Origin of the sequence: Edwardsiella piscicida, assembly GCF_001896205.1 — a bacterium.
Lineage (GTDB): Bacteria > Pseudomonadota > Gammaproteobacteria > Enterobacterales > Enterobacteriaceae > Edwardsiella > Edwardsiella piscicida.
Genome location: NZ_MPNU01000001.1, coordinates 2,445,478 through 2,503,148, shown reverse-complemented (window position 1 = coordinate 2,503,148; position 57,671 = coordinate 2,445,478). Strand labels below are relative to the sequence as shown.

The following is a 57,671-nucleotide window of genomic DNA, read 5'->3' as shown; positions in this document are numbered from 1 at the left end:
TCCACAATATCGGCGGCGGCGCCGGCGCCTGGATGGCCGATACGCTGTTCTTCGTCTTTGGCGTACTGGCCTATGCCATTCCTCCGATCATGGTGATCCTCTGCTGGGTAGCCTACCGTAAGCGCGACGACAGTGGCCATGTGGACTACTTTGCCATCGCCCTGCGCCTGATCGGCATGCTAGCGCTGGTGATCGCCTCCTGTGGGCTGGCGGCGCTGAACGTCGATGATCTGTACTACTTCGCCTCCGGCGGCGTGATCGGCAGTCTGATCAGTAGCGTGGTGCTGCCGCTGCTGGGCAGCATTGGGGCTACGCTGGCGATGCTGGGCGCCTGGGCCGTGGGGCTGTCGCTGTTCACCGGCTGGTCATGGTTGACCATCGCGGAGAAGCTCGGCGCGCTGCTGCTCGGCGGTCTGACCTTGATGAGCAACCGCTCGCGCCGCGATGTGCGGACGGACGATGACGACGACACCGAGGTATACGACGCGGATGCCTACGACGCGGATGAGCGTCGCGTCGCCGATATCGATACGCCGGCGGCGGAGGCGCACCGCGTCGTCGATCCGCTGTTGGGCGAGGCGGACGATCCGCTGCTGTCCGGTCTGCGGGCGTCAGATGATGCGTCCGACGCCGCGCCGGAAATGAAGGGCCTGCGTCCGCTGGCGCAGGTGGATGACGCGCCGCCGCAGGCGCAGGATGACCCTGATACGGCCTTGGCGACGGCCGCTGCCGCCGCGGTGCTTAGCGCTCCGGGTATCGCGGTGACGCCTGCCGCGGTTTCCGCCGCCGTGCCGTCGAGCGATCCGCGGTTTGCCGCGTCGCCGGCGGCGCCGCACGCGTCGAGCGATCCGCGGTTTGCCGCGTCGCCGACAGCGTCGCACGCGTCGAGCGATCCGCTGTTTGCCGCGTCGTCGGCAGCGCCGCACGCGTCGAGCGATCCGCGGTTTGCCGCGTCATCGGCAGCGCCGCATGCGTCGAGCGATCCGCAGTTTGCCGCGTCGAGCGATCCGCGGTTTGCCGCGTCGTCGGCAGCGCCGCACGCGTCGAGCGATCCGCTGTTTGCCGCGTCGCCGGCAGCACCGCATGCGTCGAGCGATCCGCTGTTTGCCGCGTCGCCGACAGCGCCGCACGCGTCGAGCGATCCGCAGTTTGCCGCGTCGCCAGCAGCGCCGCACGCGTCGAGCGATCAGCAGTTTGTCGCGTCGCCGACAGCGCCGCACGCCGCTGCGGCGGGCGTCGATACGGCGCCGTTCACCTTCAGCGCCAGCGAGCCGGAAAGCAGTGAGCCGATCGCCCCGATGTACTCGTTTACCCTGCCGGAGGATCGTCCCCATACGCCGTCTCCGGCCGCGCCGCGTCCGGCAACGTCCGGGCGTCTCCACCCGTCGCGCGACGCCGAGCCGCCGCTCGGTCAGTGGTCTACGCCGAGCGTCGATGAGACGAACGCTGCGCCTGGCGCGGCAGATCTTCCCTATCTCAATCCGGGGCTGTCGCCGGATCTGCCGGTGTTTGGGGCCGCCAGCCGTCACGATGAGTCGGCCACCTTGGCCGCGGTGGCCTCCGCGGCGGCCTTTACCCCGGCTATCGATGCGCTGGACGGCGGAGTGCAGGTGAAGCAGGGCATCGGTCCCGAGCTGCCGCGCCCGAACCCGGTTCGTATTCCGACCCGCCGCGAGTTGGCATCGCTGGGGATCAAGCTGCCGTCACAGCGGATAGCGGAGGATCGCGCCCGCCGTGAGGCCCAGGAGCGCCGCGCACAGGAGGCGCAGGCCGAGCTGGAGCAGACGCCGCCGCTGCAGGTGACGCCGCTGGGGCAGGAGAGCACCGCCGCGGCCGGTCAGTCCATCTTTGCCCAGGCCTCGGCGCTGGCCACCGGGGCCGGTGGCGCCGCGCCTGAGACGGCATCGCTGCCGTCGTTCTCCGCCTACTCAGCGCCGCAGGCGCATCCGGTTGCCGCAGCGGCAGAGGATGAGGCCGAGCGTGCGGCGCTGCGAGAGCAGGCCGCGCTGCGCGAGGCCTTTGTCAGCCAGCAGCGGGCCCGCTATGGGCAGGATTACCTGCACGAGGACGACGATGAGCGCGCGCTGGAGCAAAGTCGCCTGCAGCGCGAGTTTTTGGCCGCGCAGCAGCAGCGCTATGGCGATGCCGACGAAGGTCGGGATCGCGGCACGCCGGCAGCGCAGGCGATCCCGGCGCCCCAGACGGTCGCCGTGCCGCCGCAGGGCGGGCTGATGTCGTTCTCCGCCCACGAGGCGCTGGCGCAGGCCGAACAGCCGGCGCCCGCCTTCGGCTTTGCCGATTTTAGCGCCGTGGACGATGGGCCGCAGGAGCCGCTGTTTACGCCGCCGCCGGAGAGCGCGCCGCCCGCCGTCGCGCCCCCAGAGCCGCCCGCCGCCGCGCAGGCGCCGATGGCCGGGCTGGTTCATCCCTTCCTGATGCGCGACGAGCGACCGCTGCATAAGCCGACGACGCCGCTGCCGACCCTGGATCTGTTGACGTCGCCGCCGGCTAACGCCGAGCCGGTCGATATGTTTGCCTTGGAGCAGCAGGGGCAGCTGGTAGAGGCGCGCCTGGCGGACTATCGGGTTAAGGCCGCGGTGGTCGGTATTTCGCCGGGGCCGGTGATCACCCGTTTCGAGCTGGATCTGGCGCCGGGCGTGAAAGCGGCGCGTATCTCCAACCTATCGCGCGATCTGGCGCGCTCCCTGTCGGCCGTGGCGGTTCGCGTGGTGGAGGTGATCCCAGGTAAACCCTACGTGGGTCTGGAGCTGCCAAACAAGCATCGCCAGACCGTCTACCTGCGCGAGGTGCTCGACTGCCCGCAGTTCCGCGAGAGCCCTTCACCGCTGACGGTGGTGCTGGGTAAGGATATCGCTGGTCAGCCGGTGATCGCCGATCTGGCCCGCATGCCTCACCTGCTGGTGGCCGGTACGACCGGCTCCGGTAAGTCGGTGGGGGTGAACGCGATGATCCTGAGCATGCTGTTCAAATCCACGCCGGACGAAGTGCGCTTTATCATGATCGACCCGAAGATGCTGGAGCTGTCGGTCTACGAAGGCATCCCGCACCTGCTGACCGAGGTGGTCACGGATATGAAGGACGCGGCCAACGCGCTGCGCTGGTGCGTCGGCGAGATGGAGCGGCGCTACCGCCTGATGTCCGCGCTCGGGGTTCGTAACCTGGCCGGGTATAACGATAAGGTGCGCCAGGCCGAGGCGATGGGCCGTCCGATCCCCGATCCGCTGTGGCGGCCGGGCGACAGTATGGACGCATTGCCGCCGGCGCTGGAAAAGCTGCCCTATATCGTGGTGATGGTGGACGAGTTCGCCGACCTGATGATGGCGGTGGGCAAGAAGGTCGAAGAGCTGATCGCCCGCCTGGCGCAGAAGGCACGCGCGGCGGGTATTCACCTGGTGCTGGCGACCCAGCGTCCGTCGGTCGACGTGATCACGGGCCTGATCAAGGCCAACATTCCGACCCGTATCGCCTTTACCGTCTCCAGCAAGATCGACTCGCGCACCATCCTGGATCAGGGCGGCGCCGAATCCCTGCTGGGGATGGGCGACATGCTGTATATTCCGCCCAATACCTCGACGCCGGTGCGCGTGCATGGCGCCTTTGTGCGCGACGAAGAGGTTCACGCGGTGGTGCAGGACTGGAAGGCGCGCGGGCGTCCACAGTATATTGACAGCATTACCGCCTGCGATGACAGCGAAGGCGGCGGCGCGGGGCTGGACAGCGACGATGAGTTGGATCCGCTGTTCGATCAGGCCGTCGCGTTCGTGATCGACAAGCGTCGGGCGTCGATTTCCGGGGTGCAGCGCCAGTTCCGTATCGGCTATAACCGGGCGGCGCGCATCGTGGAGCAGATGGAGGCGCAGGGGATCGTTAGCCCGCAGGGGCACAACGGTAACCGTGAGGTGCTGGCGCCGCCGTCTGGCGACTATGACTGACGGGCGGTGCGGCGCGGCGTTTTTCTCGCGTGGCGCCGCGCGGCCTGACGTATAATCAACGGGTATTGTGACACCTGATCGCGGCATCGCGGCGGTCAGGCCCAATTTATTCTTGCTTAAGGTAATCATACCGATGAAAAAGCTGTTAGTTGCGTGCTGCGTCGTTAGCGGCATGATGTCGGCCTCCGCTCTGGCGTCGCCGAGCAGCGATCTGCAGGGCCGCTTGAATAAGGTAAACAGTTTCCACGCCAGCTTTACCCAGACGGTCAGCGCGGCGGACGGCACGCCGGTGCAGCAGGGCGAAGGGGAGCTGTGGGTAAAACGCCCCAATCTGTTTAACTGGCATATGATTTCGCCGGATGAGAGCGTGCTGGTGTCCGATGGCAAGACCCTGTGGTTTTATAACCCCTTCGTCGAGCAGGTGACCGCCACCTGGCTTAACCGCGCCACCGGCAATACGCCGTTTATGCTGATCACCCGCAACGACGCCAGCGACTGGGCGCAGTATAACGTGACCCAGAAGGGCGATACCTTCGACCTGATGCCGAAGAGCGCCAAGAATAACCTGAAAAAGTTCACCATCAGCGTGATGCCTGACGGCACCATCAACGGCTTTAGCGCCGTTGAACAGGACGGTCAGCGCAGCGTCTATACGCTGAAGCGTCAGCAGAATGGCGCGGTGGATGCGGCCAAGTTCCGCTTTACGCCGCCGGCGGGCGTGACGCTGGACGATCAGCGCCAAAAATAAGGGGCGGAACCGCGACGTGAGCAACCTTTCCCTCGATTTCTCCCAGAATGCATTTCAGCCGTTGGCCGCACGGATGCGGCCGACGGCGCTGGAGCAGTACATCGGACAGCGTCACCTGCTGGCGGCGGGCAAACCGCTGCCGCGCGCCATTTTGGCGGGGCACCTGCACTCGATGATCCTGTGGGGGCCTCCGGGGACCGGCAAGACGACGCTGGCGGAGCTGATCGCCCGCTACGGTCACGCCGAGGTTGAGCGGATTTCGGCGGTGACTTCGGGGATCAAGGAGATCCGTGAGGCCATTGAGCGCGCGCGCCACAATCGCGACGCGGGGCGACGCACGATCCTGTTTGTTGATGAGGTGCACCGCTTTAACAAGAGCCAGCAGGACGCCTTTTTACCCCATATCGAGGATGGCACCATCACCTTTATCGGGGCCACCACGGAAAACCCGTCGTTTGAGCTGAACTCGGCGCTGCTGTCGCGGGCGCGGGTATACCTGCTCAAGGCGCTGGACGCGCAGGATATTGCCCAGGTGGTGCAGCAGGCGATGACGGATCGCGAGCGCGGCTATGGCGCGCAGGATCTGACGCTGCCGACGGAGACCCGCGATGCGCTGGCGGAGCTGGTCAGTGGCGATGCGCGCCGGGCGCTGAATACGCTGGAAATGATGGCGGATATGGTCGAAGCGGACGCCCAGGGGCAGCGGGTGCTAACCCTGGATCTGCTGCGGTCGGTGTCCGGCGAGCGCAGCGCGCGCTTCGATAACCACGGCGATCGCTATTACGATCTGATCTCCGCGCTGCATAAGTCCGTGCGCGGGTCGGCGCCGGATGCCGCGCTGTACTGGTATGCACGCATTATTACGGCGGGCGGCGATCCGCTGTACGTGGCGCGCCGTCTACTGGCCATTGCGTCGGAGGATGTGGGCAATGCCGATCCCCGTGCGATGCAGGTGGCGATCGCCGCCTGGGACTGCTTTACCCGCGTCGGCCCCGCCGAGGGAGAGCGCGCCATTGCCCAGGCGATCGTCTACCTGGCCTGTGCGCCGAAGAGCAACGCCGTCTATACCGCCTTCAAGGCGGCGATGCGCGATGCCAAGGAGCGTCCGGACTACGATGTGCCGCCCCACCTGCGCAATGCGCCGACGTCGCTGATGAAGTCGATGGGGCTGGGGCAGGAGTACCGCTATGCCCACGATGAGCCGAATGCCTATGCCGCCGGCGAGGTCTACTTCCCGCCGGAAATGGCGCAGACGCGCTATTATCAGCCGACGGCGCGCGGCCTTGAGGGCAAGATCGGCGATAAGCTGGCCTGGCTCGCTGAGCAGGATCAAAATAGCCCGACAAAACGCTACCGCTAACCCATTCATTGCGGTAAGGTTATGAAGAAATCCGCTTTGCATTGAGCGCACTGCCGCGGATGCGGCTGTCGCCTCGATGTATTGTTTATTAAAAACCCCTCAATAATTCACAGGATTAGCATGCTAGATCCCAATTTGCTGCGTAATGAGCTAGACGCAGTCGCCGAAAAACTGGCTCGCCGAGGCTATAAACTGGATGTTGACACACTGCGTCAACAGGAAGAACGCCGTAAAGTGCTGCAGGTCGAAACGGAATCCCTGCAGGCTGAGCGTAACTCGCGATCCAAATCCATCGGTGCGGCGAAAGCGCGTGGTGAGGATATCGAACCGCTGCGCCGTGAAGTCAATGAATTGGGTGAAAAGCTGGATGCCGCCAAGGCCGAGCTGGATCAACTGCAGCAGGAAATTCGCGATCTGGCGCTCTCGATCCCCAACCTGCCGGATGACTCCGTGCCGGTCGGTCGTGATGAGAACGATAACCAGGAGATCTGCCGCTGGGGTGAGCCGCGCCGCTACGATTTTGACGTTCGCGACCACGTCACCCTGGGTGAAATGGCCGATGGCCTGGATTTCGCTGCCGCGGTGAAGCTGACCGGCGCCCGCTTTGTGGTAATGAAAGGTCAGATCGCCCGCATGCATCGTGCCCTGGCCCAGTTTATGCTGGATCTGCACACGGAGCAGCATGGCTACCTGGAAACCTACGTGCCGTACCTGGTCAACCACGATACCCTGTACGGTACCGGCCAGCTGCCGAAGTTCGGCGCGGATCTGTTCCACACCCGTCCGCTGGAAGAAGAGGCCGACAGCAGCACCTATGCGCTGATCCCGACCGCCGAAGTGCCGGTAACCAACCTGGTGCGTGGCGAGATCCTGGAAGAGAGCGCGCTGCCGCTGAAGATGACCGCCCATACCCCGTGCTTCCGCTCTGAAGCCGGCTCCTATGGTCGCGATACCCGCGGTCTGATCCGTATGCACCAGTTCGACAAAGTTGAGCTGGTACAGATCGTCCGTCCGGAGGACTCGATGGCGGCGCTGGAAGAGCTGACCGCGCACGCGGAGAAAGTGCTGCAGCTGCTGAATCTGCCGTACCGTAAGGTGCTGCTGTGCACCGGCGATATGGGCTTTGGCTCCAGCAAGACCTACGATCTGGAGGTCTGGGTTCCGGCGCAGAACACCTACCGCGAAATCTCCTCCTGCTCCAACATGTGGGACTTCCAGGCGCGCCGTATGCAGGCCCGCTACCGCAGCAAGGACGACAAGAAGCCGCGTCTGGTGCACACGCTGAACGGCTCTGGCCTGGCGGTGGGGCGTACCCTGGTCGCCGTGATGGAAAACTATCAGCAGGCCGATGGCCGTATTCAGGTGCCGGAAGTGCTGCGCCCGTATATGAACGGTCTGGAATATATCGGTTAATCCGTTATTCTCCAGCGTTAAAACCCCGCATCGCGGGGTTTTTTTTATTGTCGTCCGCCCATCGTATATTCTCCCGCTGCCGCCGCGCCCGCCGTCGTAAAAATAAATGATTGTGGTTATCACCCGTAATTTATTAATTTCGATTGAAAGGCTTTAAACGTGTTTTTTCATTATGTGAAATGCAACGTCTTATTTCTTGATGTGAAACAAATAGGGCGGTAGTGAAAACCGTATTCTCTTTTAAGAGAGCGTGAGCTAGGCCGTGGCGTTACATAGCTAGGTGATTATTTTAATGATTATTATATCCTTAGCGTCAGCCTGAGCACTCGGCAGCGCTACTGTCGGGTCGCCTGGGCGCCTGTCACCTCTTTTCTGTTTTCTTTGAGTGTGCCGCTTTTCCAATAGGGAAAGTGGTCTTTGCTGTATTAACCAGTAGAAAGCAAAATAAAAGTGAGCATGCTATGAAAAAAAACAGTCGGACGGCGTTACTGGATGCGTCGCTGAGTCGGCGAACCGTGGTGAAGGGCGGGGCGATTGGTGGGCTGGCGGCGGCCAGCGGCGCGCTGTCATTGCCCTTTGTCCGCCAGGCTCAGGCTACGCCCGCGCAGAATAAGCCGGCGGCGCAGGATGAGCAGGTGATCTGGAGCGCCTGTACCGTTAACTGCGGCAGCCGTTGCCCGCTGCGGATGCACGTGGTCGATGGTGAAATCGCCTATGTCGAAACCGATAATACCGGCGACGATCGCTACGAGGGACTGCATCAGGTGCGCGCCTGCCTGCGCGGCCGTTCGATGCGCCGCCGAGTCTACAACGCCGATCGCTTAAAATACCCGATGAAGCGGGTCGGCAAGCGCGGCGAAGGTAAATTTAAGCGCATCACCTGGGAAGAGGCGTTCGACACTATCGCCGTCAGCATGAAGGGAATTATCAAGACCTACGGTAACGAAGCGATCTACCTGAACTATGGCACCGGGACGCTGGGCGGCACTCTGACCCGCTCGTGGCCGCCGGGCGCGACGCTGATCGCCCGACTGATGAACTGCTGCGGCGGCTATCTCAACCACTATGGCGACTACAGCACCGCGCAAATCGCCGCCGGACTGAACTACACCTACGGCGGCTGGGCCGACGGCAACAGCCCGTCGGACATTGAAAACAGCCAGCTGGTGGTGATGTTCGGCAATAACCCGGGCGAAACCCGGATGAGCGGCGGCGGTGTGACCTACTATGTGGAGCAGGCGCGCGCCAAGTCCAACGCGAAAATGATCATTATCGACCCGCGCTACACCGACACCGGCGCCGGGCGTGAGGATGAGTGGATCCCGATCCGTCCCGGCACCGATGCGGCGCTGGCGGCGGGGCTAGCCTATGTGCTGATCACCGAAGCGATGGTCGATCAGCCGTTTCTGGATCGCTACTGCGTCGGCTATGACGAGCGGACCCTGCCCGCGGGCGCACCGGCCAACGGCCACTATAAGGCCTATATTCTGGGTCAGGGGCCGGATAAAACCGCCAAGACGCCGGCCTGGGCAGCGGCGATTACCGGGATCCCGCAGGATAAGATCATCAAGCTGGCGCGGGAGATCGGCGGCGCCAAGCCGGCCTATATCTGCCAGGGCTGGGGACCGCAGCGTCACGCCAACGGTGAGCTGACGTCGCGCGCCATCGCCATGCTGCCGATCCTGACCGGCAACGTGGGGATCAACGGCGGCAACAGCGGCGCCCGCGAAGGCTCCTACAGCCTGCCGTTTGTGCGGATGCCGACGCTGGAGAACCCGGTGAAGACCAGCATTTCGATGTTCCTGTGGACCGATGCCATCGTGCGGGGGCCGGAGATGACGGCCACGCGCGACGGGGTGCGCGGCAAGGATAAGCTGGATGTCCCGATCAAGATGATCTGGAACTACGCCGGAAACTGCTTAATTAATCAGCATTCAGAGGTGAATCGCACCCACGAAATCCTGCAGGATGACAGTAAGTGCGAGATGATTGTGGTGATCGATAACCATATGACCGCCTCGGCCAAGTATGCCGATATCCTGCTGCCGGACTGCACCGCCTCCGAGCAGATGGACTTCTGCCTGGATGCCTCCAGCGGCAACATGAGCTATGTGATCTTTGCCGACCAGGTCATTGCGCCGCGCTTCGAGTGCCGCACTATCTATGACATGACCAGCGAGATCGCCAAGCGTATGGGCGTCGGCCAGCAGTTTACCGAGGGGCGTACGCAGGAGGAGTGGCTGCGCCATCTGTATGCCCAGTCACAGCAGGCGATCCCAGGGCTGCCGTCGTTTGAGGCGTTCCGCGAACAGGGGATCTACAAGCAGCGAGATCCGCAGGGGCACCACGTGGCCTATCGCGACTTCCGCGCCGATCCCCAGGCGCACCCCCTGACCACGCCGTCGGGCAAAATCGAGATCTACTCCGCTGCGCTGGCCGAGATCGCCGCCACCTGGCAGCTGGGGCCGGACGACGTTATCGATCCGCTGCCGATCTACAGCCCCGGGTTTGAAAGCTATCAGGATCCGCTGATCGCCAAGTTCCCACTGCAGCTGAGCGGTTTTCACTATAAGGCGCGTACCCACTCCACCTATGGCAACGTGGACGTGCTGAAGGCGGCCTGTCCCCAGGAGATGTGGATCAATCCGCTGGATGCCGCTCCGCGCGGTATCGCCCAGGGCGATCTGGTGCGGATCTACAACGATCGCGGTGAGGTGCGCATCAGCGCCAAGGTGACGCCGCGCGTGCTGCCCGGCGTCGTGGCGCTGAGCGAAGGGGCCTGGTATAGCCCGGACGGTGAGCGGGTCGACTACGGCGGCTGTATTAACGTCCTGACGACTCAGCGTCCGTCGCCGCTGGCCAAGGGTAATCCGTCACACACCAATCTGGTACAGGTTGCCAAGGCCTAAGGAGTAGCTGATGACAACGCAATACGGTTTTTATATTGACTCCAGCCGCTGCACCGGGTGTAAGACCTGCGAGCTGGCCTGTAAGGATTACAAGGATCTGACGCCGGACGTCAGCTTCCGTCGCATCTATGAGTACGCCGGCGGCGAGTGGCAGCGCGAGGGCGACGGCTGGCATCACGACGTGTTTGCCTACTACCTCTCGATCTCCTGCAACCACTGCGACGACCCCGCCTGCGTGAAGGTGTGTCCGAGCGGTGCGATGCACAAGCGAGAGGATGGCTTCGTGGTGGTGGACGAATCGGTGTGCATCGGCTGCCGCTATTGCCATATGGCCTGTCCCTATGGCGCGCCGCAGTACAATGCGCAGAAGGGACATATGACCAAGTGCGACGGCTGCTATGAGCGAGTGGCGCAGGGGCAGAAGCCGATCTGCGTCGAGTCTTGCCCGCTGCGTGCGCTCGATATGGGGCCGATTGAGGAGCTGCGCGCTCGCTACGGCGATCTGGCCGCGGTAGCGCCGCTGCCGGCGGCGCACTATACCCGGCCGAACCTGGTGCTGAAGCCGAATGCCAACAGCCGTCCGGTCGGTGATACCTGCGGCTACCTGGCGAATCCAAAGGAGGTCTGAGATGGGAATGGGATGGCATGAATGGCCGTTGATGATCTTCACGGTGCTGGGACAGAGCGTAGCCGGTGCCTTTATCGTGATGGCGGCGGTACTGCTGCGCGGGCGTCTGGAGGCCGATCGCGCCCTGCGGATCCAGGGGCGGATGTTCTTCCTGTGGCTGCTGCTGGGGATCGCCTTTGTGGCGTCGGTGCTGCATCTCGGCTCGCCGCTGCGCGCCCTGAACTCGCTGAACCGGATCGGGGTCTCTGGGCTGAGCAACGAGATCCTGTGCGGTTCGCTGTTCTTTGCCGCCGGGGGCCTGTACTGGCTGCTGGCGGTGCTGGGCAAGATGCCGGTCGCCCTGGGGCGCCTGTGGCTGATGCTGACGATGGCGCTGGCGCTGCTGTTTGTCTGGGCGATGAGCCAGGTGTACCAGATCAATACGGTGCCGACCTGGTATAGCGGGTACACCACGCTGAGCTTCTTTGTCACCATGCTGATCGGCGGGCCGCTGCTGGGCTATCTGCTGCTGCGGTCGGTGGAGATGGACAGCGCCTCGCTGCGCCTGCTGCCGCTGCTGAGCTGCTTCGCCGCGTTGGTCGGCGTGGTGGCCGCTGGCATGCAGGGGAGTGGCCTGGCCACCATCCACAGCGCGGTGCAGCAGGCCTATGCCCTGGTTCCGGATTTTGCCGGTCTGCTGGCGCTGCGCAGCGTGCTGCTGGCGCTGGGACTGGGCTGCTGGCTGTGTCCGCTGCTGCGCGGTAAGGCGCCGTCGCTGACGACGCTGACGCTTGCCCTGATCCTGGTGCTGGCGGGTGAGCTGGTGGGACGCGGGGTGTTCTATGGTCTGCATATGACCGTCGGCGTGGCGGTTGCCGGCTAATGACAGAGTGGGGCGGCGCCGAGGCGCCGCCCATCGCGTAAGGAATGCGTTGGTTATGTTACAACCTGAACAACTGCAGGATATGGCGCTGACGGCGCGGGCGCTGGGGGCCTTGTTATACTGGCCGCCGGACAGTGAACAGGCGGCGCCGCTGGTGACGCTGCTGCGTCAGCCGCAGGAGACGCAGCGCTGGCCCTATGGCTCGTCGGCGCAGCGTGAACACTGCGCCGCGCTGCTGTGCGCGCCTGCGCAGGAGTCGCTGGCCTCGGCTTATCAGCGGCTGTTTATCGGCCCCCACGCGCTGGCGGCACCGCCTTGGGGATCGGTCTATCTGGATCGGGAAAGCGTGCTGTTCGGCGAATCCACCCTGGCGCTGCGCCACTGGATGCATGCGCAGGGGATCAGCTGGCAGTCCGATGCCCGCGAGCCGGAGGATCATATCGGTATTTTGCTGCTGCTGACCGCCTGGCTGGCCGAGGGGCAGCCGCAGCAGCTGCCGGCGCTGCTGCAGCAGCATCTGTTGCCGTGGGGCGGACGCTATCTGACGCTGCTGCAGCTGGGCGCGGATCACCCGTTTTATCAGGGACTGGCGTCGCTGGCGGCGTTGACGCTGCAGGCGTGGCAGCGCCAGTTCGCCATCGTCGACGGCGACGTACGGCTCTATCGCTGATGCGCGATCGCCGCGACGAACGTTACTATCGTGCCTGGATGACGCACCGCCACGTCAGCCGGCGTGGTCTGCTGCGCGGTCTGCTGGGGGGAGGTCGCCAGGCGCAGCGGCAGGCGGCGCTGATCTCCGAATGCCGGGCCGCGGGGAGACCGCCCTATGCGCTGGCGGAGGCGGCCTTCTTGGCCTGCTGCGATGGCTGCGGGGAGTGTGTCGACGCCTGCCCCTATGGGCTTATCGCTCTGCACGAAGGGCACGCCTGGCTGGATATCGCCTTTTGCGCCTGCGACACGCAGCGCTGTCGGGCCTGCGTCGACGCCTGTCCTACGGGGGCGCTGCAGCCGTGGCTCCCCGCGGATACTGCCTGGCGTCCGCAGGTTGGCCCGCACTGCCTGGGTCGCTACGCGGCGTGTCGTCTGTGTCAGCGGGCCTGTCCCCAGCAGGCGCTGTGCTTCGACGACGCGGGACAGCCGCAGCTTGAGGAGAGCGCCTGCGACGGCTGTGGTCAGTGTAAAATCGCCTGTCACGATGGTCATCTGCAGCTGGTTGCCGCCGTTGCGCGCGGGAGAGGGTAACGCGCTGTCCCGTCCCCTTGCCGGCCCGCGGTTGAGCAGTTAACGAGCCATTGACATTTTTGTCACCGGTGGCATGATGCGCTCACTTTTTCTGTCTGTGCGGTCACTCTTCCATGCTCTCGCTTTCTCGCCCGGTGCTGCTGCTGCTCTGCGGGCTATTACTGCTGACGGTCGCCATGGCCTTACTCAATACGCTGGTGCCGCTGTGGCTGGATCAGCAGCACCTAGCGACGTGGCAGGTCGGGCTGGTGGGATCGGCCTATTTTCTTGGTAATCTGGTCGGGACGCTGGTCACCGGGCGAGTGATTCTGCGGCGCGGCTTCAATCAGAGCTACTACTACGCCTGCCTGCTGTTTGCCGCCTCGACGGCGGCGCTGGGGATCGCCAGTGAGTTCTGGGGCTGGCTACTGTGGCGTTTTCTGGCCGGGATCGGCTGTGCCATGATCTGGGTGATCGTCGAGAGCGCCCTGCTGCGCAGCGGCAGCAACGCCAACCGGGGCCAGCTGCTGGCGGCCTATATGACCATCTACTACTTGGGCACCGTGCTGGGACAGCTCGCGCTGGGGGTGATCTCGACGGCGCTGCTGAGGGTGATCCCCTGGACGACGGCGCTGATGGTGGTGGCGATGCTGCCGCTGTGTTTCGCCCGTATCGAACGGCCTCAGCCGCGGCGCGCGGCGCTGGCGATCTGGCCGCTGCTGCGCCGTCGCAGCGCCCGGCTGGGGGTCAACGGCTGCGTTATTTCTGGGGCGATACTGGGCACCCTGTATGGGCTGCTGCCGCTGTACCTGAGCCATCAGGGGATTAGCGATGCCCGCGTCGGTTACTGGATGGCGCTGCTGGTCAGCGCGGGGATCCTCGGCCAGTGGCCGGTGGGGCGTCTGGCCGATCGCTATGGCCGCCTGCGGGTGCTGCGGGTACAGGTCACGCTGCTGATCCTCGGTAGTCTGGTGATGCTATCGACGCCGCAGGGGGCGCTGGCGGCGCTGGTGATTCTGGGCGGCGCCGGATTTACGCTCTACCCCGTCGCCATGTCGTGGGCGTGTGAGCGAGCCGATCGTCATGAGCTGGTGGCGATGAATCAGGCGCTGCTGATGAGCTATACCCTGGGCAGCCTGGCCGGCCCCACCCTGGTGGCGCTGCTGATGCAGCATTTCTCCGATCGCTGGATGTTTGTGACGATCGCCGCGATTGCGCTGTGCTATGGGCTGATGCTGTGGCGACGCCCCGAAGGACACTCCGCGCTGCCGGCGGCCTAAAGCAAGACACCCCGCGCAGAGCGCAGGGTGTCGCGATGGTGCAGCATATGCCCGCCCGCGGTGGGGCGGGACGCCGCCGTCAGTGCAGCAGCGCGGCCTGAATTCGAGCCCCCAGCATGTTCTGGCTGGTTGCCTGGGTGAACAGCTCGAAGCCGTTGTTGATCTCCAGCCAGTTTTCGATTCGGCTGTGCAGATCATACAGCGCCTGCTGGGTTCCGGCGGAAAGGGTGATAATCAGGTTTACCTCAGCGCCATCCGGCATCACGACCGGTTTATCACACTTGAGTACGGATGCCTCTCCCTGTTCACTGAGTACCCCATGCTGCGGTTGGGCGAATACCAGCATCACACCTTCGCGTACCATGAAATCCTGCTTGCCCCGTTTCAGTGCGTCGATGATGTGCAGCGGATAATGGGCGCTAACCTTCTTATCGCTGATCAGCGGTTGACAGGCAAGATGGATGGCATGGCGCCAGCTCAGCGGCTGGTGGCAATACTGCCAGCGTTGGTCGAGAGTTGCATCAATAGACATAAAATCCTCCGGTAACCTTGTACCTGAAATAATTATCTGTGCTGTCCCTAGTGATAATTTCATTGAGCCGTCTACGGTCGCAGTGACGATAAGACGCGGGTACAAGTTCAGCATTAAAATAACGATACATCACACGTAACAGATTGATTAATAACATCTAATCTCTTGCGGTGTAAAAACAGTGTATCGACTCAGGTCACAGAAGTCACTGACTAGAAGAATTTCTAATAATCGCGATCGTCTCATTACATTACTTAAATCATCGCCGCGATATTAGCGTAATAATTCAGCAAAAAGGCATTATGTGCGATGAATATACTGAAAATAACGGGAATTGCGTGATGAATGGTATGCCGAACGGCGATGGGGGGCGGGGGAGAGCGGCCTCCGGGAGGGAGGCCTGTCGCAGAGAGCGCTATTTATAGATTTCAGCGGTTGCGGTGATGCTGCTACCCATGCCGGTCGAACCTATCGAGGTGATATGGAAGTAGTCGCCCCCCTGCTGCGCGGTTTTCTGCGCTAGGGCATCGACGGTCTGATCCAGCGTGCCGTTGGGGATCTGGATCCGTACGGCGCCGATACGCTGCTGATCCATGGCCTGACGGGCATCGATCTGGCTGGCGGCGAAGGCGGAGGTGGCGCTGAGCAGCAGGGCCAGGGTGGTTGCGATGGTATAGGTTTTCATAGAATTATCCTTCTTGTTTTTGCAGGTCAATAGCATTGTCTTAATCAGTCAATACGTGATTACAGCGCGGTGGTCAGGTTAATGAGCCACTCAGGAGACAGCGCGATGAGCCACTTCTCCAGGGTTTTATCCAGGCCACTCAGCACCAGCAGCGCGACGGCGACCAGGCTCCAGCCCATGATCTTGCGACCGGACTCCCCCAGCTGCGCCAGCTTGGCGCGGCGCTGCAGGAAAAACTGGCGCGATAGCATGCCGATCGCCATCAGCGGCACCAGCGCGCCGAGGCTAAACACCAGCATGACGACGCTGACGCTGAGCAGGCTTTCGCCGCGGCTGGCCAGGGCGATGGCGGCGCCCAGGGTCGGACCGATACAGGGGGTCCAAACCAGCCCCAGCAGCAGGCCGACGATCAGCTGGCCGGCGGCGGATCGCGGCTGGAAGGTGCTGAGCCAGGTCTGCCCGTGTCCGGTCAGCGCGCTGGTCTTCAGGCTCATCCAGGCCTGTATCCGGCGGTTCAATAGCCACAGGGCGACCAGCAGCATCAGCACCGCGGCACCGTAGCGCAGCGTACGGCCGTCAAATCCCAGGCTGAAGCCCAGCGAGGCGACGAGCACGCCGGTCAGGGTAAACGCCACGGCCATACCGGCGGCCAGGAATAACAGCCCCCAGCGGCTGCGATCCATCGCCGATGAGGCCACGATAGGCAGGATCGGCAGGACGCAGGGGGAGAGGGTCGTCAGCATGCCGGCCAGCAGGCTGAATCCCAGTGTCAGCAGGCTTATCTCCATGGGGCGTCCTTAGCGGGTCAGAAAGTCAGAGAGCGCGCTTTGCGACGTTTCACCGATGCTGCGGCGGACCTCCTGACCGTTACGATAGAGGATCAGGGTGCTTTGCTGGCTGACGCGAAACTGCTGCAGCGCCGCCTTTTGGGTATCGAAGTTGACCTTAAAGACGCGCAGATCGCGCTGGGCCGGCTGGGCAAACAGCGGCGTGAGTTCACGCTCCTGCCGTTTGCACACCGGGCACCAGTCGGCGTAGACGTCAACCAGCACCGGTGCGCCGCTGGCCTGCGCCTGGGTAAAGGCGGCGTCGCTATAGGGCTCTACGCTAGCGGCCTGTACGGCCGCCGACAGCAGCAGGGCGGGAATAAACAGTAGGGTGCTCAGGGTTTTCATGATGCTTTCTCCGCGGTAGAGGCCTGCATCACCGCACGGCTGCGCTCGGCAATACTCAGGCTGATGCCCAAAAAGGCCAGATCCTTAAACAGGAAAAACTCGGTTACCGGCACCCCGTCGACCACTTTGAAGACGCCCGGGGTGGTAAACATGAAGCTCAGGGTCACCAGGAAAATCACGCTGGCGGCCAGCCCGGCATAGAAGCCGATATGCGGTCGGGTGATGCCGATCAGCAGCGCTGCGCCCACCACGACTTCACTCACGCCGATCAGGTTAGAGACCATCTGGACGCTGAATACGCCGTACAGCCACCCCATCAGGATATGGTGCTCGACCAGCGGCTTAATCGCGGCGGCCTCCGTCGGCGTAAATTTGAAGATGCCGAGCCAAATCAGGATCAGCGCCGTTGCCCACAGGCCGATCAGATAGCCGCGTCGTCCGCTGTATTTGCATGAATTCATAATCCCACCTTTTTGTAATGTTCGATACAATATACTATTATGGTATTGGCAAGTTGAGTCAAGCATTTTTGTATCTATCGATACAAAAATCGATACGCAGGGTGAAAAATGAAAGAGCACAACAATAAAAAGGCAGGGCGGCCACAGAAGTTTGAGCGAGAACAGGTATTGGATAAGCTGCTGCAGCTGTTCTGGATGCAGGGGTATGAGGGAACCTCTATCGCCGAGATCGTGAAGTGCGCGGGGATTAACCCGCCGACGCTGTATGCGTCATTCGGCAGTAAGGAGCAGGTGTTTGCGCTGGTGATGGAGCGCTATGTCTCGCAGTACCTGAGCCCGGTGATCGCCAGCATCAAAACGCCGGGGCTGTCGGTGCCGGCCCGACTCGCGCTGTTTTTAACCCGCTTTGTCGAGGTGATCACCCAGCCTGGCTATCCGCGCGGCTGCATGCTGCTGTTTGAGCTGTTTACCTATCACAAGAAGCCACCGACGGTCTTTGCCGGGCTGAATAGCGCCGGGCTCGCCTTTTTCAACGAATTCTGCGCGATGGTGGCGCAGGGGATCGAGCGCGGTGAGATCCACGGGGCGGGCACGCCGCAGGAGACGGCGACGCTGATCTTGGCCTTCGAAAAGGGGTTGGCCATGCAGGCGAAGGCGGGGAGCGATCGCGATATGCTGCTGCACATTAGCCGCCAGTTTGTGCAGATGCTGACGCGCTAAGCGGGCGATGGCGTTAACGCGAGGCGGCGCCGTCGGGCGCCGCCTCGGGAGCGGAGGCGCTTAATAGATAACCTTGTGGCCATACTCGGTCAGAATGCCTTTGACTCTCTCCATGATCTCGCGGGAGGGGGGCTTCACGTCGCCCAGCTGATAGGTTTCCCCCATCGCTTCCCACTTGTGCTTGCCAAGCTCATGGTAGGGCAGCAGCTCTATCTTCTCGATGTTCTTCATATCCTTGGTGAATTCCCCCAGCAGGCGCGCCGAGGCCTCATCGTCTGACCAGCCCGGGACCACCACGTAGCGAATCCAGGTTTTCTGGTTGCGCTTGGCCAGGTAGCGGCAAAACTCCAGGGTGCGATGATTGGAGACGCCGACCAGATTCTTATGGATATCGTCGTTCATCTGCTTGAGGTCGAGCATCACCAGATCGGTGACATCCAGCAGTTCGTCAATGACCGGATCGTAGCGGCGTACGAAGCCGTTGGTGTCCAGACAGGTGTGGATGCCCTCAGCCTGACAGGCGCGGAACCAGTCGCGCACAAACTCGGCCTGCAGCATGGCCTCGCCGCCGGAGGCCGTCACGCCGCCGCCGGAGGCATTCATAAAGTGGCGGTAGGTGACGGTGTCTTTCATCAGCTCTTCTACGGTGACCTCTTTGCCGCCGTGGGTATCCCAGGTGTCGCGGTTATGGCAATACAGGCAGCGCATTAGGCAGCCCTGGAAGAAGGTGATAAAGCGGATGCCTGGGCCGTCAACGGTACCGCAGGATTCGAACGAGTGGATGCGACCTGTTACTGACATTGCGGGGTTATCTCCAAAATTGACTGATCAATAGCAGTCATAAAACCACATGGGGCAGGTCGATATGCGGATACCGCCCTGTCCCGAGGGTAGTAACTGTTTTGCCCGGTATCCCTTGGCACCAGCGTGCCAGAGAGCGCCCCGGCAAAACAGTCAATCCTGTTGTTTTTTTGGATGGTTTAGTCTGTGGCAGACTCCTGATGATAAAAAGGCCCCACCGGGGTGGAGCCTTTATTTTATGCCATTTTACGCGGTCAGGGAATTAGATGGACTGCGTGAAGGTACGGGTAATAACGTCCTGCTGCTGCTCTTTGGTCAGCGAGTTGAAGCGGACGGCATAGCCGGATACACGGATGGTCAGCTGCGGATATTTCTCCGGGTTTTCCATCGCATCCAGCAGCATCTCACGGTTCATGACGTTGACGTTCAGGTGCTGGCCGCCTTCGATGGAGGCTTCGTGGTGGAAGTAACCATCCATCAGGCCTGCCAGGTTAGCTTTACGCACTTCGTCATCTTTACCCAGCGCGTTCGGCACGATAGAGAAGGTATAAGAGATACCATCCTTCGCGTAGGCGAACGGCAGTTTGGCGACGGAGGTCAGAGAGGCAACGGCGCCTTTCTGATCGCGGCCGTGCATCGGGTTAGCACCCGGGCCAAACGGTGCGCCGGCGCGACGGCCGTCCGGGGTGTTACCGGTCTTCTTACCATAAACCACGTTAGAGGTGATGGTCAGTACAGACTGGGTCGGGGTAGCGCCACGGTAGGTGTTCAGTTTCTGAATTTTCTTCATGAAACGTTCAACCAGGTCGCAGGCCATGTCGTCAACGCGCGGATCGTTGTTACCGAACTGCGGGTATTCGCCTTCGATGTCAAAGTCGATAGCCAGGCCGTTTTCGTCACGGATCGGCTTAACTTTGGCGTACTTGATGGCGGACAGGGAGTCGGCGGCAACGGACAGACCGGCGATACCGCAGGCCATGGTACGGAACACGTCACGATCGTGCAGCGCCATCAGAGAGGCTTCGTAGCTGTACTTGTCGTGCATGTAGTGGATGATGTTCAGGGCGGTGACATACTGCTTAGCCAGCCAGTCCATGAAGTGATCCATGCGCTCCATCACTTCGTCGAAGTTCAGAACGTCGCCTTTGATCGGCTCGGATTTCGGGCCAACCTGCATCTTCAGTTTTTCGTCCACGCCGCCGTTGATTGCGTACAGCATGGTTTTCGCCAGGTTAGCGCGGGCGCCGAAGAACTGCATCTGCTTGCCGACAACCATCGGGCTTACGCAGCAGGCGATAGCGTAGTCGTCGTTGTTGAAGTCCGGACGCATCAGGTCATCGTTCTCATACTGTACGGATGAGGTGTCGATGGAGACCTTGGCTGCGTATTTTTTGAACGCCAGCGGCAGTTTTTCAGACCACAGGATGGTCATGTTCGGTTCCGGAGACGGCCCCATGGTGTACAGGGTGTTCAGGAAACGGAAGCTGGTGCGGGTAACCAGGGTACGACCGTCCAGGCCCATACCGGCCAGGGATTCGGTTGCCCAGATCGGGTCGCCGGAGAACAGCTCATCGTACTCCGGAGTACGCAGGAAGCGTACCATACGCAGTTTCATGACCAGGTGGTCGATCATTTCCTGCGCTTCTTCTTCGGTCAGTTTGCCGGCTTTCAGGTCGCGTTCGATGTAGATATCCAGGAAGCTGGATACGCGGCCGAAGGACATGGCGGCACCGTTCTGAGACTTAACGGCGGCCAGGTAGCCGAAGTAGGTCCACTGTACGGCTTCGCGAGCGTTGGTTGCCGGACCGGAGATATCGCAGCCGTATTTAGCGGCCATCTCTTTGATCTGACCCAGCGCACGGTGCTGTTCAGAGATCTCTTCACGCAGACGGATGGTCGCTTCCAGATCGACGCCGTTTTCCAGTTTTTCCTGCAGCGAGGTGAACTGGGCAAACTTGTCTTTCATCAGGTAGTCGATACCGTATACGGCGATACGACGGTAGTCACCGATGATACGGCCACGGCCGTAGGCATCCGGCAGACCGGTCAGCACGCCGGATTTACGGCAGCGCAGGATGTCCGGGGTGTAAACGTCGAATACGCCCTGGTTATGGGTCTTACGGTATTCGGTGAAGATCTTCTTGATCATCGGATCCAGCTCGCGGTTGTACGCTTTGCAGGAACTTTCGACCATCTTGATGCCGCCAAACGGGATGATGGCGCGCTTCAGCGGAGCATCGGTCTGCAGACCGACGATCTGCTCCAGATCTTTAGTGATGTAACCGGCGTCGTGCGCGGTAATGGTAGAGGCGATGTTGGTATCAAAATCGACCGGCGCATGGGTGCGGTTTTCGATTTTGATGCCTTCCATGACTTTGTCCCACAGGGCAGTGGTCGCAGGGGTAGCACCGGCCAGGAAGGACTCGTCACCTTCATACGGGGTGTAGTTTTTCTGGATGAAGTCACGAATGTTGACTTCGTTCTGCCAGTCGCCGCCGGTGAAACCTTCCCATGCAGCTGCTTGTTTTTCATTAAGTTCGGTCATTTAACACCTACCTTCTAGTGTGGATTTCTTTGTAAACCCGTCCCTGCGCGGGATAAACATGACATTAATGCTTATCACCGCCGCGCAGATAAATTACCCAGTATGTCAGACCTACCAGCAGGCCGCCGCCGATGATATTCCCGAGAGTGACCGGGATCAGGTTGGCCGTAATAAAGTGACTTACTGTCAGGTTTGAGAACTGTTCCGGTGCAGCGCCTACTGCCTGCCAGAATTCCGGCGTTGCAAAATTTTTGATTACGATACCAAAGGGGATCATAAACATGTTTGCGATGCTGTGCTCAAAGCCACTGGCAACAAACATGGCCACCGGTAGGACCATGGCAAACATTTTGTCCATCAGGCTGCGTCCGGAGTAACTCATCCACACGGCCAGACAGACCATTAGGTTAGCCAGAATGCCCAGGCAGACGGCTTCCACAAAGGTGTGGTGCATCTTGTGATCGGCCGTTTTGAGCACGTTAAGTCCCCAGCCGCCGTTCGCCGCCATATATTCGCCGGCAAACCACATCAGCGCCACGAAGAACAGCGCGCCGATCAGGTTACCGACGTAGACATTCAGCCAGTTTAAACCCAGTTGTTTCCAGGTGACGCGGCCGCTGGCTTTGGCGACCACGATCAACACGGTAGAGGTAAACAGATCGGCGCCGCAGACGACGACCAGCATCAAACCGAGCGAGAAGCAGATACCGCCTACCAGCTTGGCCAGGCCAAACGGAACGGTAGCAGTCCCTGTCGTAACGGTGATGTAAAAGGTGAAGGCGATAGAAATGAAGACACCAGCGGTGATCGCTAAATAAAAGGTTTTTAGCGGGTGCTTAGTGGCTTTGTAAACACCGGCATCTTCGGCCACTTTGGCCATTGCTGCGGGTAAAAGTAGGTCAAAGGGGTTGTCAGCTTTCACACTAACTCTCTCTTAAGATTAATCAGCGCCGAGATACTAGCAAAGCAGTATACGGCAAAAATTGACATGGATCATGTCGAGCGGCGGTGAGGCAGGCAAAAACACCCCAAAAACAGAGGGTTAATAGCAAAACTCATTGAAATAGAAAGGAAAAAAAATTTTTAAATTTTACGCTCTGAGTTGAAAAAATCCGTTGGGACAGTCGAAAAAAAAGCGGAAATATCGTTATAGAGGTAATGCTCTCGTGTATTTATTGCTTTCTTTGTTTTATTTGTGTTGCCAAGGTAAATTTATTGTTGTAATGCGACGGTAATACCGCCACCGCCCGTTGCCGAGCGGTAAACAGCATAAGGCGCACGGCGCGCGCTGTAAACCGGCGTCCACCGCAGCGGTCGCCGGCCGCTGTATATCAGGCTTGCCAGAAACGACGCTTGGCCTGCTGTAGCTTTTCATAGGCCGCCAGCATGGCTCGGTGGGCCGGCAGCGCGCTGAACGCGTCGTCGACCGCCGTCAGCCCATGGAAGCGCAGATCGCCGTTCAGGCTAGCCAGCGCTGTCTCAAGGGTGTTTGCGCCGTACATGCGCTCAAAGGCGTCCATATATTGGTCGGGATCGCGCTGCTCCTCCATCGCCAGCAGCAGCAGGGTGTGCAGGCAGCGGTAAAATGCGGCGCGCTCGGCGCTGAAGACGGAGGCGTTGAACTCTTGGGTCCACTCCGTCCAGGTCAGCGCCTGCTCCAGATCGCCGCCGGCCAGCGCCAGTAGCGCCTTCAGTTCGCCGATGCGCAGGGTATGCCAGGCGCTGCCGCTGTCGCAGACGATGCCCAGCAGCTCTCGTACCCGGGTAAAGTCATCCATCCCCTCGTCATCCAGGCGCGCCAGTAGCTGCAGGTACTCTTCCTCTTCCCATTCGCTGTCCGGCAGCTGCAGCAGGGTGGCGCGCAGACCGGCGCCCATGCTGTTGTTGGCCAGCAGCAGATCCTCCGCCGGATAGATGTCGGACATGCCCGGCGCCAGGATGCGGCAGGCGTCGACGCCCAGATGCCGGTAGTCGGCGATATAGACCTCTTGACCATCGCGGGCGAACAGCGCCATCAGGGTAGCGAACTCCTGCTCGCTGCTGCCGCTGAAGTTCCAGTCGACAAACGGGTAGTCGGCATCTGACTTGAACAGATCCCAGGAGATCGCGCCGCTGGAGTCGATGAAGTGGGTCTCCAGGTTGGTGTGATCGGCGACCTCTTCATCATCGAAGGTCGGCGCGGCGAAGACGTCCAGATCCTTCAGGCTGCGGCCCTGCAGCAGCTCGGTGACGGTACGCTCCAGCGCGACGCCAAAGTTCGGGTGGGCGCCGAAAGAGGCGAAGCAGGTGCCGTTGGCCGGGTTGAACAGCACGACGCAGATCACCGGATAGCGTCCGCCCAGCGAGGCATCATAGGCCAGAATCGGGAAGCCCTCGCGCTCCAAGGAGGCGATGGCCTCGACAACCTGGGGATAGCGCGCCAGCGTCTCCGGCGGGATTGTCGGCAGGCTGATGGCCTCGGCGATGATGCGGTTCTTGACATAGCGCTCGAAGATCTCGGACATCCCCTGCACCCGCGCTTCGCTGGGGGTATTGCCTGCGGCCATCCCGTTGGAGACATACAGATTGCCGATGATATTGACCGGAATATAGACCGTGGCCGCGTCGGACTGGCGGATAAAGGGCAGCGCGCAGATCCCGCGTTCGGCGTTGCCGGACTGCAGATCGATCAGATCGCCGGCGGTCAGATCGCCGTCGGGATCGTAGAAGGCGCGCAGGCCATCGTCCAGCAGCCCGGCGGGCAGACGGTCATCCTCCGGCAGCGGGAACCATTTTTCATCCGGATAGTGCACAAAGTCGCCGTTGGCGATAGCGCGGCCCAAATAGAAGTCGGCAAAGAAGTAGTTGGTGGACAGGCGCTCAAAGTATTCGCCCAGCGCGGAGGCCAGCGCCGCCTTTTTGCTAGCGCCTTTGCCGTTGGTGAAGCACTGCGGGCAGTCGCGATCGCGGATATGTACCGACCAGACGTGCGGAACCGGGTTCAGCCAGCTGGCCTCTTCTATATTAAAGCCCAGCGCCTGCAGCTGTTGCTGAAAACGATCGATCGAATCTTCCAGCGCGGCATCTTTGCCGGGGATAAAGGTCTGTGTCATTTGTGTCACTTTATGCGGAGGTCAAAAGCGCATGATACGTTTTTTTAGCCTATTCCTCCACGTATTCGCTATGTCTGTCTGAGGTCACATTTTTTGTATGGATAAAATAGATAATTCATGCAGTTAACATAAGGAGAATTGGGATGAAGTTAGTCAAGGTTAGCCTGTTGGCACTATTGGTTTCCGGCTTTAGCGGCGCGGCGCTGGCGCTGCCGAGCATCACCGTACTGGCGACGGGCGGTACCATTGCCGGCGGCGGCGATTCCGCCACCAAGTCCAACTACACCGCCGGGAAGGTCGGGGTAGAGGCGCTGGTGGACGCGGTGCCGCAGCTGAAAAACATTGCCAACATCAAGGGTGAGCAGCTGGTGAACATCGGTTCCCAGGACATGAACGATCAGGTTTGGCTGAAGCTGGCGAAGAAAATCAACGCCGAGTGCAGCAAGACCGACGGGTTCGTGATCACCCACGGCACCGACACGATGGAAGAGACGGCCTATTTCCTGGATCTGACCGTGAAGTGCGATAAGCCGGTGGTGCTGGTCGGCGCGATGCGCCCGTCCACGGCGATGAGCGCAGACGGCCCGTTCAATCTGTATAACGCGGTCGTTACCGCCGCCGATCCGGCCTCCGCCAACCGCGGTGTGCTGGTCGCCATGAATGATACGGTGCTGGATGGTCGCGACGTAACCAAGACAAACACTACCGGGGTGGAAACCTTTAAGTCCGTGAACTATGGCCCGCTGGGCTATATTCACAACGGCAAGATCGACTACCAGCGTACGCCGGCGCGTAAGCATACGACCCAAACGCCGTTTGACGTCAGCAAGCTGACCTCGCTGCCGAAAGTCGGCATCGTCTATAACTATGCCAACGCCAGCGCGCTGCCGGTTGAGGCGCTGGTGAAAGACGGTTACCAGGGGATCGTGAGCGCCGGCGTCGGCAATGGCAACATATATAAGACGGTATTCGACGCGCTGGCCAATGCCGCGCACGACGGCGTCGCGGTGGTTCGCTCCTCCCGCGTGCCGACGGGCTCAACCACGCAGGACGCCGAAGTGGACGACGCCAAGTACGGCTTTATCGCATCCGGTACGCTGAATCCGCAGAAGGCCCGTATCCTGCTGCAGCTGGCGCTGACGGAGACCAAAAATCCGCAGCAGATCCAGAAAATCTTCAACACCTACTGATAGCGGACGGGGGCAGACGTCCCCCGTTTCCCGCCGATTACCCGATGGCGCCCTATGGGCGCCATACTGCATCTTTCTGCGCCGGTTCTTCCATTTTGGCTACGCTTATGACAGGGGCGCTGCGTCCTCTTGGGGCCATGGGCGACGGCGGCATGGGCACGGCGGGTGATAACCGTTGCGGCGTCTGTCCAGCGGTGATACAACCAAAGACCTGTCAACCAAACACCTACGGGTGAAATTTAGCGAGAGCGGTGAGTGACATGACTCAGGTTTATAATTTCTGCGCCGGGCCAGCGATGCTGCCGGTAGAGGTACTGCGCCGGGCCGAACAGGAGCTGTGTAACTGGCACGGGCTGGGGACCTCGGTAATGGAGATCAGCCACCGAGGTGAGGCGTTTATGCAGGTGGCCGCCGAGGCCGAGCAGGATCTGCGCGATTTACTCAAGGTACCGGCAGATTACCGTATCCTGTTCTGTCACGGCGGCGCCCGCGGTCAGTTTGCCGCGGTCCCGCTCAACCTACTGGGGTCTGAGCGGACGGCGCGGGCCGACTATGCCGTTGGCGGCTACTGGGCGCAGAGCGCGGCAAAAGAGGCGCAGCGGTACTGCGATCCCCATGCGATCGATATCGCCCACCGCGTGGACGGTAAGCTGGCGATGAAGCCCATGGCGCAGTGGGATCTGCTGGACGATAGTGCCTATCTGCACTATTGCCCGAATGAAACTATCGACGGCGTCACGATCGATGAGGAGCCGGACTTCGGCGATCGGGTGGTGGTGGCCGATATGTCCTCGACCATTCTTTCACGCCCTATCGACGTGAGTCGCTATGGGCTTATCTATGCCGGCGCTCAGAAGAACGTCGGTCCTGCGGGGATCACGCTGGTGATCGTTCGGGAGGATCTGTTGGGGCGCGCGCGTCGGGAGATCCCGTCGATCCTCGACTACCAGGTGCTGGCGGAAAATGACTCCATGTTCAACACGCCGCCGACCTTTGCCTGGTATCTGTCGGGAATGGTCTTCAAGTGGCTTAAAGAGCAGGGGGGGCTGAGCGAAATGGCGCGCCGCAATCAGGCTAAGGCCGATCTGCTGTATCACGCGATCGACGGCTGCGAGTTTTACCGCAACGATGTGGCGCCCGCCAACCGTTCGCGGATGAACGTTCCGTTCCAGATGGTGGACAGCGCGCTGGATCCGCTGTTTTGGGACGAGGCGCAAAAGGCCGGGCTGCATGCGCTGAAGGGGCATAAGGTCGCCGGCGGCATGCGCGCCTCCATCTATAACGCCATGCCGCTGGCCGGCGTGCAGGCGCTGGTGGCGTTTATGGCAGACTTCGCCCGTCGCCACGGCTGATTTTCAGCGCGCGACCTAAGCCCCGTATCCGCGGGGCTTTTTTTATTGGCATCGCCGCCGAGCAGACGCCGATGGCGCGCCGTATAGTGACAGCGCTCAATAAAAACGGTACAAAAATACCCTTAACCCTTCATAGGAAGCGCGGCCATGACGGCGGCGCCGTTTGCCCAGCAGGAGTGATTTAGCATGTCGTCCGCCCTGACGTTACACCCCGTGCGCCGCTTTAGCGGCGAGATTAATCTGCCTGGTTCGAAAAGCGTCTCCAACCGCGCCCTGCTCCTGGCGGCGCAGGCCCGCGGCGTGACGCGGCTGCACAACCTGCTCGACAGCGACGATGTGCGCTACATGCTCGATGCCCTTAAAGCGCTGGGCGTGCGCTATCAGCTGTCGGACTGCCGCACCCGCTGCGAGGTGCAGGGGCTCGGGGGGACGCTGAGCGCCCACGGCGCGCTGACGCTGTTTCTGGGCAACGCCGGCACGGCGATGCGCCCGCTGGCGGCGGCGCTCAGCCTGGGGCAGCGCGATGTGATCCTGACCGGGGAGCCGCGCATGAAGGAGCGCCCGATCGCGCATCTGGTGACGGCCCTGCGTCAGGGCGGCGCGCACGTTGACTATCTGGAGAGCGATGGCTATCCGCCCGTGCGCCTGCGCGGCGGCTTTAACGGCGGCGACATCAGCGTTGACGGTTCGGTCTCCAGCCAGTTTCTGACTGCGCTGCTGATGGCGGCGCCGATGGCGGCAGAGGAGACCCGTATCACCATTCTGGGGGAGCTGGTTTCCAAGCCCTATATCGCTATCACGCTGGCGATGATGCGGACGTTCGGCGTGGAGGTGGAGCATCACGCGTATCGCCATTTCGTGGTGCGCGGGGGCCAGACCTATCAGGCCCCGGGCGACTACCTGGTCGAAGGGGATGCCTCCTCGGCGTCATACTTCTTGGCCGGTGCGGCGATCGCCGGCGGCACTGTCCGGGTGACCGGGATCGGCCGCCACAGCATGCAGGGGGACATTCACTTTGCCGACGCGCTGGAGAAAATGGGGGCCCATATTGAATGGGGCGATGACTATATCGCCTGCACCCGGGATAGCCTGCACGGTATCGATATGGATATGAACGCGATCCCCGATGCGGCGATGACCCTCGCCACTACCGCGCTGTTCGCCACAGGGCCGACGACCCTGCGCAATATTTACAACTGGCGCGTTAAGGAGACCGATCGCCTGGCGGCGATGGCCTGTGAGCTGCAGAAGGTGGGGGCCGTGGTCGAAGAGGGGCCGGACTTTCTGCGCATCGAGCCGCCGGCGCAGCTGCGGGCGGCGCAGATCGCCACCTATAACGACCACCGCATGGCCATGTGCTTTTCGCTGGTGGCGCTTTCGGACACGCCGGTGACCATCTGCGATCCCGGCTGCACCGCGAAAACCTTTCCCGACTACTTTAGCCAGTTTTCCGCCCTGTGCCATCCGCGCTAAGCCGCGTTTGCGTTAGGGGGTAATCTGAAAAGCCGGCGTAGGCGTACGCCGGCTTTTTGCTCTCTGATCGCCTGCGCAGCGGCACAGGCAATCGTTTGGGGGGCGCCCGCGCGGCGTCTTCCGGCGCCCGTTTTTCCAGCAACCGTCTCCTCAAGGGTAACAGTTCGCCCGGTGGCAGCGTATAATGCCGGCGTATTTCATGCCCATCGCTGAGCGTGTTGGGGAATGGCGCGAGTGCGGCGACGTCGCCATTCCCCAACATGTTTTCGCCGATCCGCGGGATCGGAGGTTCCAATTGAGAGGAGACAAGAATGACGGCGATAGTCCCGGTCATTACCGTAGATGGGCCCAGCGGCGCAGGTAAAGGAACGCTGTGCAAGGCGCTGGCACAGGCCCTTGGTTGGCATTTACTCGACTCCGGTGCGATTTACCGCGTGCTGGCGCTGGCGGCGCTGCACCACCAGGTTAATATCGATTCAGAAGAGGCGCTGGTTCCGCTGGCGGCGCACCTGGACGTGCGCTTTGACGCCGCCGAAGGCGATCTGCGGGTGATCCTAGAGGGGGAGGATGTCAGCACGGCGATCCGCACGGAGACCGTCGGCAACACCGCGTCGCGCGCGGCGGCCTTTCCCCGGGTGCGTGAGGCGCTGCTGCGTCGTCAGCGCGCGTTCCGCGAGGCGCCGGGGCTGATCGCCGACGGTCGCGATATGGGAACGGTGGTCTTCCCCGATGCGCCGGTGAAAATATTTCTGGACGCCAGCGCGCAAGAGCGCGCGCGCCGCCGGATGTTGCAGTTGCAGGAAAAGGGCTTTGATGTTAACTTTGAAAGTCTTTTAGCCGAAATTAAAGAGCGCGATTTCCGCGATCGTAACCGGGCCGTGGCACCGTTGGTCCCGGCGGCGGGGGCGCTGCTGCTCGACTCGACGACCCTGTCTATCGAGCAGGTTATCGCGCAGGCCTTGGCCCATGCGCGCCAGACGCTGGCGTAAGCGGGCATTCACGGCGGTGCGGCATGGCCGCAGTCAACGGGGCGGTGCGTCGTTATTTTTACGCGCTGTCTATTGTTGTTATTGATAAATTAGTTCGTTTAGCCGTGAAAAACGTTGTATAATTAGTACCCCTCGCCGCGATGGAATGCAGCCGAGGTATGTTAAACAACCCCGTCTGGCCGGATGCCGGATGGACGTTCAATTAAAGAATCCTGAAGATTATCAACATGACTGAATCTTTTGCTCAACTCTTTGAAGAATCACTGAAAGAAATCGAAACCCGCCCGGGTTCCATCGTTCGTGGCGTTGTTGTTGCTATCGACAAAGACGTAGTCCTGGTTGACGCCGGTCTGAAGTCTGAGTCTGCCATTCCGGCCGAGCAGTTCAAAAACGCTCAGGGCGAACTGGAAATCGCGGTAGGCGACGAAGTTGATGTGGCTCTGGATGCAGTAGAAGACGGCTTCGGTGAAACCCAGCTGTCCCGCGAAAAAGCTAAGCGTCACGAAGCTTGGCTGATGCTGGAAAAAGCTTACGAAGACGCTGCAACTGTTACCGGTGTTATCAACGGTAAAGTGAAGGGTGGCTTCACCGTAGAGCTGAACGGTATCCGCGCGTTCCTGCCGGGCTCCCTGGTAGACGTACGTCCGGTGCGTGACACTCTGCACCTGGAAGGCAAAGAGCTTGAGTTTAAAGTTATCAAGCTGGACCAGAAGCGCAACAACGTTGTAGTTTCTCGTCGTGCTGTCATCGAGTCTGAAAACAGCGCAGAACGCGATCAGCTGCTGGAAAACCTGCAGGAAGGCATGGAAGTTAAAGGTATCGTTAAGAACCTCACTGACTACGGTGCATTCGTTGATCTGGGCGGCGTTGACGGCCTGCTGCACATCACTGACATGGCTTGGAAACGCGTTAAGCATCCGAGCGAAATCGTCAACGTTGGCGATGAAATCACCGTTAAGGTGCTGAAGTTCGACCGCGAGCGTACCCGTGTATCCCTGGGTCTGAAGCAGCTGGGCGAAGATCCGTGGGTCGCTATCGCCAAGCGTTATCCGGAAGGTACCAAACTGACCGGTCGCGTGACCAACCTGACCGACTACGGCTGCTTCGTTGAAATCGAAGAAGGCGTTGAAGGCCTGGTTCACGTATCCGAAATGGATTGGACCAACAAGAACATCCACCCGTCCAAAGTTGTTAACGTTGGTGACGTTGTGGAAGTTATGGTTCTGGATATCGACGAAGAGCGTCGCCGTATCTCCCTGGGCCTGAAGCAGTGCAAAGCCAACCCGTGGCAGCAGTTCGCTGAAACCCACAACAAGGGCGATCGCGTTGAAGGTAAGATCAAGTCAATCACTGACTTCGGTATCTTCATCGGCCTGGAAGGCGGCATCGACGGTCTGGTGCACCTGTCTGACATCTCTTGGAACGTTGCCGGCGAAGAAGCCGTCCGCGAATACAAGAAAGGCGACGAAATCGCAGCCGTCGTTCTGCAGGTTGACGCAGAGCGTGAGCGTATCTCCCTGGGCGTTAAACAGCTGGCGGAAGATCCGTTCAACAACTACATCTCTCTGAACAAGAAAGGTGCAATTGTTACTGGTAAAGTCACCGCTGTTGACGCGAAAGGTGCTACAGTTGAATTAGCTGATGGCGTAGAAGGCTATCTGCGTGCTTCTGAAGCCTCTCGCGACCGCGTTGAAGATGCGACTCTGGTTCTGAACGTAGGCGACGAAGTCGAAGCTAAGTTCACCGGCGTTGATCGCAAAAACCGCGTTGTAAGCCTGTCTGTACGTGCTAAAGACGAAGCGGAAGAGAAAGATGCCATGGCTGCCGTAAACAGCCAGGACGATGCAAACTTCTCCAACAACGCTATGGCTGAAGCATTCAAGGCTGCTAAAGGCGAATAATGATGAGGGCGGCGTAAGCCGCCCTGTAACGGTAGTTAAGCTGCATCGTGCGCTCTCCCGTCATGGGAGACACAGCTTGGAGGATATATGACCAAGTCAGAACTCATTGAAAGACTTGCCAGTCAGCAGCCCCATCTGCCTGCTAAGGCCGTTGAGGATGCGGTAAAAGAGATGCTGGAACATATGGCAGCTACGCTCGCCGATGGTGAACGCATCGAGATCCGTGGTTTTGGCAGTTTTTCACTTCACTACCGTGCTCCCCGCGTCGGCCGTAACCCGAAAACCGGCGAAAAAGTGGAGCTGGAAGGTAAATACGTTCCCCACTTTAAACCGGGTAAAGAGTTACGCGATCGGGCAAACATCTACGCTTGATTGCGGATTGAATTGATTAAAATGGCGCCGAATGGCGCCATTTTTCTTATCAATCGTAGACCCCCTCCGATGGCGGCGGCGATCGTTCATGGGGCCTCCAGCGCGCCCGCGCGCGCTCTCCATTTCTTTACCCCCCAGTCCGTGAGCGGCGTAGATTTTCATTGGCGATGACGCTTTTTGCGCGCCGCTGCGCAGGCGTGTATCTTGCCGGATTACCCCGTCTGCCTTTGCGTGCACACTCCCCGTTTTAACCTGCGGTGGAGGATGGATGGGGCTGCCGACGGCGTTATTTTATCTGGCGTGCGGTATGCTGCCGCTGCTGTGGCTGCCGACGCTGCCGTCGGGGGGCGCATCGGCGCTGCTGCTGGGCGTAGCGCTGCTGTGTCTGCGGCGGCGCGGCGGGGTGAGCCTGCGGATCGGGCTGCTGTGCCTGGGGCTGCTGTGGGGCAGCGAGCGGGGCCATCAGGCGCTGCGGCCGCTCGCCTACGCCGATCGTGCGGTGACCCTTGAAGGGCAGGTGGTGTCGGCGTCGCTGGCGAGCGCCGCGCCGCGTCAGCCGGTTATTCTGCGGGTAACCCGTCTGGCGGGGCGGGCGGTTGCGCCGTTCCGTCTGCTGTTGCACTGGGACAGCCTCCGCTTTCCCTTCGCGGCCGGGCAGCGCTGGCAGGTGGATGCGATGCCGCGGGCGCTGCACGGTACCCTGAACCCGGCGGGCTTCGATCGCCAGCGTCATTATCTGTCTCAGGACGTGGTGCTGAGCGCGACGCCGCGTGGCTATCGTCTGCTGGATCCCCGGCGCACGCTGCGCCAGCGCATCATCGATCTTGCCGTCCGGCGCCTAGCCGACCATTCAGCCCAACCGCTGCTGCTGGCGCTGCTGTTCGGCGAGCGGGGAGGGATAACGGCAGAATCACGCACGCTGCTGCGCCAGAGCGGGACGCTGCACCTGCTGGCGATCTCCGGGCTGCATATTGCCCTGGCCGCCGCGCTGGCTCACGGGCTCTGGCGCGGGGTAGCGCTGCTGTTGCCGCTGCATTGGCAGACGCCGCGCCAGCCTTTGGCGCTGGCGGTGCTGGCCGCCTGGGGCTATGCCTGGCTGGCGGGAGTACCGCCGCCGACGCTGCGCGCTGCGCTGATGGTGACGCTGTATGCCCTGTGGCGCTGGCGCGGACGCCAGTCTACGCTGCGCGATGTGCTCACGCTGACCCTGTCGCTGGGGCTGCTAACTGAGCCGCTGCTGCTGCTGTCGTCGGGCTTTTGGCTGTCGGTGAGCGCGGTGGCGTCGCTGCTGTTCTGGTCCGCCTGGCAGCCGTTAAGCGATCGACTGCGCCGCCCCGGCTGTGCGCCGCTGCGATTACTGCACCTGCAGCTGGGGCTACTGCTGCTGCTGTCACCGCTGCAGCTGGCGCTGTTCCACGGCATCAGCTGGACCGCGCCGCTGGCCAATCTGGCGGCGGTACCGCTGGTCTCGCTGGGCGTCATGCCCTTGGCGCTGGCGGGGCTGTTACTGACGCTGGTCGGTTTACCGTGGGCGGGAGAGGGGGCGTGGGGCGTGGCGCTGTGGCTACTGGAGGCGCTGCTGGCGCTGCTGCGCCGCTTGCCCGATGGCTGGCTGACGCCGAGCTCGCTCGCCTTGGTTTATAGCGCGCTGGCGCTAGCGCTGGCTCTGCTGTGGTCGATTCGCCAAGGGGGGCGCGATCTGTGGCTGTGCCTGCTGTGCGGGCTGCTGGCCGCCGGAGGGGCGCTGCGCGGACGCAGCGGTGGCGAGGGGTGGCGGGTCGAGATGATGGATGTCGGCCACGGGCAGGCCATCGCGATCAGCCGGCGCGGACAGGCGCTGCTGTATGACAGCGGGGGACGCTGGCCGGGTGGCGACGCGGCGCAGCAGATCGTGCTGCCATACCTTCGTTGGCAGGGGCTCCGGCTGAGCGGGATCATCATCAGCCATGCCGACAGCGATCATGCGGGAGGGCGGCGAACGCTGACCCAGGCCTATCCTCTGGTCTGGCTCGCCTCGCCGGCGCCGAACGATCTCCCGTGCCGGCGCGGTCTGCATACCTATTGGCAGGGGCTACGGATCGACTTTCTCTGGCCGCCTCGGGCGGTGGCTCGCCCGCGTAACAACGACTCGTGCGTCGTGCGTATCAGCGGGCCGGGGGGCGCGCTGCTGCTGACGGGGGACATTGAGGCTGACAGCGAGCGGGCGCTGTTGGCGACGGGGACGGACCTGCGCGCCGCGGTGATGCAGGTTCCCCATCACGGCAGCCGCAGCTCCTCCAGCGAGGAGCTGCTGCAGGCGGTGCAGCCGGCCTTGGCGCTGTCGTCGGCCGCCCGTTACTCTCCCTGGCGCTTTCCCGCACCGTCGGTGCGCCAGCGCTACGAGCAGCGGGGGATCGCCTGGCGGGATACCGCTCACGAGGGGATGATTCGGGTGGATTTTTCTGCCGCCGGCTGGCGGGTCAGCGCCCAACGGCAGCAAATAGATCCGCATTGGTATCATGCTTGGTTTGGCGTTGACGGCCATAACGGGTAAAATAATCCGCTGTTTCATTCCTAACTGGTTCATTAAATGCTGAATGATAAAGATCTCTCGACCTGGCAGACGTTTCGTCGGCTGTGGCCGATGATCGCTCCCTTTAAAGCGGGGCTCATCGTGGCGTCGGTGGCGTTGGTGATCAACGCGGCCAGCGATGCCTACATGCTGTCGTTGCTTAAGCCGCTGCTGGACGACGGGTTTGGTAAGGCGGGGTCCGACATCCTTAAGTGGATGCCTTTTGCCGTTATCGGGCTGATGGTGCTGCGCGGCCTGTCCGGCTTTGTCTCCTCGTACTGCGTGTCCTGGGTGTCCGGCAAGGTGGTGATGAATATGCGCCGCGGCCTGTTTTCCCACATGATGGGCATGCCGGTCTCGTTCTTCGACCAACAGTCGACCGGGACGCTGCTGTCGCGCATCACCTATGACTCCGAGCAGGTGGCCTCCTCCTCCTCCGGCGCGCTGATCACCGTGGTGCGCGAAGGGGCTTCGATTATCGCGCTGTTCTGCCTGATGTTTTACTACAGCTGGCAGCTGTCGGTGATCCTGATCGTTTTGGCGCCGATCGTGTCGTTCGCGATCCGCTATGTCTCCAAGCGCTTTCGCAACATCAGTAAGAATATGCAGAGCTCCATGGGGCAGGTGACCGCCAGCGCGGAGCAGATGCTGAAGGGGCACAAAGAGGTGCTGATCTTCGGCGGGCAGAAGGTCGAGAGCGAGCGCTTCAACCAGGTGAGCAATCACATGCGTCAGCAGAGCATGAAGATGGTGACGGCGTCGTCGATCTCTGACCCGATCATCCAGCTTATCGCCTCGTTTTCGCTGGCCTTCGTCCTCTACGCCGCCAGTTTTCCGAGCGTGATGGATACGCTGACCGCCGGGACCATTACCGTGGTGTTCTCTTCCATGATCGCCCTGATGCGTCCGCTGAAGTCGCTGACCAACGTCAACTCGCAGTTCCAGCGCGGTATGGCGGCCTGTCAGACCCTGTTCGCCATTCTGGATTTGGAGCAGGAGAAAGACGAAGGCAAGCGCGTGCTGACGGCAGATCACGCCAAAGGGGATATCCATTTCAAGCAGGTGACCTTTACCTATCAGGGCAAAGAGGTGCCGGCGCTGCGCGATATCAGCCTGACCATTCCGGCCAGCAAGACGGTGGCGCTGGTGGGCCGCTCCGGCTCCGGGAAGTCGACCATCGCGCATTTGCTGACGCGCTTCTATGACATTCAGCAGGGGACGATCCTGATCGATGGACACGATCTGCGTGAATATACCCTGAGCTCGCTGCGCGATCAGGTGGCGCTGGTTTCACAGAGCGTGCACCTGTTTAACGATACCATCGCCAACAACATCGCCTATGCGCGTGATAATACCTACACCCGTGAGGAGATCGAGCACGCGGCGCGTTTGGCCTATGCGATGGACTTTATCGATAAAATGCCGCAGGGGTTGGATACCATCATCGGGGAGAACGGCGTGATGCTCTCCGGCGGTCAGCGCCAGCGTATCGCGATTGCCCGAGCGCTGCTGCGCGACTGCCCGATCCTGATCCTCGATGAGGCGACCTCGGCGCTGGATACTGAGTCCGAGCGCGCGATTCAGGCGGCGCTGGATGAGCTGCAGAAAAACCGGACCTCGCTGGTGATCGCCCATCGCCTCTCGACCATCGAGAGCGCCGACGAGATCCTGGTTGTGGAGGACGGCTGTATTGTGGAGCGCGGCAACCACCGCACGCTGCTGGACAGCGACGGCGTTTATGCCCAGCTCTACCGGATGCAGTTCGGCCAATGATCGCGCGGATCTGGTCTGGGCGATCGCCGCTGTATCTGCTGCTGCTGCCGCTCTCCTGGCTGTATGGCCTGGTGGCGCTGCTGCGCCGTGAGGCCTACCGCCGCGGTTGGCTGCGGGTCTGGCGGGCGCCGCTGCCGCTGGTGGTGGTGGGGAACCTAACCGCCGGGGGCAATGGCAAGACGCCGCTGGTGATCTGGCTAGTTGAGCAGCTGCAGCAGCGTGGCTACCGGGTCGGGGTGGTCTCGCGCGGCTACGGTGGCCGGGCCGCGCACTATCCGCTGGTGCTGGGGCCGGATACCCGCAGCGCGGAGTGCGGCGATGAGCCGCTGCTGATAGCCCAGCGCACCGGTGCCCGGGTGGCGGTGGCGCCGCAGCGCAGCGCGGCGGTGCAGGCGCTGCTGGCCCAGGGGCCGCTGGACGTGGTGATCACCGACGATGGCCTGCAGCACTATGCGCTGGCGCGCGATATGGAGCTGGTGGTGGTCGACGGGGAGCGCCGCTTTGGCAACGGCTGGTGGCTGCCGGCCGGGCCGATGCGCGAGCGGGCCGCTCGGCTGCGCAGCGTCGATGCGGTGATCGTCAACGGCGGCACGCCCCGATCCGGCGAGATCCCGATGTCGTTGGCTGGCCATACGCTGGTCAACCTGCGCAGCGGGGAGCGGCGTGCGGCGGCGCAGTTTGTGACGCCGGTTGTCGCCATGGCCGGGATTGGCCATCCGCCGCGCTTTTTTCATACCCTGACACAGCTGGGGATCCCGCTGCAGGCGAGCCATGCCTTTGCCGATCACCAGGCGTATCAGGCGCAGGCGCTGACGGCGCTGACGCCGCAGGCGCAGCCGCTGCTGATGACCGAAAAAGACGCGGTGAAATGTCGCGCCTTTGCCCAAGACAACTGGTGGTATCTGCCGGTCAGCGCGACGCTGCCCGCGGAGGCCGGCGAGCGTCTGCTGGCGCGTATCACCGCGCTGATTGCGGCGCGGCCGCGCGGTTAGGGCCGTCCGCGGCGGCGGCAGGGCGCCGTCGCGCCGGTCGTTTAGGCGGTAAATATTTTAAAAGGGAAATTTTAAGGCAAAAAACGACTTGCTCAATCGCGGCGTTTATGCGTAAATGGTCTCGGCCTGTAAAACAGACCCGATTTATGTACGACATGAGAATAAAGCTGTTACTCTTTTAAGACGTTATCCTTGGTGATTCCGCTTGTTCGAGAACCCTCTTCTTAGTGCCACCCATAAGTTAGTTTCTGCATTCGGCCTAACCCCCCGATGGGGCAATTTCAGTTAAAATTTAAGGTAATTCAAATGTCTAAGAAGACTGGTCAGGTAAAGTGGTTCAACGAAAGCAAAGGCTTCGGCTTTATCGAGCAGCATGACGGCGGTAAAGATGTCTTCGTACATTTTTCTGCCATCACCGGTGACGGTTTCAAAACGTTGGCTGAAGGCCAGCGTGTAGAGTACACCATTCAGGACAGCCCGCGCGGGCCGGCTGCCGCCAACGTTGTTGCGCTGTAATTACATCGCATAACGTGTGACAATGCACTTATCGTTAGCGCGGCGATGCGTTCGCCCGTGACGTGCATTGTCTCTCGAGAAAGCCCGCCTCTTACGGCGGGCTTTTTGTATCTGTAATTCACCAAGGCTCATGAGGTTGATAACGATAACTTGACAGAGCATGACCACCCTAAGGGCGTATGTCCGCGCGGGTGTACTGATAAGAAGGATAAGTAAAATGACATTAAAAATGGGTTTCGTGAAGTGGTATGACCCGAGTGCGGGTCTGGGCGTAATCTCTCCTCTGGACGGCGGTGACGATCTGTACGTCAACCGGACCGGTATCGCCAGCGCGCGCAATAAGCTGCTGCGCGAAGGGCAGCGGGTCGAGTTTTCGACGCCGCGCGGTCGCCGCAGTCAGATGGCGGAAGATGTGATCGCCTACTGATGTACCGTGCAGCCAGCGTTTTCCCTACACACGTCTCCACGCTGGCTGCTGATAGCGCCTTTCCCCCTCGCTCCCCCGCGTATTGATTCACCTGATTTTCGTCAACAACTTCATGTTTTCAGATTTTGCGATAGCGCAGCATCCTGATTTGCATCATAGTGAATCACGCCGTAGCGCGCTGACGTTCACTGGGCTGCATTCTGCGCCCCCTGGGCTGCGCCAGCGGATGATTAATTCCCCCGAAGGGGGTATGCTAGCGCTACTTTTGGATAGCAAAATCAGTAGGACCCTTTACGCATGGATCACCGTTTACTCGAGATAGTTGCCTGCCCGGTATGTAACGGAAAGCTCTCTTTTAACCAAGAGCATCAGGAGCTCGTCTGTAAAATTGACCGTTTGGCCTTTCCGCTGCGCGACGGCATCCCCGTGATGCTGGAAAACGAGGCCCGACCCCTGCCGCTGGAAGAGAATTGATGAGTTTTATTGCTATTATCCCATCCCGATATGCATCGACCCGCCTGCCGGGGAAGCCGCTGGCGGATATCGCCGGTAAACCTATGGTGGTACATGTGATGGCCCAGGCTCAGGCCTCTGGCGCTGAGCGGGTCATTGTGGCGACCGATCACCCGGATGTGCAGCGCGCCGTGCTGCAGGCGGGGGGCGAGGTGTGTATGACGCGCGCCGACCACCATTCGGGGACCGAGCGCCTGGCCGAGGTGGTTGAACGCTGTGGCTTTGCCGATGACGACATCATCGTCAACGTACAGGGCGATGAGCCGCTGATCCCGCCGCAGATTATCCGTCAGGTGGCGGAGAACCTGGCGCGCTGTGACGCCGGTATGGCGACGCTGGCGGTGCCGATCCACGACGCCGCTGAAGCCTTTAACCCCAACGCGGTGAAGGTGGTGCGCGACAGCCAAGGCTATGCGCTCTATTTCTCGCGCGCCACGATTCCCTGGGATCGCGATCGCTTTGCCGTCTCGCAGAGTCAGATCGGGCAGACGTTTCTGCGCCACATCGGCATTTATGCCTATCGCGCCGGTTTTATTCGCCGCTATGTGACGTGGGTGCCCAGTCAGCTTGAGCAGATTGAGATGCTGGAGCAGCTGCGGGTGCTGTGGTACGGCGAGAAGATCCACGTAGACGTCGCGCTGCAGGCGCCGGGCACTGGGGTAGACACCCCTGAGGATCTGGCCTGCGTTCGGGCGATCCTGGCATCGCAGGGGCAGGAGTGACTGCGCCTGCGGTGATGCGAGTTAACGTAAAAGCGTGCGATTGCACGCTTTTTTGATCTTAGCGCGTGTGGCGGCGCGCATTCTCGCCCATGATAAAGTATCCGGTGACGAAAAGGGTATGACGGATGGAGCAACTGAAAGCGGAGTTAAGCGCCGCGCTGGGGGAACCCGTGGGGCGGATGGTGCAAATCAGCGAGCAACCCTATGCTCGCCTGTATGCGCTCTATACGCGCCAGGGTACGGCGATCCCGCTGGTGGCGAAAAGCTATCTGTGCGGCGGCGTGGCGCAGCAGGAGGCCTATAAGCTCTCGATGCTGGCCCGTCAGGGGACCGTCCGCCTGCCCGCCGTATTCGGCGTACTGATGACGCAGCAGAGCCCGTTTCAGGAGGTGCTGCTGATGGAGCGCCTCTCCGGGGTGGCCGCCGAGGCGCCCGCCCGCACCCCGGCGCGCTGGGAAAGCCTGAAAGAGCAGATCGTTGAGGGGCTGCTGAGCTGGCATCGTATCGATAGCCACGGCTGCGTGGGTAACGTCGATAGCGTGCAGGAGAATGGCTGGGCCGAGTGGTATCAGCAGCGGGTGACGGTGATCGGATCGCTGCTGGACGCGGCGCATATGGGGCCGCTAGCGATGCCCGTGCGACGGGCGCTGGTGCGCAGCCAGGCGCAGCTAACGACGCTGTTCGCGGATTTTGATGATGGCGCGGTGCTGGTGCACGGCAACCTGACGCTGCGCAGCGTGCTGAAAGAGAGCCGTAGCGATCAGCTGCTGGCGATGCTGAATCCCGGCATGATCCTGTGGGCTCCGCGGGAGTACGATCTGTTTCGCCTGTGCGAGGACGATATGTCGGCCGATCTGCTGGGCAGCTACCTGCGCAAGGCGCCGGTCAGCGAGGCGTTTATGGCGCGCCGCTGGCTGTATATGCTGTGGGAGGCGGCCAACCGCTATCTGCACACGGGGGTTCAAGAGCAGGCGGTGCTCGCCCGGGCGGCGCAGCAGCTGCTGCCGTGGCTGGGATAGCGCTCTCTGGGTTCCTCGGCGCAGGGTCGCCGCGCCGTCAATCACTTTGAGGCTCTTTCGCATCGAAAATGATACGTCGCCTACCACTTTGATAGTGCGACGCAAACGTTTAACCGCCATCTCGTCATGCCGCGCCGCCGCTGTCGGCGATAAGTGTGACGCCTTCCTCAATTCTCATTTCATTTTACTCTGAATGCCGTTTTAGACGGCAAATGCGCATGCTCTGTGCATGGTGATAACGCCAGCGTCCGGCGAGAGCGGGATGCGGCAGATGCCATGATATAGGTGTCTTCCATCACTGCGCGCGGCGCCGTGCGCAGTGATGGAGCGCGCCTGAGCTAGGGGAAGCGAATGCCTCTCGAATCGTAGCCGACGGCGGACGCCGCCGCGCCGTAAGGAGTGATGAGTCCATGAGCGTCATGAAGAATCCGCCAGCGGAAAGTGCTGCGCAGCCTGTCGATGAAGTTGAGCGTAAGCTGCCTATCGTGCAGCTGTTTACCCTAGGATTGCAGCATGTGCTGGTGATGTATGCCGGTGCCGTGGCGGTGCCGTTGGTGATCGGCGGCAGCCTCGGCCTGCCCAAAGATCAAATCGCCTTTCTGATCAGCTCCGATCTGTTCTGCTGCGGCGTAGTGACCCTGCTGCAGTGCCTGGGGATCGGTCGCTTTGCCGGTATCCGCCTGCCGGTGATCATGTCGGTTACCTTCGCCGCCGTCACGCCGCTGCTGGCGATTGGCGCGGATCCCACCATCGGCCTGACCGGGATCTTTGGCGCGACCATCGCCTCGGGGATTCTGGCGACCCTGATGGTCCCGCTGGTCGGGCGCCTGATGCCGCTGTTTCCCAACGTGGTGACCGGGGTCGTGATCACCTCCATCGGCATCAGCATTATGCAGGTGGGGATCGACTGGGCGGCGGGGGGCAAGGGGAATCCGGACTACGGCAGCCCGCTGTATCTGGGGACCTCGCTGCTGGTGCTGGTGTTTATCCTGCTGGTGACCCGCTATGCCAAGGGCTTTCTCGGCAATATTTCGGTGCTGCTGGGCATCGTCTTCGGTTTCCTGGTGGCGCTGTGGCTGGGGGAGGTCAGCTTTGACGGGCTGAGCGACGCCGCCTGGTTCGCGCCGATCCACCCCTTTGCCTTTGGCTGGCCCACCTTCGAGCCGGTCTCCATCGTGACGTTGACGGTGGTGATGTTGATTACCTTTATCGAATCGATGGGGATGTTTCTGGCGCTGGGCGACATCGTTGGCCGCCCGGCCAAGCAGCACGATATCGTGCGCGGCCTGCGGGTGGATGGCATCGGCACCATTATCGGCGGCATGTTTAACAGTTTTCCGCACACCTCCTTTTCGCAGAACGTCGGTCTGGTGAGCGTGACCGGGGTCGCCAGCCGCTGGGTCTGCGTGATGTCCGGCGTCATCCTGCTGCTGTTCGGGCTGATCCCCAAGATGTCGGTGATCGTGGCCTCGGTGCCGCAGTTTGTGCTGGGTGGCGCCGGGATCGTGATGTTTGGCATGGTCCTGGCCACCGGGATCCGTATTCTGGCGCGTACGGACTTCAGCCATAACCGGTTTAATCTGTATATCGTCGCCATTAGCCTGGGGGTCGGGATGATCCCGACGGTATCGAGTCACTTCTTTAGCCAGCTGCCACCCGTCCTGCAGCCGCTGCTGCACAGTGGAATCCTGCTGGCCAGCGTTAGCGCCGTCGCTCTGAATCTGTTCTTTAACGGCTATCAGCGCGATGAGCGCGTCGTCAAAATGCGCGCCGAGCGGCGGGCGGCCCGCCAGGCCGACTCATCACAGGCCTCTTAGGCGCCGTAGGCGCTCAGATGCCGTAGGCCGCCGCTGGGGCTATGGCACCGTTAAATCAGCCGCGGAGCGGCGCGCAGCGGATGCGCTCGCCCGCAGAGGGGAAAGCGATGCACACGAAGAAGACGCTGGTGATTAAGAATGCCGATCTGCTGGTCACGATGGACGATCGGCGCCGGGAGATCCGCGGTGGCTGCATGCTGGTGGAGGGATGCCGCATTGTGGCGGTCGGCGGCAGCGAGCTATTGGCCGCCGGCGCCGACGAGGAGTTGGATCTGCGCGGGCACGTAGTGATCCCGGGGATGGTGAACACCCATCACCATATGTTCCAAACCCTGACCCGAGCGCTGCCCGGTGCTCAGGATGCCGAGCTGTTCTCCTGGCTGGAGACGCTGTACCCGGTGTGGGGGCGCCTGACGCCGGAGATGATTTATATCTCGGCCCAGACGGCGATGGCGGAGCTGATGCTCTCCGGCTGCACGACCTCCAGCGACCACCTGTACCTGTTTCCCAACGGCTGTCGCCTGGATGACAGCATCGACGCGGCGCGCGAAATCGGCATGCGTTTTCACGCCTGTCGCGGCAGCATGAGCCTGGGACGCAGCCGCGGCGGCCTGCCGCCCGATGCGCTGGTAGAGCGTGAGGAGGCGATTCTGGAGGATTCGCTGCGGCTGATCCAGGCCTACCATGATGCGGCGCGCTTCAGCATGCTGCGCATCGCGTTGGCGCCTTGCTCGCCCTTTTCCGTCAGTCGAGAGCTGATGAAAAAGAGTGCGCAGCTGGCGCGTCAGCACGGTGTTTCGCTGCATACCCATCTGGCGGAGAATGATAACGACGTCAGCTACAGCCAGCGCCACTTTGGCATGACGCCGGCGGAGTATGCGCACGATCTGGGCTGGACCGGCCCGGACGTTTGGCATGCGCACTGCGTGAAGCTGGATGCGCAGGGGATCGATCTGTTTGCCCGCACCCAGACCGGGGTCGCCCACTGCCCATGCTCCAACATGCGTCTGGCGTCGGGGATCGCGCCGATCCGTCAGATGGTGGACGCCGGGGTGCCGGTCGGTATCGGCGTGGATGGCTCGGCCTCTAACGACGGCAGCTCACTGCTGGCCGAGGCGCGTCAGGCGATGCTGCTACAGCGCGTCGCCAGCGGGCCACAGGCTATGAGCGCGCGCGAGGCGCTGTGGCTGGCGACGCGGGGTGGGGCGCAGATCCTGAACCGCGATGACATCGGCGCGCTGGCGCCGGATATGGCGGCGGACTTTGTCGCCTTTGATCTGCGCGGCCTGGGCACCGCCGGCGCCCGTCACGATCCGCTGGCGGCGCTGGTGTTCTGCAACCCGGGCAACGTGGCCCTCAGCGTGATCAATGGTCGGGTGGTGATCCGCGACGGTCAGCTGCAGACGATCGATCTGCCGCAGGTGATCGCGAAGCATAACCGCCTGAGCACGCTGCTGCTACACGCCGAGCCGCTGTAGCCTAGCGGGTGCGCCACAGCCAGCGACGGCACAGCAGGTAGGCCGTCGCCGGCAGCAGCAGCAGGCAGGCGGCGCCGGTCAGCAGCGCCGCCGTGGAGCCCAGACCGGTGGTCCAGGCAAAAAAGAACCCCAGCATGCTGACGGTTTCCAGCGGATTGCCGTTCAGCGCGGCGTTCTGCGGCTTGGCGAGCGCGTCGAATAGCAGCACCTGCCCTTCAAAGATCAGCAGCGCGACGGCCAGGCTGTAGAGGCGAGCGCGTCGCCGCGTTAAGGTCCGTAGGGTCATTTCTCCTCCGTTGGCGCCGCCGGGCGCCGATCCTGAGCCTGTCCCGTGAGTCCCTGCCAGAGACGCCCCAGCGTTTCATACCAGGCGCGTTCGCTGTGTCCCAGATAGAGCGGAGAGGGGAGCCAGCGCTCCCAGGGATTGAGCGGGCTGGCGATCGCCAGTTGGTTGGCCGGCGCCGGGATCGGATCGAGCCCCTGGTGATGGAAAAAGCCCAGCGCCCGCGGCATATGGTTGGCCGAGGTCACCAGAATCAGCGGCGCGTTCCCGACGACGTCGGCGACGGCCTGCGCCTCTTGGCCGGTATCCCGGGGACTGTCTAAAACGATAATACGCTGCTCATCGACGCCCAGCGAACGCGCCACCCGCGCTGCGACCTCGGCGCTGCTGACCGGGTTCCCCTGCGCCGCTGCGCCGGTAACGATAAGCCGCGCCTGCGGGTTCAGGGCGAGCTGGCGAATGCCCTCGGTCACCCGCGGCAGGCTGTTGCCGATCAGGTTGGAGCTGGGCGCCCACTGCGGGTTATAGGTATAGCCGCCGCCGAGCACCACCACATAGCGGGCCTGGTGCGGGCCGTTCAGGGTCGGGTAGCGATCCTCCAGCGGAGCGAGCAGGCGATCGGCCAGCGGTTGCATGCTCAGCAGGAGAATACCCAGCCAAGCGAGCGAAACGAGGACTTTTCCTGTTCGCTGACGGCGAGTGAACCAGAGCAGCGCCAGGCCGAGCGCGCAGAGCGACAGGAGCAGCGGCAGCGGTAATAGCAGCATGCCGACAAATTTTTTGAGCTCAAATAGCATGGCAACCGTCTCTTTTGGATGAAAAAACGTCATTCGCGTCGAATATCAGGCTGATAATATTCATTCTACGATAGCCTGTGTCAAAATATACCTTTGTTCCTTTGGACCTCGCGCGGCGGCTAACCGCGCGGCCCGAAGGGGGCTGGCCAGCCTAAGTCACCCGGCGTGCGGAGTGGGGAGTATGCAGGATCGTAATTTTGACGATATCGCGGAGAAGTTTGCGCGTAATATTTATGGCACCACCAAGGGGCGTATCCGTCAGGCGGTTCTGTGGCAGGATTTGGAAACCCTGCTGGCCGGTTTACCGCAGCGTCCGCTGCGCATTCTGGACGCCGGCGGCGGACAGGGGCAGATCGCCTGCCAGCTGGCGGCGCGCGGCCACCGGGTGATCCTGTGCGATATTTCGGCGCAGATGCTGCAGCGTGCGGCACAGCACGCCGAGGAGCAGGGTGTTAGCGCGCGCATGGAATTGGTACAAAGTCCGGCGCAGGAGATGCATCGCCATTTGGCTGAGCCGGTGGATCTGGTATTGTTTCATGCCGTCTTGGAATGGGTGGCACAGCCGCAGGCGGTGCTGGCGGCGCTGGAGAAATGCCTGGCGCCGGGCGGCGCGCTGTCGTTGATGTTCTATAACTACAACGGGTTGCTGATGCTGAATACCCTGGTGGGGAATATGGAATATGTGAAGCTCGGCATGCCAAAGCGCAAGCGGCGTTCGCTCTCGCCCGACCATCCGCTGGATCCCGTGCAGGTCTATGGCTGGCTGGAGCAGATGGGGCTGACCATCAGCGGGAAGACCGGGGTGCGGGTATTCCATGATTACCTGCGGGATAAGACACAACAAATCGGGGCCTTTGACGATCTGCTGGCGCTGGAGCAGCGCTATTGTCGTCAGGAGCCCTTTGTAAGTTTGGGGCGCTATATTCACGTGATGGCGCACAAAAAAGGTGACATGAAGGATCCATTATGAGCGATTTTTCCCAGACGGTACCGGAGCTGGTTGCCTGGGCGCGCAAAAATGATTTCGCCTTAACGCTCCCGACCGAGCGGCTGGCCTTTTTGCTGGCTATCGCTACCCTTAACGGCGAGCGTTTGGACGGTGAAATGAGCGAGGGGGATCTGGTCGACGTATTCCGTCATGTCAGCAAGACATTTGAACAGACGCACGAAACCGTCGCCCAGCGCGCCAACAATGCGATTAACGATCTGGTTAAGCAGCGTCTGCTTAACCGCTTTACCAGCGAGTTGGCGGAGGGGAACGCTATCTACCGTCTGACCCCGCTGGGGATCAGTATTTCCGATTACTATATCCGTCAGCGCGAGTTCTCGACCCTGCGTCTGTCGATGCAGCTCTCTATCGTGGCTCAGGAGCTGCGGGCGGCAGGCGACGCGGCAGAAGAGGGCGGCGATGAGTTTCACTGGCACCGCAACGTGTTTGCGCCGCTGAAATATTCGGTGGCGGAGATCTTTGACAGCATCGATCTGACTCAGCGACTGATGGATGAGCAGCAGCAGGGGGTTAAGCGCGATATCGCCGGGCTGCTCACCCAGGACTGGCGGGCGGCGATCTCCAGCTGTGAGCTGCTGCTGTCGGAAACCTCCGGTACCCTGCGCGAGCTGCAGGACACCCTGGAGGCGGCGGGAGATAAGCTGCAGGCCAACCTGCTGCGCATCCAGGATGCGACCCTGGGGCAGGCGGCGCTGGGCTTTGTCGATAAGCTGGTGTTCGACCTGCAGGCCAAGCTGGATCGTATTATCAGCTGGGGGCAGCAGGCGATCGATCTGTGGATCGGCTATGACCGCCACGTACATAAATTTATCCGTACCGCTATCGATATGGATAAGAACCGGGTCTTCGCCCAGCGTCTGCGCCAGTCGGTGCAGGGGTATCTGGAGGCGCCCTGGGCGCTGACCTACGCCAACGCCGATCGGCTGCTGGATATGCGCGACGAAGAGCTGATGCTGCTCAATGCCGAGGTGACCGGCGAACTGCCGCCTGATTTGGAGTTTGAGGAGTATTCCGAGCTGCGTGAGCGGCTGGCGGCGCTGATCGAGCAGGAGCTGCAGGTCTACCGCCAGGAGCAGCGGCCGCTGGATCTGGGGCGGGTACTGCGCGAATACCTGGCGCGCTATCCGCGCCAGCGCCATTTCGACGTGGCAAGAATTTTGGTTGACCAGGCGGTGCGCCTGGGTGTAGCCGAAGCAGATTTTAACGGATTGCAGGCCCAGTGGCAGGCGATCAATGAGTACGGAGCCAAGGTGCAGGCCCATGTCATCGACAAATACTGAAAATACTATGCCGGCCAAGCTGGCGCAGGCGGTGTTTAATCCGCTGTTTCCCGCGCTGGACAGCCAGCTGCGCGCCGGGCGCCATATCGGCATTGACGATCTGGACAATCACGCCTTCCTGATGGATTTCCAGGAGGAGCTGGAGCTGTTTTACGGGCGCTATAACGTAGAGCTGATCCGCGCGCCGGAGGGCTTCTTCTATCTGCGTCCCCGCTCCACGACCCTAATCCCCCGCTCGGTGCTGTCTGAGCTGGACATGCTGGTGGGCAAGATCCTCTGTTATCTCTACCTCAGCCCGGAGCGGCTAGCCCATGAGGGGATCTTCAGCCAGCAGGAGCTGTATGACGAGCTGCTGACCCTGACCGATGAGAGCAAGCTGCTCAGGCTGGTTAACCAGCGCTCGACCGGCTCCGATCTGGATCGCCAAAAGCTGCAGGAGAAGCTGCGTACCTCGCTGAATCGCCTGCGCCGGCTGGGAATGGTGTTCTTTATCGGGAGCGACAGCGCTAAGTTCCGCATTACCGAGGCGGTATTCCGCTTCGGCGCCGACGTACGCGCCGGCGACGATGCGCGCGATGCCCAGATGCGCCTGATCCGCGACGGCGAGGCGGTTACGCTGGAGCCATCGCTGGCGCTCAATGACGGCGCGGCGGATGACGCACAGGCGGAGCAAGAATCCGAGGATGCAGAGGATGAACAGGAATGATTGAACGCGGTAAGTTTCGCTCGCTGACCCTGGTTAACTGGAACGGCTTCTTTGCCCGAACCTTCGATTTAGACGAGCTGGTGACCACCCTCTCCGGCGGTAACGGGGCGGGAAAGTCCACCACCATGGCGGCCTTTGTTACCGCCCTGATCCCGGATCTGACCCTGCTGCATTTCCGCAACACCACCGAGGCTGGCGCCACCAGCGGATCGCGCGATAAGGGCCTGCACGGCAAGCTGCGCCCCGGGGTGTGCTATGCCGCGCTGGACGTGGTGAACTCCCGTCACCAGCGGGTGCTGGTTGGCGTGCGCCTGCAGCAGGTGGCCGGCCGCGATCGCAAGGTGGATATCAAGCCCTTCGCCATTCAGGGGCTGCCGACGGCATACCAGCCGACCCAGCTGCTGACCGAGACGGTCGAAGGCCGTCAGGCGCGAGTGCTGGCGCTGCCGGAGCTGAAGGAGCGCGTAGAGGCGATCGAAGGGGTGCAGTTCAAGCAGTTCAACTCGATTACCGACTACCATGCGCTGATGTTCGATCTGGGCGTGGTACCGCGCCGCCTGCGCTCTGCGGCGGATCGCAGCAAATTCTACCGGCTGATTGAGGCCTCGCTGTACGGCGGGATCTCCAGCGCGATCACCCGCTCGCTGCGCGACTACCTGCTGCCGGAGAACGGCGGGGTGCGTAAGGCGTTCCAGGACATGGAGGCGGCGCTGCGCGAGAACCGCATGACGCTGGAGGCCATCCGGGTAACCCAATCCGACCGCGATCTGTTTAAGCATCTGATCAGCGAGGCCACCGCCTACGTGTCGGCGGACTATATGCGGCATGCCAACGAGCGGCGTAGCCACCTGGATCAGGCGCTGCAGCTGCGTCGCGAGCTGCTCGGCGGGCGGCGACAGCTGCTGAGCGAACAGTATCGTCACGTGGAGATGGCGCGCGAGCTGGAGGAGCAGAACGGCGCCGAAGCGGATCTGGATACCGATTATCAGGCGGCCAGTGACCACCTGAATCTGGTGCAGACCGCGCTGCGACAGCGAGAGAAGATCGAACGCTATCAGGGCGATCTGGAGGAGCTGAGCTACCGTCTGGACGAACAGAGTGAGGTCGCGGCCGAAGCGCAGGAGCAGTATGAATCCTGGCAGGAGCGCAGCGAGGCGGCGGAGGCAGAGGTCGATGAGCTGAAGAGCCAGCTGGCCGATTACCAGCAGGCGTTGGACGTACAGCAGACGCGAGCTATCCAGTATCAGCAGGCGCTGCAGGCGCTGGCGCGGGCGCAGACGCTGTGCGCGCTGCCGACGCTGAGCGCCGACGACGTGGAAACCTGGCTGGAGGACTTTCGCGCTCGTGAAGAGGAGGCGACCGAGCTGCTGCTGCAGCTGGAGCAGAAGCTGAGCGTAGCCAACGCGGCGCACAGCCAGTTTGAAGAGGCCTACCGCCTGGTGAACCGCGTGGTGGGCGAGGTCAGCCGCAGCGACGCCTGGCAGGCCGGGCGCGCGCTGCTGCGCGAGTGGCCGGCGCTACAGCATCAGGCCCAGCGCGTTGCGCCCATCGGCGCTCGCCTGGCCGAGCTGGAGCAGCGGCTGAATGCCCAGCAGGATGCCGAGCGGCTGCTGCAGGAGTGCATTAAGCGCAGCGGGCGTGACTGTGACGTGCAGCAGCTGGATGCCCTGCAGGCCGAGCTGGAGGCGCAGATCGAAACCCTGGCGCAGCAGGCGGCCGACGCCGGTGAACGCAGCATGGCGCTGCGTCAGGAGCTGGAGCAGATCACCGAGCGGGTCGGCGCGCTGAGCGCGCGGGCGCCGGCGTGGCTCGCCGCCCAAGAGGCGCTGAATGCCCTGGAGTCGCAGTGCGGCGAAACGCTGGAGGACAGTCGCGCGGTGACTGACCAGATGCAGCAGCTGCTGGAGCGCGAGCGCGAATATACCGTCGAACGCGACGAGGTCGCCGCCCGCAAGGGGGCACTGGAGCGGGAGATCGAGCGCCTGAGCCAGCCCGGCGGCGCCGAGGATGCCCGGCTGATCGCGCTGGCAGAGCGCTTTGGCGGCGTGCTGCTGTCGGAGATCTACGACGACGTTACGCTGGACGATGCCCCCTACTTCTCGGCGCTGTATGGGCCGTCGCGCCACGCCATCGTGGTGCCGGATCTGGCCGCGGTGCGCGCTCAGCTAGCGGGGCTGGAGGAGTGTCCGGAGGATCTCTACCTGATCGAGGGGGATCCGCAGTCCTTCGACGACAGCGTTTTTGCCGTTGAGGAGCTGGAGAAGGCGGTGGTGGTGAAGATCGCCGATCGCCAGTGGCGCTACTCCCGTTTCCCGTCGCTGCCGCTGTTTGGCCGCGCGGCGCGCGAGAGCCGTCTGGAGACGCTGTACGCCGAGCGCGAGGCGCTGGCGGAGCGTTATGCCACGCTGTCGTTCGACGTGCAGAAGATCCAGCGTCTGCACCACGCCTTCAGCCGCTTTATCGGCAGCCATCTGGCGGTGGTCTTTGACGACGATCCGGAGCAGGCGCTGCGTCAGCTGCAGCAGCGTCGGGGGGAGATTGAGCGCGAGTTTGCCGGTCAGGATGCCCAGACCCAGCAACAGCGTCAGCAGCTGCAGCAGGCGCGCGAGCTGGCCGGGCTGCTGAATCGCCTGGCACCCCAGGCGGCGCTGCTGGCGGACGAGACGCTGCCCGATCGGGTCGACGAACTGCGTGACGAACTGGAGCAGGCGCGCGATGCGGCGCGCTATCTGCAGCAGCACGGCGCCACGCTGGCGGCGCTGGAGCCGGTGATCGGCGTGCTGCAGAGCGATCCGCAGCAGCATGAGCAGCTGCAGCAGGATTATCAGCAGGCGCTGCAGCGTCAGCGCCTGACCAAGCAGCAGGCCTTTGCCCTGACCGAGGTGGCGCAGCGTCGCGCCCATTTCAGCTATAGCGATGCGGTGGGGATGCTGAGCGAAAACGCCGACCTCAACGAGCGTCTGCGTCAGCGTTTGGAGCATGCAGAGACCGAGCGCAGCCGCAGCCGTGAGCAGCTGCGTCAGCATCAGGCCCAGCTGGCCCAGTACAATCAGGTGCTGGCGTCGCTGAAGAGCGCCTTCGATGCCAAGCGCGACATGCTGCAGGAGCTGCAGCAGGAGATGCAGGATATCGGCGTAACGGCGGACGCGAGCGCCGAGGCGCGGGCCCGTACGCGCCGCGATGAGCTGCACGCTGCCCTGAGCGAAAACCGCAGCCGACGCAACCAGTTGGAGAAGCAGATCACCATCTGCGAGGCGGAGATGGAGTCGCTGATCAAGCGGCTGCGTAAGGCCGAGCGTGAGTATCATCTGATGCGAACTCAGGTGACGCAGGCCAAGGCGGGCTGGTGCGCGGTGATGCGTTTGGTGAAAGATAACGGCGTCGAGCGTCGTCTGCACCGGCGTGAGCTGGCCTATATGGATGCAGACGAGCTGCGCTCCATGTCGGATAAGGCGCTGGGCGCCCTGCGTCTGGCGGTGGCGGATAACGAGCATCTGCGCGACGTGCTGCGTCTGTCGGAGGATCCGAAGCGTCCCGAGCGCAAGGTCCAGTTCTATGTGGCGGTCTATCAGCATCTGCGCGAGCGTATCCGTCAGGATATTATCCGCAGCGACGATCCCATCGATGCCATTGAGCAGATGGAGATCGAGCTGGCCCGCCTGACGGAGGAGCTGACGGCGCGTGAGCAGAAGCTGGCCATCAGCGCCCGCAGCGTGGCGAACATCATTCGCAAGACCATTCAGCGCGAGCAGAACCGTATCCGCCTGCTGAACCAGGGGCTGCAGTCGGTGGCCTTTGGCCAGGTCAACAGCGTGCGCCTGAACGTGAACGTGCGCGACAGCCACGCCATGCTGCTGAACGTGCTCTCCGAGCAGCAGGAGCAGCATCAGGATCTGTTCAACAGCAACCGCCTGACCTTCTCGGAGGCGCTGGCCAAGCTGTATCAGCGCCTGAACCCGCAGATCGATATGGGGCAGCGTACCCCGCAGACCATCGGTGAGGAGCTGCTGGACTACCGCAGCTACCTGGAGATGGAGGTGGAGGTGAACCGTGGATCGGACGGCTGGCTGCGCGCGGAAAGCGGCGCGCTGTCGACCGGCGAGGCGATCGGTACCGGGATGTCGATCCTGGTGATGGTGGTGCAGAGCTGGGAGGAGGAGTCACGTCGCCTGCGCGGCAAGGATATCTCCCCCTGCCGGCTGCTGTTCCTGGATGAGGCGGCGCGTCTTGACGCCAAGTCCATCGCGACGCTGTTCGAGCTGTGTGAGCGGTTGGAGATGCAGCTGATCATCGCCGCCCCCGAGAATATCAGCCCGGAAAAAGGCACCACCTACAAACTGGTGCGTAAGGTATTCAACCATACCGAACACGTGCACGTGGTGGGGCTGCGCGGCTTTAGCGCCGCGGCGGAGGAGGCGGGCGAGCGCTCGGCGCAGCCGCTGGAGGATACCCCGGCCTGAGGGCGCGCGTTGACGCACCGCGTCGTCGTCTGACGGCGCCTCGACGGCCCGCCCTGCGCGGGCCGTTGTCTTTTTAACCACAGAATGCGCGCGGGATGAGGGATATCTGAAAGCGCGGCCGCGCGCTTGTATTCGACTATCGGCGGCGCGCATGATGTCATAAAGTGACATAAATCTGTGCCTGCGATGCTTTTTCCCCTCGTCTTTTTTTTGGCAAAATAGCAACATAGTCATGTTACCTATGCCTGTGGCGTGGGCGTGACCGGATCGAATCGATGATGGCGCACAGGGCGGCAGCGCAGCCTGCTGCCGTAGCGAGACCGCCAAACGGCGGTTTATTCTGTATAATTTGCATTAGGTGCCCGACAGTATCGCTGTGGGCGAAGAGGGAGCAAGGAAGTCATGCTGAGCGCTAAATTCGGTTTTCGCCGGCGTATGGCCGGCACGCTGCTGGCGGTAACGCTGGCACCTTGGGGTACACCGGCGCTGGCACAAACGGCGCCCGCACACGCGGAGGCGGCCTCTGCCGCGTCGGCGCTGCAGGCGCAGCTACCGTCGGGGGTCACGCTACGCTATGGCGATGCGCTGGCGGCGCTGTACGCGGCCCACCGTGAGCAGCCGATGTGGCAGGATAGCGAGGCGGTGCGGGACTTTCAGCAGCAGCTGGCGGAGCTGGCGCTGTCCGGCGTACAGCCGCAGTTTGCTCACTGGGCCGATGCGCTGACGGATCCCCGCATCCACGGTATGGCGCGGGATATCCTGCTGTCTGACGCCATGATGGGCTACCTGCAGTATGTGGCCGGCGTGGCGGCCAACGGTGACGCCTGGCTGTACGGCAATAAGAGCTATACGCTCGCGGCCCCGCCCGCCGGACTGGTCGATAACTGGCAGCGGGCGCTGCGCCAGGGGACGCTGACGGTCTTTATTCGTTCGCTGGCGCCTTCGAACCCGCAGTACCCGGCGATGCGCACGGCGCTGGAGACGCTGCTGGCCGATACCCAGCCCTGGCCGCAGATGCCCAGCGGGCCGACGCTGCGTCCAGGCGACAGCAGCCCGGCCATCGCCACGCTGCGCGCGATCCTGCTGCGCAGCGGCGCACTGTCGACGGCGGAGGCGGGCGACGGCGATGTCTATACGCCGGCGCTGGTGGCGGCGGTGAAGCGTTTCCAGAGCGGTCAGGGGCTGACGCCGGATGGGGTGATCGGTCCGCGCACCTATGCCTGGCTGAACGTCACGCCGTCGATGCGAGCCGCGCTGCTGGCGTTGAATATTCAGCGTCTGCGTCTGCTGCCCGCCTCGGTGCATACCGGGATCATGGTCAACATCCCCAACTATTCCATGACCTACTACCGCGATGGTAAGGATGTGCTCTCGTCTCGGGTGATCGTCGGGCGCCCGGCGCGTAAGACGCCGCTGATGAACAGTGAGCTGAACAACGTGGTGGTCAATCCGCCGTGGAATGTGCCGACGAAGCTAGTGCGTGAGGATATCGTCCCCAAGGCCATGCGCGATCCCGGCTACTTTGAGCGCCACGGCTATACGCTGCTCTCCGGCTGGAGCGGCGATGTTCAGGTGATAAACCCCTACATGATCGACTGGAACAGCGTGTCGGCGCGCAACTTCCCTTACCGGGTACGCCAGGCGCCGGGGGCGAGCAACTCGCTGGGCCGCTTTAAATTTAACATGCCGAGCCAGGACGCTATCTACCTGCACGATACGCCGAACCATGCGCTGTTCAATCAGGATATCCGTGCGCTCAGCTCCGGCTGCGTTCGCATCAATAAGGCCTCGACGCTGGCGGATATGCTGCTGGCCGACGCCGGGTGGAGCCCTGAGCGGGTGGCCTCCGCGCTGCAGGCGGGCAATACGCAGTATGTTCCTATCCGACAGCGCATTCCGGTGCGGCTCTACTATCAGACCGCCTGGGTCAGCGACGGCGGGGAGCCCCAGTTCCGCACAGATATTTACAATTATGATCAGCTGGCCCGCAGCGGTAGCCGCAGCGTGGCGCAGGCGCGCCAGCTTTTCCATCTGTAGCAGACGGTTATCCCGCCGCGTGCGGGGCCGCGGCCGCCGCGGCGGCGGGGTGATTTTTGTGATGGCCCACGCCGGGGCGCGCGGGGCGGGTTGACGCCGCCGGATGGGGCGGTTAAGGTGCGCTGAGTGAGGCGTCGCGCAAGCGCTTTTCGTGCTGTTGATAGCCACGATCGGTTCGGCTGGGCGGGACGCGAGATAACAGGGGCCGCAAAGGCCCCAATCTGTGCGCTTTGGGCGTGTTATTCAGACACTTTTTGGCCGGGTCATATTTGCTCATGGAACCGATAGATTTTCAGCGCCGTAAATGGCTGGCGCTCGGTGGTGCGGCACTTGGATTTGCCCTGCTGCCGGGCGTCGCCCAGGCGACCCTTTCTACACCGCGCCCGCGGGTGCTGGTGCTCAATAACTTAAATACCGGCGAGCGCCTGCGCGCCGAGTTTTTTGATGGTCGTGCCTATATTCCTGAGGAGCTGGCGCGTCTAAACCACTTTTTCCGCGACTATCGCGCCAATCAGGTGAAGCGGATCGATCCGCGTCTGTTCGATCAGATCTTCCGGCTTCAGGTGATGCTGGGCAGCAAGAAGCCGATTCAGCTGGTGTCCGGCTATCGCTCGCCCCATACCAACAGCGAGCTGCGCGAGCGTAGCCGCGGCGTCGCCAAGCAGAGCTTCCATACCAAAGGGCAGGCGATGGATTTTCACATCGACGGCGTGACGCTGGCTAACGTGCGCAAGGCGGCGATGCGTATGCGCTCCGGTGGCGTAGGCTATTATCCGCGCAGTAATTTTGTCCATATCGATACCGGGCCGGTGAGAAGTTGGTGATCCTCGCGCGGATGCGTATGATGGAGTCTGGTAAGGGCGACTGCCGGCCGTGAGCCGGCGTTTTTATGCGCGGAGAGTACCATGAAATACCACATCATTCCGGTTACCGCTTTTCAGCAAAACTGCACCTTGCTGTGGTGTGAGGCGACCCGGGAGGCGGCGATTGTCGATCCCGGCGGCGAGAGTGCCAAGATCCTGCGGGAGATCGGCGCCCGGGATCTGAAGGTGACGCAAATTCTGCTGACCCACGGCCACATCGACCACGTCGGCGCGGCGGCGCGTCTGGCGCAGACCCTGTCGGTGCCCATCTATGGCCCGCAGCAGGAGGACCAGTATTGGCTGGATCAGCTGTCGCAGCAGGCCGATATGTTTGGCTTTACCGACTGTCAGCCGTTTATGCCGACCCGCTGGCTGCAGCAGGGCGACACCCTGGCGGTGGGCGAGGAGCAGCTGACGGTGCTGCACTGTCCGGGTCATACGCCGGGCCACGTCGTTTACTTCTGCGAGAAGGCGCGTCTGGCGCAGGTGGGCGATGTGCTGTTTCGCGGCAGCATCGGGCGCAGCGATTTTGCCGGCGGCAACCACCGCGATCTGCTCAACAGCATCTGGACCCGTCTGTTTACTCTGGGCGATGACGTGGCGTTTATTCCCGGTCACGGCCCCATGTCGACCATCGGTGAAGAGCGACGCAGCAACCCTTACGTGCGCGACGAGCCGGAAAACTGGTAGCGGCGCCGTTTGGCGCCGCTTTACCCTCTCGACGGAAAGACGCCTTAGCGCGTCTTTTTTGATCTTTGTCGCGCGGGCTCACGAGATCATCTGCATACCGCCCAGAATGATCGTAAGACGGTCAAACAGGGTCTGCATCAGGTGTTCGACAAAGGGCGCCAGCATCGGCATCAGCATGCTGAGGGTCATCATGCCGATGGTGAGGGTCAGCGGAAAGCCGACGACGAAGATGGATAGCTGGGGCGTCATGCGGTTGAGCAGCCCCAGCGCCATGTTGAGGGTCAGCAGCAGGGCGATCAGCGGCAGGGCCAGCATCATGCCGTTGAGGAAGATCAGATTGCCGCTCTGGGCCAGGGCCAAGAACCCGTTGCCGTTCAGCGGGTGTGTTGACAGGGGCAGCGTGCGGAAGCTGTCGGCCAGCAGGGAGATGGTCCACAGGTGGCCGTTTACGCTGAGGAACAGCAGCAGGGCCAGCAGGTTAAGCAGGCGCGCCAGGACCGGCATATTGGGGCCGCCGGAGGGGTCAAAGAAGGTGGCAAACGACAGCCCCATCTGCATGCCGATCACCTCACCGGCCAGACGCACGGCGGCGAAGGCGAGCTGCATGGTCAAGCCGATGGCGCAGCCGATCAGGATCTGTTGGATAGCCAGCCACAGGGCGCCGCCGCTGGCCAGCGTAATATCCGTCGGCGGCAGCTGGGGGGCCAGCAGAAAGGCCGTCAGCGCGGCCAGAGCGATGCGGATCTTGCGCGGTACCGCTTTCTCGCCCAGCATCGGCGCGGTGCTGTACAGGGCCAGCAGGCGGATAAAGGGCCAGAAAAACTGCCCTAGCCAGAGCGTGAGCTGGGCGGGGTCGAAGGTGATCATGGCTAGCCGATCAGGGTTGGCAGACTGCTGAAGAGGGTGCGCATATAGTCCAGCAGCAGGCTGAGCATCCAGGGGCCGGCGACCACCAGGGTGGCGAAGACGGCCAGAATTTTGGGAATAAACGACAGGGTCATTTCGTTGATTTGGGTCGCCGCCTGCAGCAGGCTGATCAGCAGACCGCTGATCAGCGCGGCCAGCAGCAGCGGAGTGGCCAGCGCCAGCCCCACTTTCATTGCCTGATATCCCAGGGCCATTACCGATTCCGGCGTCATGGCGTCCTCCTCGTATCGCCTATCCCAGTAGGCGTGATTGTGAAAGCCGCGCGGCCCCGACGCGGACGGCGATACCGCCGCCGATGCGGCGTACGCGGTATGCTCGCCGGGGCAGGGCGGCGGATAAATAGCCTAACGCGGTGGGCGTTAGGTGTAGAAGCTTTGCGCCAGCGAGCCGAGCAGCAGCTGCCAGCCGTCCACCAGGACAAACAGCATCAGCTTAAACGGCAGCGAGATGGTGGCCGGGGGCACCATCATCATCCCCAGCGCCATCAATACGCTGGCGACGACCAGGTCGATGATCAAAAACGGAATAAAGACGGTAAAGCCGATCTGGAACGCCGTTTTCAGTTCGCTGGTGACGTAGGCCGGCAGCAGAATCCGCATCGGCACATCCTCAGGCCCCTGCATCTCTGGCTGTTTGGCCAGGCGGGAGAACAGCGCCAGATCGGTTTCACGGGTCTGACGCAGCATAAAGGCCCGCAGCGGTTTGGCGCCGCGATCCAGGGCGGTCTCCATGCTGATTTTCTGCTCGCTGAACGGTTGATAGGCGTCCTGGTAGATCTTATCGAGCACCGGCGACATGATAAAAAAGGTTAAAAACAGCGCGAGCCCCAGTAGCACCTGATTCGGCGGCGCAGAGGGGGTGCCCAGCGCGTTGCGCAGCAGGCCGAGAACGATGATGATCCGGGTAAAGCTGGTCATCAGCAGCAGCGCGGCCGGCAGGAAGCTGAGCGAGGTCAGGAAGACCAGCGTTTGGACCGGCAGGGACCAGCTCTGCCCGCCGTGTGCCAGCGGTTGACTGATAATGCCGGGTAGCTGGGCCAGTGCCGCGGGCGCGCACAGCAGCAGCCCCGACAGCAGGGTGTAACGCAGAATACGCCGCATCAGGAGTTCTCTTTACTTCGGCCAAATCGGTGACGTGCAGCCTGGCGCA

The 57,671-nt window shown here is 62.1% G+C and carries 49 protein-coding genes (2 of these 49 only partly in view); 34 read left to right on the top strand and 15 right to left on the bottom strand.

All coding sequences use genetic code 11. The features are described 5' to 3' along the window. From BRD58_RS11480 to BRD58_RS11435, 10 genes are all read left to right on the top strand, one after another. A protein-coding gene (locus BRD58_RS11480; protein ID WP_073383003.1) for a DNA translocase FtsK 4TM domain-containing protein crosses the window boundary here: on the top strand, positions 1–3,953 show its 3' portion. It extends 178 nt beyond the left edge of the window; the window shows 3,953 of its 4,131 coding nt (coding positions 179–4,131); the start codon falls outside the window, past its left edge; it ends in the stop codon at positions 3,951–3,953. Positions 3,954–4,086: 133 nt separating this feature from the next. Next, complete coding sequence (gene lolA / locus BRD58_RS11475) at positions 4,087–4,701, top strand: outer membrane lipoprotein chaperone LolA (RefSeq protein WP_012849030.1); 615 nt, start codon at positions 4,087–4,089, stop codon at positions 4,699–4,701. 16 nt (positions 4,702–4,717) lie between these two features. Beyond that, the gene (locus BRD58_RS11470) at positions 4,718–6,061 is read left to right on the top strand and encodes a replication-associated recombination protein A (protein ID WP_069578834.1); all 1,344 of its coding nucleotides are present in this window, start codon (positions 4,718–4,720) and stop codon (positions 6,059–6,061) included. A gap of 120 nt (positions 6,062–6,181) precedes the next feature. Beyond that, positions 6,182–7,474, top strand: coding sequence for a serine--tRNA ligase (gene serS / locus BRD58_RS11465; RefSeq protein ID WP_012849028.1), 1,293 nt, complete (start codon positions 6,182–6,184; stop codon positions 7,472–7,474). 461 nt (positions 7,475–7,935) lie between these two features. Next, complete coding sequence (gene dmsA / locus BRD58_RS11460) at positions 7,936–10,383, top strand: dimethylsulfoxide reductase subunit A (RefSeq protein WP_015461824.1); 2,448 nt, start codon at positions 7,936–7,938, stop codon at positions 10,381–10,383. Positions 10,384–10,393: 10 nt separating this feature from the next. Further along, positions 10,394–11,011, top strand: a complete 618-nt coding sequence (locus BRD58_RS11455) for a DMSO/selenate family reductase complex B subunit (protein ID WP_012849025.1) — start codon at positions 10,394–10,396, stop codon at positions 11,009–11,011. A gap of 1 nt (position 11,012) precedes the next feature. Beyond that, a complete protein-coding gene (locus BRD58_RS11450) occupies positions 11,013–11,873 on the top strand; it encodes a DmsC/YnfH family molybdoenzyme membrane anchor subunit (RefSeq protein WP_034168058.1) in 861 nt (286 codons plus the stop codon). Positions 11,874–11,928: 55 nt separating this feature from the next. Further along, complete coding sequence (gene dmsD, locus BRD58_RS11445; protein WP_073382999.1) at positions 11,929–12,543, top strand: Tat proofreading chaperone DmsD; 615 nt, start codon at positions 11,929–11,931, stop codon at positions 12,541–12,543. Then, on the top strand, positions 12,543–13,115 hold the full coding sequence (locus BRD58_RS11440) for a 4Fe-4S dicluster domain-containing protein (protein ID WP_073382994.1): 573 nt from the start codon (positions 12,543–12,545) through the stop codon (positions 13,113–13,115). The genes dmsD and BRD58_RS11440 overlap by 1 nt, the downstream gene beginning before the upstream one ends. A gap of 113 nt (positions 13,116–13,228) precedes the next feature. Then, positions 13,229–14,374 carry an MFS transporter gene (locus BRD58_RS11435; protein WP_015461822.1) on the top strand — a complete coding sequence of 382 codons (1,146 nt, stop codon included), beginning with the start codon at positions 13,229–13,231 and terminating at the stop codon, positions 14,372–14,374. A 79-nt stretch (positions 14,375–14,453) separates the two neighbouring features. Here BRD58_RS11435 and BRD58_RS11430 read toward each other — a convergent pair whose 3' ends face one another. The 5 genes from BRD58_RS11430 to BRD58_RS11410 form a co-directional block, all read right to left on the bottom strand. Continuing rightward, a complete protein-coding gene (locus BRD58_RS11430) occupies positions 14,454–14,906 on the bottom strand; it encodes a PTS sugar transporter subunit IIA (protein ID WP_015461821.1) in 453 nt (150 codons plus the stop codon). A 415-nt stretch (positions 14,907–15,321) separates the two neighbouring features. Further along, positions 15,322–15,591 (bottom strand): YdgH/BhsA/McbA-like domain containing protein, encoded by a 270-nt coding sequence (locus tag BRD58_RS11425; protein ID WP_012849020.1) that lies wholly within the window; start codon positions 15,589–15,591, stop codon positions 15,322–15,324. A 59-nt stretch (positions 15,592–15,650) separates the two neighbouring features. Further along, a complete protein-coding gene (locus BRD58_RS11420; protein ID WP_012849019.1) occupies positions 15,651–16,379 on the bottom strand; it encodes a cytochrome c biogenesis CcdA family protein in 729 nt (242 codons plus the stop codon). Positions 16,380–16,388: 9 nt separating this feature from the next. After that, positions 16,389–16,766: a thioredoxin family protein gene (locus BRD58_RS11415; RefSeq protein WP_015461819.1), complete on the bottom strand. Its 378-nt coding sequence runs from the start codon at positions 16,764–16,766 to the stop codon at positions 16,389–16,391. Then, positions 16,763–17,227, bottom strand: coding sequence for a DUF417 family protein (locus BRD58_RS11410; protein ID WP_034168055.1), 465 nt, complete (start codon positions 17,225–17,227; stop codon positions 16,763–16,765). The genes BRD58_RS11415 and BRD58_RS11410 overlap by 4 nt, the downstream gene beginning before the upstream one ends. A 108-nt stretch (positions 17,228–17,335) precedes the next feature. On the opposite strand from BRD58_RS11410, the gene BRD58_RS11405 reads away from it, so the two are divergent. Further along, positions 17,336–17,947, top strand: a complete 612-nt coding sequence (locus BRD58_RS11405) for a TetR/AcrR family transcriptional regulator (protein ID WP_012849016.1) — start codon at positions 17,336–17,338, stop codon at positions 17,945–17,947. A gap of 60 nt (positions 17,948–18,007) precedes the next feature. Here the strand turns inward: BRD58_RS11405 and pflA are convergent, their stop codons facing one another. The 4 genes from pflA to ycaO form a co-directional block, all read right to left on the bottom strand. Continuing rightward, positions 18,008–18,748, bottom strand: coding sequence for a pyruvate formate lyase 1-activating protein (pflA, locus tag BRD58_RS11400; RefSeq protein WP_012849015.1), 741 nt, complete (start codon positions 18,746–18,748; stop codon positions 18,008–18,010). Between the two features lie 262 nt (positions 18,749–19,010). Further along, complete coding sequence (gene pflB / locus BRD58_RS11395) at positions 19,011–21,293, bottom strand: formate C-acetyltransferase (RefSeq protein ID WP_012849014.1); 2,283 nt, start codon at positions 21,291–21,293, stop codon at positions 19,011–19,013. Positions 21,294–21,357: 64 nt separating this feature from the next. Then, positions 21,358–22,215 (bottom strand): formate transporter FocA, encoded by an 858-nt coding sequence (gene focA / locus BRD58_RS11390; protein ID WP_015461817.1) that lies wholly within the window; start codon positions 22,213–22,215, stop codon positions 21,358–21,360. A gap of 409 nt (positions 22,216–22,624) precedes the next feature. Next, positions 22,625–24,385 (bottom strand): 30S ribosomal protein S12 methylthiotransferase accessory factor YcaO, encoded by a 1,761-nt coding sequence (gene ycaO, locus BRD58_RS11385; protein ID WP_034168054.1) that lies wholly within the window; start codon positions 24,383–24,385, stop codon positions 22,625–22,627. A gap of 143 nt (positions 24,386–24,528) precedes the next feature. On the opposite strand from ycaO, the gene ansB reads away from it, so the two are divergent. The 16 genes from ansB (at position 24,529) to BRD58_RS11305 (ending at position 43,470) form a co-directional block, all read left to right on the top strand. Beyond that, positions 24,529–25,575 (top strand): L-asparaginase 2, encoded by a 1,047-nt coding sequence (ansB, locus tag BRD58_RS11380; protein ID WP_073382991.1) that lies wholly within the window; start codon positions 24,529–24,531, stop codon positions 25,573–25,575. A 260-nt stretch (positions 25,576–25,835) separates the two neighbouring features. Next, positions 25,836–26,927, top strand: a complete 1,092-nt coding sequence (gene serC, locus BRD58_RS11375) for a 3-phosphoserine/phosphohydroxythreonine transaminase (protein WP_012849010.1) — start codon at positions 25,836–25,838, stop codon at positions 26,925–26,927. 186 nt (positions 26,928–27,113) lie between these two features. Then, on the top strand, positions 27,114–28,400 hold the full coding sequence (gene aroA / locus BRD58_RS11370) for a 3-phosphoshikimate 1-carboxyvinyltransferase (RefSeq protein ID WP_015461814.1): 1,287 nt from the start codon (positions 27,114–27,116) through the stop codon (positions 28,398–28,400). A gap of 311 nt (positions 28,401–28,711) precedes the next feature. After that, entirely contained in the window at positions 28,712–29,389 is a 678-nt protein-coding gene (cmk, locus tag BRD58_RS11365) for a (d)CMP kinase (protein ID WP_012849008.1), read from the top strand. A gap of 227 nt (positions 29,390–29,616) precedes the next feature. Next, positions 29,617–31,290, top strand: a complete 1,674-nt coding sequence (rpsA, locus tag BRD58_RS11360) for a 30S ribosomal protein S1 (RefSeq protein ID WP_012849007.1) — start codon at positions 29,617–29,619, stop codon at positions 31,288–31,290. 87 nt (positions 31,291–31,377) lie between these two features. Then, on the top strand, positions 31,378–31,662 hold the full coding sequence (ihfB, locus tag BRD58_RS11355) for an integration host factor subunit beta (RefSeq protein ID WP_012849006.1): 285 nt from the start codon (positions 31,378–31,380) through the stop codon (positions 31,660–31,662). Between the two features lie 268 nt (positions 31,663–31,930). Next, positions 31,931–34,195: a DNA internalization-related competence protein ComEC/Rec2 gene (locus BRD58_RS11350; RefSeq protein WP_069578828.1), complete on the top strand. Its 2,265-nt coding sequence runs from the start codon at positions 31,931–31,933 to the stop codon at positions 34,193–34,195. Between the two features lie 36 nt (positions 34,196–34,231). Continuing rightward, entirely contained in the window at positions 34,232–35,986 is a 1,755-nt protein-coding gene (gene msbA, locus BRD58_RS11345; RefSeq protein WP_012849004.1) for a lipid A ABC transporter ATP-binding protein/permease MsbA, read from the top strand. Continuing rightward, positions 35,983–36,978: a tetraacyldisaccharide 4'-kinase gene (lpxK, locus tag BRD58_RS11340; protein WP_034168052.1), complete on the top strand. Its 996-nt coding sequence runs from the start codon at positions 35,983–35,985 to the stop codon at positions 36,976–36,978. The genes msbA and lpxK overlap by 4 nt, the downstream gene beginning before the upstream one ends. 306 nt (positions 36,979–37,284) lie before the next feature. Then, a complete protein-coding gene (cspE, locus tag BRD58_RS11335; protein WP_005296986.1) occupies positions 37,285–37,494 on the top strand; it encodes a transcription antiterminator/RNA stability regulator CspE in 210 nt (69 codons plus the stop codon). A gap of 217 nt (positions 37,495–37,711) precedes the next feature. Beyond that, positions 37,712–37,921: a cold-shock protein gene (locus tag BRD58_RS11330; RefSeq protein WP_012849002.1), complete on the top strand. Its 210-nt coding sequence runs from the start codon at positions 37,712–37,714 to the stop codon at positions 37,919–37,921. A 297-nt stretch (positions 37,922–38,218) separates the two neighbouring features. After that, positions 38,219–38,395, top strand: a complete 177-nt coding sequence (locus BRD58_RS11325) for a Trm112 family protein (RefSeq protein ID WP_012849001.1) — start codon at positions 38,219–38,221, stop codon at positions 38,393–38,395. Next, entirely contained in the window at positions 38,395–39,156 is a 762-nt protein-coding gene (gene kdsB, locus BRD58_RS11320; protein WP_069578826.1) for a 3-deoxy-manno-octulosonate cytidylyltransferase, read from the top strand. The genes BRD58_RS11325 and kdsB overlap by 1 nt, the downstream gene beginning before the upstream one ends. Before the next feature lie 125 nt (positions 39,157–39,281). After that, positions 39,282–40,175, top strand: a complete 894-nt coding sequence (locus tag BRD58_RS11315) for a YcbJ family phosphotransferase (RefSeq protein ID WP_015461811.1) — start codon at positions 39,282–39,284, stop codon at positions 40,173–40,175. A 410-nt stretch (positions 40,176–40,585) separates the two neighbouring features. Next, entirely contained in the window at positions 40,586–41,992 is a 1,407-nt protein-coding gene (locus tag BRD58_RS11310) for a nucleobase:cation symporter-2 family protein (protein WP_012848998.1), read from the top strand. 107 nt (positions 41,993–42,099) lie between these two features. Further along, the gene (locus tag BRD58_RS11305) at positions 42,100–43,470 is read left to right on the top strand and encodes an 8-oxoguanine deaminase (RefSeq protein WP_015461810.1); all 1,371 of its coding nucleotides are present in this window, start codon (positions 42,100–42,102) and stop codon (positions 43,468–43,470) included. A 1-nt stretch (position 43,471) separates the two neighbouring features. On the opposite strand, the gene BRD58_RS11300 is transcribed toward BRD58_RS11305, so the two are convergent. Next, on the bottom strand, positions 43,472–43,756 hold the full coding sequence (locus BRD58_RS11300; protein WP_012848996.1) for a hypothetical protein: 285 nt from the start codon (positions 43,754–43,756) through the stop codon (positions 43,472–43,474). After that, complete coding sequence (gene elyC, locus BRD58_RS11295) at positions 43,753–44,550, bottom strand: envelope biogenesis factor ElyC (protein ID WP_073383925.1); 798 nt, start codon at positions 44,548–44,550, stop codon at positions 43,753–43,755. The genes BRD58_RS11300 and elyC overlap by 4 nt, the downstream gene beginning before the upstream one ends. Positions 44,551–44,731: 181 nt before the next feature. Here elyC and cmoM point away from each other — a divergent pair, with 181 nt between their 5' ends. From cmoM to BRD58_RS11260, 7 genes are all read left to right on the top strand, one after another. Continuing rightward, positions 44,732–45,520 carry a tRNA uridine 5-oxyacetic acid(34) methyltransferase CmoM gene (gene cmoM / locus BRD58_RS11290; RefSeq protein WP_073382987.1) on the top strand — a complete coding sequence of 263 codons (789 nt, stop codon included), beginning with the start codon at positions 44,732–44,734 and terminating at the stop codon, positions 45,518–45,520. Continuing rightward, entirely contained in the window at positions 45,517–46,839 is a 1,323-nt protein-coding gene (mukF, locus tag BRD58_RS11285; RefSeq protein ID WP_012848993.1) for a chromosome partition protein MukF, read from the top strand. Before cmoM ends, mukF begins: the two co-directional genes overlap by 4 nt. After that, a complete protein-coding gene (gene mukE, locus BRD58_RS11280; protein ID WP_015461806.1) occupies positions 46,820–47,545 on the top strand; it encodes a chromosome partition protein MukE in 726 nt (241 codons plus the stop codon). Before mukF ends, mukE begins: the two co-directional genes overlap by 20 nt. After that, a complete protein-coding gene (gene mukB, locus BRD58_RS11275; protein WP_073382984.1) occupies positions 47,542–52,005 on the top strand; it encodes a chromosome partition protein MukB in 4,464 nt (1,487 codons plus the stop codon). The genes mukE and mukB overlap by 4 nt, the downstream gene beginning before the upstream one ends. Before the next feature lie 402 nt (positions 52,006–52,407). Further along, complete coding sequence (gene ldtD, locus BRD58_RS11270; protein ID WP_015461804.1) at positions 52,408–54,042, top strand: L,D-transpeptidase; 1,635 nt, start codon at positions 52,408–52,410, stop codon at positions 54,040–54,042. Positions 54,043–54,317: 275 nt separating this feature from the next. Beyond that, entirely contained in the window at positions 54,318–54,866 is a 549-nt protein-coding gene (locus BRD58_RS11265; RefSeq protein WP_073382980.1) for a YcbK family protein, read from the top strand. 81 nt (positions 54,867–54,947) lie between these two features. Continuing rightward, positions 54,948–55,595: an MBL fold metallo-hydrolase gene (locus BRD58_RS11260; protein ID WP_012848988.1), complete on the top strand. Its 648-nt coding sequence runs from the start codon at positions 54,948–54,950 to the stop codon at positions 55,593–55,595. Between the two features lie 78 nt (positions 55,596–55,673). Here the strand turns inward: BRD58_RS11260 and fliR are convergent, their stop codons facing one another. From fliR to fliO, 4 genes are all read right to left on the bottom strand, one after another. Continuing rightward, the gene (gene fliR / locus BRD58_RS11255) at positions 55,674–56,462 is read right to left on the bottom strand and encodes a flagellar biosynthetic protein FliR (RefSeq protein WP_012848987.1); all 789 of its coding nucleotides are present in this window, start codon (positions 56,460–56,462) and stop codon (positions 55,674–55,676) included. A gap of 2 nt (positions 56,463–56,464) precedes the next feature. Continuing rightward, entirely contained in the window at positions 56,465–56,734 is a 270-nt protein-coding gene (fliQ, locus tag BRD58_RS11250; RefSeq protein WP_012848986.1) for a flagellar biosynthesis protein FliQ, read from the bottom strand. Between the two features lie 147 nt (positions 56,735–56,881). After that, complete coding sequence (fliP, locus tag BRD58_RS11245; RefSeq protein ID WP_012848985.1) at positions 56,882–57,622, bottom strand: flagellar type III secretion system pore protein FliP; 741 nt, start codon at positions 57,620–57,622, stop codon at positions 56,882–56,884. Continuing rightward, positions 57,622–57,671 carry the 3' end of a flagellar biosynthetic protein FliO gene (gene fliO / locus BRD58_RS11240; protein ID WP_012848984.1) on the bottom strand. Its footprint extends 346 nt past the window's final position, so 50 of the gene's 396 nt are visible here — the last part of the coding sequence; its start codon lies beyond the right edge, outside the window — the gene reads right to left on this strand; the stop codon is at positions 57,622–57,624. Before fliO ends, fliP begins: the two co-directional genes overlap by 1 nt.

Bases quoted from the DNA above. Each gene is read 5' to 3' on its own strand.
- lolA (WP_012849030.1), top strand. From the start codon at position 4,087: ATGAAAAAGCTGTTAGTTGCGTGCTGCGTCGTTAGCGGCATGATGTCG.
- serS (WP_012849028.1), top strand. From the start codon at position 6,182: ATGCTAGATCCCAATTTGCTGCGTAATGAGCTAGACGCAGTCGCCGAA.
- dmsA (WP_015461824.1), top strand. From the start codon at position 7,936: ATGAAAAAAAACAGTCGGACGGCGTTACTGGATGCGTCGCTGAGTCGG.
- BRD58_RS11455 (WP_012849025.1), top strand. From the start codon at position 10,394: ATGACAACGCAATACGGTTTTTATATTGACTCCAGCCGCTGCACCGGG.
- BRD58_RS11450 (WP_034168058.1), top strand. From the start codon at position 11,013: ATGGGAATGGGATGGCATGAATGGCCGTTGATGATCTTCACGGTGCTG.
- dmsD (WP_073382999.1), top strand. From the start codon at position 11,929: ATGTTACAACCTGAACAACTGCAGGATATGGCGCTGACGGCGCGGGCG.
- BRD58_RS11440 (WP_073382994.1), top strand. From the start codon at position 12,543: ATGCGCGATCGCCGCGACGAACGTTACTATCGTGCCTGGATGACGCAC.
- BRD58_RS11435 (WP_015461822.1), top strand. From the start codon at position 13,229: ATGCTCTCGCTTTCTCGCCCGGTGCTGCTGCTGCTCTGCGGGCTATTA.
- BRD58_RS11430 (WP_015461821.1), bottom strand. From the start codon at position 14,906: ATGTCTATTGATGCAACTCTCGACCAACGCTGGCAGTATTGCCACCAG.
- BRD58_RS11425 (WP_012849020.1), bottom strand. From the start codon at position 15,591: ATGAAAACCTATACCATCGCAACCACCCTGGCCCTGCTGCTCAGCGCC.
- BRD58_RS11420 (WP_012849019.1), bottom strand. From the start codon at position 16,379: ATGGAGATAAGCCTGCTGACACTGGGATTCAGCCTGCTGGCCGGCATG.
- BRD58_RS11415 (WP_015461819.1), bottom strand. From the start codon at position 16,766: ATGAAAACCCTGAGCACCCTACTGTTTATTCCCGCCCTGCTGCTGTCG.
- BRD58_RS11410 (WP_034168055.1), bottom strand. From the start codon at position 17,227: ATGAATTCATGCAAATACAGCGGACGACGCGGCTATCTGATCGGCCTG.
- BRD58_RS11405 (WP_012849016.1), top strand. From the start codon at position 17,336: ATGAAAGAGCACAACAATAAAAAGGCAGGGCGGCCACAGAAGTTTGAG.
- pflA (WP_012849015.1), bottom strand. From the start codon at position 18,748: ATGTCAGTAACAGGTCGCATCCACTCGTTCGAATCCTGCGGTACCGTT.
- pflB (WP_012849014.1), bottom strand. From the start codon at position 21,293: ATGACCGAACTTAATGAAAAACAAGCAGCTGCATGGGAAGGTTTCACC.
- ycaO (WP_034168054.1), bottom strand. From the start codon at position 24,385: ATGACACAGACCTTTATCCCCGGCAAAGATGCCGCGCTGGAAGATTCG.
- ansB (WP_073382991.1), top strand. From the start codon at position 24,529: ATGAAGTTAGTCAAGGTTAGCCTGTTGGCACTATTGGTTTCCGGCTTT.
- serC (WP_012849010.1), top strand. From the start codon at position 25,836: ATGACTCAGGTTTATAATTTCTGCGCCGGGCCAGCGATGCTGCCGGTA.
- aroA (WP_015461814.1), top strand. From the start codon at position 27,114: ATGTCGTCCGCCCTGACGTTACACCCCGTGCGCCGCTTTAGCGGCGAG.
- cmk (WP_012849008.1), top strand. From the start codon at position 28,712: ATGACGGCGATAGTCCCGGTCATTACCGTAGATGGGCCCAGCGGCGCA.
- rpsA (WP_012849007.1), top strand. From the start codon at position 29,617: ATGACTGAATCTTTTGCTCAACTCTTTGAAGAATCACTGAAAGAAATC.
- ihfB (WP_012849006.1), top strand. From the start codon at position 31,378: ATGACCAAGTCAGAACTCATTGAAAGACTTGCCAGTCAGCAGCCCCAT.
- BRD58_RS11350 (WP_069578828.1), top strand. From the start codon at position 31,931: ATGGGGCTGCCGACGGCGTTATTTTATCTGGCGTGCGGTATGCTGCCG.
- msbA (WP_012849004.1), top strand. From the start codon at position 34,232: ATGCTGAATGATAAAGATCTCTCGACCTGGCAGACGTTTCGTCGGCTG.
- lpxK (WP_034168052.1), top strand. From the start codon at position 35,983: ATGATCGCGCGGATCTGGTCTGGGCGATCGCCGCTGTATCTGCTGCTG.
- cspE (WP_005296986.1), top strand. From the start codon at position 37,285: ATGTCTAAGAAGACTGGTCAGGTAAAGTGGTTCAACGAAAGCAAAGGC.
- BRD58_RS11330 (WP_012849002.1), top strand. From the start codon at position 37,712: ATGACATTAAAAATGGGTTTCGTGAAGTGGTATGACCCGAGTGCGGGT.
- BRD58_RS11325 (WP_012849001.1), top strand. From the start codon at position 38,219: ATGGATCACCGTTTACTCGAGATAGTTGCCTGCCCGGTATGTAACGGA.
- kdsB (WP_069578826.1), top strand. From the start codon at position 38,395: ATGAGTTTTATTGCTATTATCCCATCCCGATATGCATCGACCCGCCTG.
- BRD58_RS11315 (WP_015461811.1), top strand. From the start codon at position 39,282: ATGGAGCAACTGAAAGCGGAGTTAAGCGCCGCGCTGGGGGAACCCGTG.
- BRD58_RS11310 (WP_012848998.1), top strand. From the start codon at position 40,586: ATGAGCGTCATGAAGAATCCGCCAGCGGAAAGTGCTGCGCAGCCTGTC.
- BRD58_RS11305 (WP_015461810.1), top strand. From the start codon at position 42,100: ATGCACACGAAGAAGACGCTGGTGATTAAGAATGCCGATCTGCTGGTC.
- BRD58_RS11300 (WP_012848996.1), bottom strand. From the start codon at position 43,756: ATGACCCTACGGACCTTAACGCGGCGACGCGCTCGCCTCTACAGCCTG.
- elyC (WP_073383925.1), bottom strand. From the start codon at position 44,550: ATGCTATTTGAGCTCAAAAAATTTGTCGGCATGCTGCTATTACCGCTG.
- cmoM (WP_073382987.1), top strand. From the start codon at position 44,732: ATGCAGGATCGTAATTTTGACGATATCGCGGAGAAGTTTGCGCGTAAT.
- mukF (WP_012848993.1), top strand. From the start codon at position 45,517: ATGAGCGATTTTTCCCAGACGGTACCGGAGCTGGTTGCCTGGGCGCGC.
- mukE (WP_015461806.1), top strand. From the start codon at position 46,820: ATGTCATCGACAAATACTGAAAATACTATGCCGGCCAAGCTGGCGCAG.
- mukB (WP_073382984.1), top strand. From the start codon at position 47,542: ATGATTGAACGCGGTAAGTTTCGCTCGCTGACCCTGGTTAACTGGAAC.
- ldtD (WP_015461804.1), top strand. From the start codon at position 52,408: ATGCTGAGCGCTAAATTCGGTTTTCGCCGGCGTATGGCCGGCACGCTG.
- BRD58_RS11265 (WP_073382980.1), top strand. From the start codon at position 54,318: ATGGAACCGATAGATTTTCAGCGCCGTAAATGGCTGGCGCTCGGTGGT.
- BRD58_RS11260 (WP_012848988.1), top strand. From the start codon at position 54,948: ATGAAATACCACATCATTCCGGTTACCGCTTTTCAGCAAAACTGCACC.
- fliR (WP_012848987.1), bottom strand. From the start codon at position 56,462: ATGATCACCTTCGACCCCGCCCAGCTCACGCTCTGGCTAGGGCAGTTT.
- fliQ (WP_012848986.1), bottom strand. From the start codon at position 56,734: ATGACGCCGGAATCGGTAATGGCCCTGGGATATCAGGCAATGAAAGTG.
- fliP (WP_012848985.1), bottom strand. From the start codon at position 57,622: ATGCGGCGTATTCTGCGTTACACCCTGCTGTCGGGGCTGCTGCTGTGC.